Genomic DNA, 57,436 nt, shown 5'->3' with positions numbered 1-57,436 from the left:
GTTTTGGCCATCACATCCTGGAACTCTGGCACCAGACCTTTCGGATCAATCCAGTTGAGGTCGCCGCCGTTGAGGGCCGAACCCGGGTCTTCCGAGAAGCTCTTGGCCAGGGTGGCGAAGTCTTCACCGCCTTCGATGCGGTCATAGATCTTCTGGGCCAGTTCCTTGGTTTGCGCCTCGGTACGGATTTCGCTTGGTTTGACCAGGATGTGACGAACATGCACTTCGTCTTTCAGCGAGGTCTCGCCGCCGCGTTTGCCGAGCAACTTGAGGATAATGAAGCCGCCCGGCGTGCGGGCCGGTTCGGTGATGTCACCCACGCTCATGGCGCTCAGCTCGCGGTCGAACGGAGGTGGCAGTTGCGCAGCTTTACGCCAGCCCATGTCACCGCCATCCAGGGCGTTATCGCTGCCGGACATGGCAATGGCCGTTTGGGCAAAGTCAGCACCGGCTTTCAGGCGATCATAGATAGCCTTGGTTTTCGCCGCTGCCGCGTTGAGCTGCTCGGAGCTGGCGCTGTCCGGGGTTGGAACCAGGATGTTGGCCAGGTGCAGTTCTTCGGAGAGCTGCATCTTGCCCAGGTCCGAGGCCAGGAAGTTCTTCACTTCCTGTTCAGATACCTGAACCCGCTCCGCTACACGGCGCTGACGCACACGGCTGATGATCATTTCACGCTTGATCTGGTCACGGGCGTCGTCATAGGACAAGCCATCGTGGGCCAGGGCAGCCTTGAACTGGTCAATGCTCATGTTGTTACGCTGAGCGATGGTGCCGACGGCCTGGTTCAGTTCTTCGTCCGAAATACGGATGCCGGAGCGCTCGCCGATCTGCAACTGCAGGTTTTCGACGATCAGGCGCTCCAGTACCTGTGGGTCCAGTACGCTGGTAGGCGGTACGCCACCGCCACGCTTGGCGATGGTTTGCTGAACTTCCTTGACCCGTTGGTCGAGTTGGCTCTGCATGATCACGTCGTTATCGACGATGGCCACTACCTTGTCTAGCTGTTGAACCGCAGCGTGTGCCGATGCGGCCCCCAGGAACAGCGCGCCCAGCACTAGCGGGCGCAAGCAATCAGAAAGCTTGGTCTTCACGTTCACGATAACCTTCAATGCCTTTGTCGAGGAAGCTCTCTACCTTGGCGCCGGTCAGGCCGCCGAGTCCTTTGAGGACGATCTGGAAGAAGAGCCCGTGGTCACCCTTTTCGTTAAGCGGGGCGATCTGGCTGTATTCGTCGTTGGAAACCCAGTAACGGTTGATGACGCGCAGTTTCCAGCAGCAGTTGTCGTACTCGAAACCACCAAAGGCTTCCAGGGTACGGTTGCGGGCATAGTCATACTGCCAGCGGGTGATCAGGTTCCACTGCGGAATGATCGGCCACATCATCGAGAAGTCGTGTTGCTGGATTTTGTAGTAATCCTTCACGAAGTTCGGATCACCTGGTTGCCCGTAGTCACCACCGAACTGCCATTTACCGGTCAGCTGGTTGTAGACCACTTGGTCGTTACGATAGCGATAGCCGACGTTGATGATCTTGTTCGGGTTGTCTTCCGGCTGGTAGTGAAGCATCGCGCTGCCGGAACGAGGGCTGTGGCTTTCAGTGTCCCAGTTGTAGTCTGCAGTAGCGCGCCAGTCGCGGTTGTAACGGTATTCGTATTCAAGGGCGACAGGCGAAACGTTGGATTGTGCATCGGCGCGGTCGGACGCAAGAATACCCGGCAATTGAACCTGGCGATCTTTGAAGTACACCGCCTGGCCGACGGAAACGCGCTGACGCTCGAAACCGTTGTCTTCAATCCAGCGGCTGGTCACGCCCAGGGACAGCTTGTTCTCATCGCCAATCCGGTCGGTGCCGCTGAACCGGTTATCGCGGAACAGCGAAGAGTAGCTGAACGAGTATTCACTGGTGTCGAATACCGGGATATCGCTCTGGTCCTTGTTAGGCACATAGAGATAGTAGGCACGCGGCTCGAGAGTCTGGCGGTAATCCTTGCCGAACCAGTTGGTATTGCGGTCGAAATACAGGCCGCTGTCGATACTGGCGATTGGGATTGCGCGGTCTTGGGAGCTCTTGAAGTCGCCACCAGCATAGGGATTAGCCGCAGTCGCTGCCGCTTGTTGCGCGATGATCTCGTTCTTACCAATGCTGTCCAAATCAAGATCGTACTTGGTGTACACATACTTGAGCTTCGGCGTAATAAAGCCGTAGGTCCAGTTCATCGGGTAGTCAACAGCCGGCGCGACGTTCAGGCGAGTACCGTTTGCACGGGTCAGGCCCGTAACAAACGTGTCGAGGCGAGGCGTAACCAGATTGTTCTCATCGGTAAAGTTGCCATTTTCCAGATCACGATCAAACCGAACTGCTTCGGTTTCATAGGTGAAGTTCACACCACCTGGATGGTACGGCAGCATCCCGTTGAAGGTGATCTGCGGCAACCGGTTATAGGGGGTAATCTGGGAAATCGTCGCGAGCTGGTAAGCCTGCAGGTTCAGGCGCGCCTGATAGGAGTCGCCGCGGTAAGTGACGGCGCCCTGCTGGTTGACGAAATCTCGAGGCTGGATGCCTTCCTGATAAGTCTTGAGGTCCTGGAAGAAGTAAGGGTCGCTGATGTTGGTGTAGTCGACCTGGGTCGATACACGCGAATCCAGCCCACCTTTGTGCTGCCAGTTGAGCATGTAACGGGTTTTTTCGTAATCAGTTTGATTCTTGCGCTCGTCGCTGTCGTCGTTCAGGTACGCGCCGCCGAACTGACCTTCGCTGGACTTGGTGAGGTAGCGGAATTCGCCTTCCACCATCATGCCGCGCTTGGTCATGTATTGCGGGTACAACGTGGCGTCGTAGTTTGGCGCCAGGTTGAAGTAGTACGGCGTGACCAGTGTGAAGCCGGTTTCGCTGCCGGTGCTGAAGCTCGGCGGCAGGAAGCCGGATTGACGACGGTCGTCGATCGGGAAGTAGATGTACGGGGTGTAGAGGATCGGGATGTTCTTGATCCGCAACGTCGCGTTGGTGGCCGTACCGAAACCGGTGGCCGGGTTCAACGTGATGTTGTTGCCCTTGAGCTGCCAGGCGTTGCTGTCCGGCTCGCAGGTGGTGTACGTACCGTCCTTGAGACGGATGATCGCGTTTTCGGCACGCTTGGCGTACAGCGCGTTACCGCGAATGCGCGACTTGTGCAGCACGTACTCGGCATTGTCGATCTGGGCCGCGCCGGTATCGAGCTGGACCTCGGCGTGGTCGCCGACGATCAGGGCACCGTTGTCGCGCAGACGCACGTCGCCGTTCAGCTCGCCACGGTTCTCGGCCTGGTACAGGTTGGCTTCCTGAGCCTCCAGCTGCATGCTGCCTTGGCGCATGACGACGTCACCGGCCAGGGTCGCAACTTGCTGTTCCTGCTCGTAACGAGACACCTTGGCACCGATGAAGGTCGGCGAATCGCTTTTGTCCGTCTTGTCGTTCATGCCAGGACGGGTCGGCTCGATGTACGCGCCGGAGCAATACGGGCCGGTCTCAGCCAGTTGGGCTGCGGTCAGCTTATCGCGAGGCACCCAGTCCAGGTGGCTGTAGTCGGCGCTGCGCGAACGCAGGCCACGGCCCTTGGACTCGGTGACCAGGGTGGTCTTCGGCTCGGCCGCAGCCGTGCCGCCAGCATCGGCTTGCGCCGTGCTGCCAGCGGCGCTGACGGCTGCGCCGTCGTGCACCGGGCGCGGTGGTAATGGGGCTGCGGCGGTTTTTGGCGCGCAATCCCAGGCACCCGAAGCAGAGACTGAGCAGTCATACTGTTCCGCGGCGACCACGAATGAGGTGGCGAAAGGTTGCATGGCCAGCAGACTGCCGGTTACCAGCAACGGAAATTTTCTACGAAACGCGGGGGATTTCAATGCCATCTTATTAGTCCGGGCTTCCTGCGTGCCATCTGCCCGCGGTTTGGGCCGCACGCCTCTCGATGGTCTGAAAAAGATGCGTGATAATAAAGCATGACCCGCTTGACGGCTAGCGCCGTCGGAGACCCTTGTAATGCCCGAGCAAGATCTACGTTTACAACAGCTGAAAGTTTGGCTGGATGAGCAGTTGCCGATCCTTTTCAACGCTCAGGACTGGGGTGTCGTACCTCCGGCCACATTGACCGCGGCCAGCAGCGACGCGAGTTTCAGGCGTTATTTCCGCTGGGAGGGTGGCGGTCGCACGTTCGTCGTCATGGACGCTCCACCGCCTCAGGAAAACTGCAAACCTTTCGTCGATATCGCTGATTTACTCGCGAAATCGGGAATAAATGTGCCAAAAATTTATGCAGAAGATTTGCCCCGCGGCTTTCTTTTGCTGAATGACCTGGGCCAAAAAACCTATCTGGACGTAATTGACGCGCAAAACGCCGATCAATTGTTTGCCGACGCCATCGACGCGTTGCTGGCTTTTCAGCAATTGCCGATGGACGCGCCGCTGCCCAGCTATGACGTGGCCTTGTTGCGTCGTGAGCTGGAATTGTTTCCGCAATGGTACGTGCGCCAACATTTGGGTATCGAATTCGACACCCAGCAGTTGGCCTTATGGCAGCGCGTCAGTGATCACCTGATCGATAGCGCTCTGGCCCAGCCTAAAGTGCTGGTGCATCGCGACTATATGCCGCGCAACCTGATGATCAGCGAGCCGAACCCCGGCGTGCTGGACTTCCAGGACGCGGTCTATGGCCCGGTTACCTATGACATCACCTGCTTGTTCAAGGATGCGTTCCTCAGTTGGCCGAAGGCGCGTGTGCGCGAGTGGCAGCGCGGTTACTGGGAGCGTGCAGGTGCTTTGGGCATTCCCGTGCAGGCTGATTTTGACGAGTTCCTGCGGGCCAGTGACCTGATGGGCGTGCAGCGCCACCTCAAGGTCATCGGCATTTTTGCGCGCATCTGCCACCGCGACGGCAAGCCGCGCTACCTGGCCGACGTGCCGCGCTTCTTTGCTTATATAGAAGCCGTACTGGCCGATCGGCCGGAGCTGGACGAGTTGGGTGAGTTGCTCGCCAGCCTGCGTGAACCGACCGAGGCACGCGTATGAAGGCGATGATCCTGGCAGCGGGCAAAGGTGAGCGGATGCGCCCGCTCACCTTGCACACGCCCAAACCACTGGTGGAGGCGGGCGGCAAGCGTTTGATCGAGTATCACCTTGAAGCGCTGGCCAAGGCCGGCTTCAGCGATATCGTGATCAACCATGCCTGGCTCGGCCAGCAGATTGAAAGCTACCTGGGTGACGGCGCGCAGTTTGGCTTGCGCATTCAGTACTCGCCCGAGGGCGAGCCGCTGGAAACCGGTGGCGGTATTTTCCAGGCACTGCCGTTGCTCGGGGACGAGCCTTTCCTGGTGGTCAATGGTGATATCTGGACCGACTACGACTTCACTCGCCTTAAGCAACCGCTGACGGGCCTGGCTCACCTGGTGATGGTTGATAATCCGGCGCATCACCCTTCTGGCGGCGATTTCTACCTGGACCAAGGTCTGCTTCATGATGCCGCGCCCGGTGCCGATAACCTGACCTTCAGTGGCATTTCAGTGCTCGACCCACAGTTGTTCGCGGGTTGCAGCGCCGGTGCCTTCAAACTGGCGCCGCTGTTGCGGGAGGCCATGGCCAAAGGTCTGGTAACGGGAGAGCACATGACAGGACGCTGGATTGATGTCGGTACGCTGGAGCGTCTGGCGCAGGTTGAAACCTTGCTGACTGCGGGGCAATAAGATGTTGTGGCCAGGGACACTGATCGGTGCCGGGGCTGGCTTTGCCATTGCCAGTATTCCGGGGGCCATGTTGGGCGCATTGCTGGGGCAGGCACTGGATCGCCGTCTGCAGTTGCACAGCTGGGCACAATTGCGCGAGCGCCTGGGCGGGCGCCCGGCGTTGCGCAACGACGAATTGCTGTTTGTTTTGTTGGGGCGCCTGGCCAAGAGTAATGGCCGGGTGGTGGATGGGCATATCCAGCAGGCGCGCCAGGAAATGCGCGCGCTGGACATGAGCGAGCCGGCCCAGCGCCGGGCAATTACCGCGTTCAATCGTGGCAAGTCCGGTTCTGACAGAGTGCGCAATTACCTGCGTGTGCTCAAGGCTCAGCCCCATGCGGCGGAAGGTGTGTTGCGTGCATGCTGGCGCATGGCCTGGGCGGACGGCAAGGCCGATGACGCCGAGCGCGACCTGATCGACCTGTGGGGCAAGTGGCTCGGGTGGACGCCGCAACAGTTACAGGCGCTGGCGTCTGATTACGCCCCTGAACGCAAGCCACTGGCCAATCGAGGCGGGGCGTATCAGGAGGCGCTGCGGATTCTGGGGGTGACGTCCACCAGCGAACCGGCCGCCATCAAACGCGCCTATCGCCGCCTGCTCAGCCGCCATCACCCGGACAAGATCGCCGGTACGGGAGCAAGCCTGGCACAAGTGCGTGAGGCCACCGAGCGCACCCGCGAGCTACATAATGCCTATGCGTTGATTCGTGAGCGGCGCGACTTTCGATAGCCACCTCAATTTGGAAGTGGCAACCCAATTAGTGTGGGAGCTGGCTTGCCTGCGATGGCGGACCGTCAGTGACATCTGTGCTGCTGACATGCCGCTATCGCAGGCAAGCCAGCTCCCACAGTTGATCGGGTTACCAGGCCAGGATTAGTTGGCGGCCGCCTGCGGGCTCAACCACCCACGAACCCGCCGATACAGCTGCTCTTGCTCAGCCGCACTGTTGCCCGGCAGGGTCTTGAGCGACACCTGTTTATAGCCGTCATTCTTCGCCCGCTTGGCGGCCTGCATGCGTTCCAGGGCGTTTTTGCGTTCCAGGGCGCCGTCTTGGTAGTACACGTCCGCCGTCGGCACTTTCAGCGCCGGCGCCAGTTTTTGCAGGTCCGGCTGCCTGGCCGCAGGCGTCTTGCCGGCCACCATCACCAACTTCTGCACTTGGGACGGTTGCTTCTCGCTCAGGTAGCGCGCGGCCCACCAGGCGCCGGTGCCGTGGCCGAGCAGCACCACGCTGCGCGCGCCCTGGGTTTGGGCAAAGGCAACGGCGGCGTCGATGCGATCGAAGATACGCTTGGCGTCGGTCTTGTCCTGTTCATCGGCGCCCGGCACCACCGCCGGGTCAGTGCCTTCGGCTTCGGCGCTGGCGGCTTGTTCGATCGGTTTGGCGGCCGTACTGCCGTCTTTACTGCTGGTGTCGACCGCGGCTTTAGGTGACTCCATGACCCGAGGCGGCAGGGTGTCGAGGTTCACATCCGGCAACGACAGGCTCAAGGTGCCCCAGTCGGCGTCGGGTAATTTGCGGCGCAAGGGCGCGATTGCTTGTGGCCAGTCGGCGCTTTCTCCGGCGCCCGGCACAATAATCACCACACCTTCAGGTTCGGCGCTGTTGGCCGGTTTCCACAGGGCCAGGAATGAATCGCTGCCGGCCTGCAATTGTTGCTGTTCCTGTGCCGGCAGTTGACGCTCCAGGGCGTTGGCTTCTTCCTGGCTGCGCTCGGGCAGCGGTTGGCGTTCAGCCGGTTTTTCGGCGGCGGGCGCGGGTGTATCGGCGGCCTGGGCAGTAAAGGCGCTGGTCAATAGCAGCGACAGGCACAAAGCTGGCAGTGCCGAACGGTAGTGAAAGGGCATGGTGGGTTCCCGGCCAGAAGTGATTCCAGCAGCCTAATGGGTTGGTCGGTGTTTGTCAGCGTATCGGCGGTGTGTGCCGGGCCTTGATGGCGGCGCCATTTGGTCTGTGAATGCTGGGCAACCGAAAATCCCAAGCTACTCTTGTGCCAGCCCATCATTAACAAGAGGCCACGCACATGAGTACTTCCTCATTCAAGATCGCCCATAAACTGCTGACCGGCGCTGGCGCCATTGAACAACTGGCCGCCGAGCTCACGCGTCTGGATGTGGATAACCCGCTGATCGTCACCGATGCCGCGCTGGTCAAGTCCGGCACCGTGGCGCTGGCGCTTGAGCACCTGGGCGAGCGCACCTATGAGATTTTTGACCGCGTGCTGCCCGACCCGGAAATCGCCATTGTCGAGGACTGCATGCGTGTGTACCGCGAAGGCGGGCATGACGGCTTGATCGGCGTGGGCGGCGGCAGTGCCATCGACATTGCCAAGAGTGTTGCGGCCTACGCCGGTTACCACGGCGCGCTGGCGGACTTGTTCGGCGTCGACCAAGTGCCGCGCAAAGGCCCGCCGCTGATCGCGATCCCGACCACCGCCGGTACTGGCTCAGAGGTGACCAATGTGGCGATCCTCTCCGACAAGGCCGCACAGCTGAAAAAGGGCATCGTCAGCGATTACTTATTGCCGGATGTGGCGCTGATCAGCCCGCAAATGACCCTCACGTGCCCGCGCAGTGTCACCGCCGCCAGTGGCGTGGATGCGTTGGTGCATGCCATCGAGTCCTACCTGTCGCTGAATGCCTCGCCGATCACTGACGCGCTGGCCATCGGCGCGATCAAGCTGATCGCCAACGCGCTGCCCAAGGCCTATGCCAACCCGGCTAACCTGCAGGCCCGTGATGATATGGCCACCGCCAGCCTGATGGCCGGCATGGCGTTCGGCAATGCCGGCGTCGGCGCGGTGCATGCCTTGGCGTACCCGTTGGGCGGGCGATTCAATATCGCCCATGGTGTGAGCAATGCGCTGTTGCTGCCTTATGTGATGCACTGGAACAAGCTGGCCTGCGTGGAGCGCATGCAGGACATTGCCCAAGCCATGGGCGTGAATATCACCGGGCTCAGCGTCAACGACGCCGCCGATCAGGCGGTCGAGGCGATGACGCGACTGTGTGCCGCCGTGGAGATCCCGGCGGGGCTGAGCAGCTTCGGCGTGCCACAAGACGCAATCCCCGCCATGGCCACCGAAGCGGCGGGTATCGAGCGCTTGATGCGCAACAACCCGCGCAAGCTCAGTGCGGCGGATATCGAGAAAATCTATCGGGCGGCTTACTGACCATTGAGTTAGGTCACGGTGCGCTGGGTAAAGCATGAGGTATACAATGCGCGCCATCGTGATTTAGCTCAAAAAAGGTGCGTCATGCAGCCCTTCGTTATCGCTCCATCGATTCTCTCCGCCGACTTCGCCCGCCTGGGTGAAGAAGTGGACAAGGTATTGGCCGCCGGTGCCGACTTCGTGCACTTCGATGTCATGGACAACCACTACGTGCCCAACCTGACTATCGGCCCGATGGTCTGCGCGGCACTGCGCAAGTACGGCATTACTGCGCCGATCGATGCGCACCTGATGGTCAGCCCGGTGGACCGCATCGTCGGTGATTTCATCGAGGCCGGCGCTACCTACATCACCTTTCACCCGGAAGCCACGCTGCACGTCGACCGCACCCTGCAACTGATCCGTGAAGGCGGTTGCAAGGCGGGCCTGGTGTTCAACCCCGCCACGCCGTTGAGCGTGCTGGAGTACGTGATGGACAAGGTCGACATGGTCTTGTTGATGAGCGTCAACCCAGGCTTCGGTGGGCAGAAGTTCATTCCCGGTACGCTGAACAAACTGCGCGAAGCCCGCGCGCTGATCGATGCGTCGGGCCGTGAGATCCGCCTGGAAATCGACGGCGGCGTTAACGTCAACAATATCCGCGAAATCGCCGCGGCTGGCGCTGACACCTTTGTGGCCGGCTCGGCGATCTTCAACGCCCCCAACTACCAGGAAGTCATCGACAAGATGCGGGCCGAACTGGCGCTGGCGCGCCCATGAGCGGTTTTGAGCAGTTGTTCCCCGGCAAACTGCCACGGCTGGTGATGTTCGATCTGGACGGTACGTTGATCGATTCGGTGCCAGACCTGGCGGCGGCGGTGGACGAGATGCTGCTCAAGCTGGGGCGCAAGCCGGCGGGCGTCGAATCGGTGCGTGAGTGGGTCGGCAATGGCGCGCAGATGCTGGTGCGTCGGGCCTTGGCCAACCACATCGATGCTGAAGGTGTGGATGAGGTCGAGGCCGAGCACGCCCTGGAACTCTTCAATGTCGCCTATGAAAGCAGCCATGAGCTGACGGTGGTCTACCCCGGCGTGCGCGACACGCTCAAGTGGCTGCACAAGCAAGGCGTGGAGATGGCGCTGATCACCAACAAGCCGGAGCGTTTTGTCGCGCCGCTGTTGGACCAGATGAAAATCGGCCGGTATTTCCGCTGGATCATCGGCGGCGACACCTTGCCGCAGAAAAAGCCTGACCCGGCGGCGCTGTTCTTTGTGATGAAAATGGCCAATATCCCGGCCTCGCAATCGTTGTTTGTGGGTGATTCGCGCAGTGATGTGCTGGCCGCCAAAGCCGCTGGCGTGCAGTGTGTGGCGCTGAGCTACGGTTATAACCATGGCCGGCCGATCGCCGAAGAATCGCCGGCGCTGGTGATTGATGATCTGCGACTGCTAATCCCCGGTTGCTTGGGAGCGGGCGCTGAGATAACGTTGCCCGACATCGAATCAACCCCTTCTGGAAACTCCATCGTGGTGGTCACTCGCAAACTCTGGATGAAAGTCATCAAGGCCCTGGCCCGCTGGCGTTGGCGCGCCTGACTGATCCTGGCCGCGCTGCGGCACGTTTGCACACCTGACCGTTTGACCCTCAAGCCACGAGGCACCTCATGATCCGCGAAGAATTCCTGCGTTTGGCCGCTGCCGGCTATAACCGTATCCCCTTGGCCTGCGAAACCCTGGCCGACTTCGATACGCCGCTGTCGATCTACCTCAAACTGGCCGACGAGCCCAACTCTTACCTGCTCGAGTCGGTGCAGGGCGGCGAGAAGTGGGGCCGTTACTCGATCATCGGCCTGCCGTGCCGCACCGTGCTGCGCGTGCATGACCATCATGTGAGCATCACCCATGATGGCGTCGAGATCGAAAGCCATGACGTAGAAGACCCGCTGGCCTTCGTCGAAACCTTCAAGGCGCGCTACAACGTGCCGACCATTCCCGGCCTGCCGCGTTTCAACGGTGGCCTGGTGGGGTATTTCGGCTACGACTGCGTACGCTACGTGGAAAAACGCCTGGGTAAATGCCCGAACCCGGACCCGCTGGGCGTGCCGGACATTCTGCTGATGGTCTCCGACGCGGTGGTGGTGTTCGACAACCTCGCCGGCAAGATGCACGCGATTGTCCTCGCCGACCCATCCCAGGCCGATGCCTTCGAGCAAGGCCAGGCCAGCCTTGAGGCATTGCTGGAGAAACTGCGTCAGCCGATCACCCCACGCCGTGGCCTGGACCTCAGCCGTCCGCCAGCGGCCGACCCGATCTTTCGTTCAAGCTTTACCCAGGATGACTACGAGCGCGCAGTCGACACCATCAAGGAATACATCCTTGCCGGTGACTGTATGCAGGTGGTGCCGTCGCAACGCATGTCCATCGACTTCAAGGCCGCGCCAATCGATCTGTACCGCGCGCTGCGTTGCTTCAACCCGACGCCGTACATGTACTTCTTCAACTTCGGCGACTTCCACGTCGTGGGTAGCTCGCCGGAAGTGCTGGTGCGGGTCGAAGACAACCTGATCACCGTGCGCCCGATTGCCGGCACGCGCCCGCGTGGTGCTACCGAAGAAGCCGACCTGGCGCTGGAAGAAGACCTGCTGAGTGACGACAAGGAAATTGCCGAACACTTGATGCTGATCGACCTGGGCCGCAACGACACTGGGCGGGTGTCGGAAATCGGTTCGGTGAAACTCACCGAGAAGATGGTTATCGAGCGGTATTCCAACGTGATGCACATTGTGTCCAACGTCACCGGCGAGCTGAAAGCCGGGTTGACCGCGATGGACGCGCTGCGGGCGATTCTGCCGGCGGGCACCTTGTCGGGCGCGCCGAAAATTCGCGCGATGGAGATCATCGACGAACTGGAGCCGGTCAAGCGTGGTGTGTATGGCGGCGCCGTGGGGTATTTTGCCTGGAACGGCAATATGGACACTGCGATTGCGATCCGCACCGCCGTGATCAAGGACGGCGAGCTGCATGTGCAGGCGGGTGGCGGGATTGTGGCTGACTCGGTGCCGGCCCTGGAATGGGAAGAAACCCTGAACAAACGCCGCGCGATGTTCCGGGCGGTGGCGTTGGCTGAGCAAACGCCGCAAGACTGAAGCCAGACGCTGAACAATGTGGGAGCTGGCTTGCCTGCGATAGCATCACCTCGGCATACCTGTACACCGAGGTGCCCGCATCGCAGGCAAGCCAGCTCCCACAGTTGTTTTGTGGGGCGTTTAAGATCCGCTTAGAAATCCAGACTCACCCCAACATTGACGCCTTGCTGGGTAAAACTGTCATCCTTCCTCACGTTATACGCCGCCCGTAGCGCCAGCTCCTGAGTCAGCTTGTGGCTGACGCCCAGACTCAATCGATCCGAATTGCTGCGCGGTGTGTAGCCGTCTAGCTTGAAGTCGATGCCTGGCACGCTGTTGAGCGAAATCTTTACCTTCTGGGTGTCGTTTTCGAACTCATGCTCGTGGGCCACTTCGCCAAACACTTGGGTTTGCGGCGTAATCCGGTAGCTGCCTTGCAGGCCCACGCCCAGGCGCTTGGAGTCGCGTTGCTGGTCATCGAAAGTCAGCGCGGTGGAGCGGTTATCCTTTTCGGAATAGCCATCGACTTCGACCCGCGAATAGTCGGCGCTGATGAACGGTGACAAATGCCAATCGCTGCCGGCGCCGGCAATGTCATAACCCAAACGGCCGCTCAAGGCCCAGAGCCAGCCGTCGGTGTCGCCTTTTTCGGAACCTTCGCTGACGCCCAGGGCGAACTTGCGCTTGAGGCTGTCGAAGTCCAGCTTGCCGCCGGTCAGCGCCGCATCGGCCCACCAGTGGTTTTGCTGATATTGCGCAAACGCGGTGCCCATGTAGCTGTTGAGCTTGTAGTCCGAATCGCGGGCACCGGCTTCGAGTGTCTGGCGATACAAACCGGCGGCCACGCCGACGCGCCAGTTTTCGTCGAGACGATAGCTGCCGCCGACGTTCACGTTGTAGCCACTGCCGTCGCCGCTGGCCGAACTGCGTTGATCATCAAAGTCCAAATGCTGGCCACCACCGGCGACAATCGCGCGCCATTGGCCGACGGCCTGCCAGTTGCCATTGTCGGCTTGCCACTGGTTGCGCAGCTCATCCTGATGGGCGCGCAAGGTGCCTTGGGCCATCTCAGGCAGCAAGGTCACTTCCCACGGCGCGGCGAGCAGCGAGTAGGCGTAGTCGGCGATCAACTGTTGCCCGGCGATGGTGGGGTGTACCGAGTCGTTGTAGATTAGCTTGGTCGGGTCCGGGGTGGTGCCGCCAATGCCATACACTGGGTTGGCCGTGCAGCCGTTGCCGCTGAAGCAGGTGCCGGTGAGGTTTTGCCCGCTGGCCAGGCCAAAGCGCGCAGGGTCGGCGAAGGTTTCATTGAGCAGTAACGGGATGTTCAGCGGGATGACCTGGGCGTCGATCTGCGACAGGCGCTGCACCAGCGCCTGGTTGAAAATGCTGCTCAGGGCCGAGCTGGCGCCTTGCGCGGGCGTGCCGTTGATGGCGGGCGTCAGGCCCAGGTCGGGCAGCATCCACACCATGATGTACCGCGCGCCGGCCTGTTGCAGTGCTTGGGCGCTGTCGGCCAAGCGCCCGCCGGCGGCAACGGCCTGGCCTGGGCTGAGGACGCGGCCTTGCAGGAAGTCATTGCCACCGCCAGACAGGAAGTACAGCGCGTTAGGGTCAGCCCGCCCGCCGTTGGCCGGCAGATAACCCTGGCGGCTGCGCAGTACGGTGCCACCACCGGCATTGCCGGGCGGGATCGCTGCATTGGAGACCGAGTTGATGGAGTCCAGGATGTTGTCGGTACGGTAGCCGCCGACTGCCCAGTTATTGCCATCGGGTAAACCTTGGGCAGCACGTACTGGCGAGGTGGATGCATTCAGGTCGTTGGGCGCCACGCCCAGCTTGGCACCCAGCAAAGTTGATGACACCAGGCCATAGTCGCCCTGGAACGTCGGCCCGGTGCGGTTGGTAAAGCGCAAGGTGGCGCCGGACGAGCCGTCGGGGAACTGGCCGGCGTCGGCCAGGCTGTCGCCGAATACGACCATGGTTGAGTAAGGCGAAGGTGCTGCAAATGCCTGTGCGCAGGCGAGCGACAGGAGGCAACCGGCAAGGGGCGCGAAAAACGGTGGTCTGAGCATGCAAAATTCCATTTAGTTGTTTTTGTGTCGGAAGCGAAACACTAGCAATGTAGTGAGGGTTTTCTTCGAAGAAAACAGTTTTTTCTTACAAATACTCGGTGGTGCCCCCCGGAATCGCTGCTCCATATTGCACCGCTGGCGAGGCTACGTTACTGTGCCTGAACGTATGAATGAGACCCTCCCCGTGTTGATCATCAGCAAACTCTTGATGCGAGTAGTCAAGGCACACGCCCGTTGGCGTTGGCGCGCCTGACATTTTTCTCTGCCGGCTTGGCCGGACCTGTACCGATTTGCCTTCTTCACCCTCTGTTTGACGCCCCTTGCCGGCTCACCCTGGCAACCGGAACGTGCGTCTGGCAGCGGGCCACTCTCTTGGAAGGCGGTCATTCGAAATCAGTGAATTCAAGAGGTTTGAACCCACATGTTGCTGATGATTGATAACTACGATTCCTTTACCTACAACGTTGTGCAGTACCTGGGCGAGCTGGGTGCCGAGGTCAAGGTGGTGCGCAACGACGAACTGACAGTCGCCGAAATCGCCGCCCTGAACCCGGAGCGCATCGTGGTTTCGCCTGGCCCGTGTACGCCGACCGAAGCGGGCATCTCGCTGGAAGCCATTCAGTATTTCGCCGGTAAATTGCCGATCCTGGGCGTGTGCCTGGGCCACCAGTCCATCGGCCAGGCGTTTGGTGGTGACGTGGTGCGTGCGCGCCAAGTGATGCACGGCAAGACCAGCCCGGTGTTCCATAAAGACCTCGGCGTCTTCCACGGCCTCAACCTGCCAGTGACCGTCACGCGCTACCACTCGTTGGTGGTCAAGCGTGAAACCCTGCCCGAGTGCCTGGAACTGACCGCCTGGACCCAGCTGGAAGACGGCTCGGTCGACGAGATCATGGGCCTGCGCCACAAGACACTGAATATCGAAGGGGTGCAATTTCACCCCGAATCAATCCTGACCGAGCAGGGCTACGAGCTGTTCGCCAACTTTCTCAAGCAGAGCGGCGGCACGCGCTAAGGACTTTCCATGGATATCAAGACTGCCCTGAGCCGTATCGTCGGCCATCTGGACCTGAGCACCGCTGAAATGAGCGATGTGATGCGCGAGATCATGACCGGCCAATGCACCGACGCCCAGATCGGCGCGTTCATGATGGCGATGCGCATGAAGAGCGAAAGCATCGACGAAATCGTTGGCGCCGTGTCAGTGATGCGTGAGCTGGCCGACAAGGTTGAGCTCAAGACCCTCGATGGTGTGGTCGATGTGGTCGGCACCGGCGGCGACGGTGCGAATATTTTCAACGTGTCGACGGCTTCCTCCTTTGTGGTGGCGGCTGCCGGTTGCACGGTGGCCAAACACGGTAACCGTGCGGTGTCGGGCAAAAGCGGCAGCGCCGACTTGCTGGAGGCGGCCGGGATTTATCTGAACCTGACGCCGGTGCAAGTGGCGCGCTGCATCGACAGCGTGGGCATTGGTTTCATGTTTGCCCAGTCCCACCATGGCGCCATGAAGCACGCCGCCGGCCCACGCAAGGACCTTGGCCTGCGCACCCTGTTCAACATGCTCGGCCCGCTTACGAATCCGGCCGGCGTTAAACATCAGGTGGTCGGTGTGTTCAGTCAGGCGCTGTGCCGGCCATTGGCAGAAGTGTTGCAACGTCTTGGCAGCAAGCATGTGCTGGTGGTGCATTCCAAAGATGGTCTGGATGAATTCAGCCTGGCGGCACCGACCTTCGTGGCGGAGCTGAAGAATGACCAGGTCAGGGAATATTGGGTCGAGCCCGAAGACCTCGGCATGAAAAGCCAAAGTTTGCATGGCTTGTCGGTGGAAAGTCCGGCGGCCTCGCTGGAGTTGATCCGCGATGCCTTGGGGCGCCGCAAGACGGAAAACGGCCAGAAAGCTGCAGAAATGATTGTTCTGAATGCTGGCGCGGCACTTTACGCGGCGGACCACGCCTATAGTCTTAAGGAAGGTGTCGCCTTGGCCCACGATGCGTTGCACACCGGTCTGGCTCGCGAAAAGCTCGAAGAGCTGGGAGCATTCACCGCTGTATTCAAGATGGAGAATGAAGGATGAGTGTCCCGACCGTTCTGGAAAAAATCCTCGCGCGCAAGGCTGAAGAAGTTGCTGAGCGCCGTGCCCGTGTGAGCCTGGCTGAGCTGGAGGGGTTGGCAAAAAGCGCCGACGCACCGCGTGGTTTTGCCGATGCGCTGATCAAGCAGGCGAAGGAAAAGCAGCCTGCCGTGATTGCCGAGATCAAAAAAGCTTCGCCCAGCAAGGGCGTGATTCGCGAAGTTTTCATTCCTGAAGACATTGCCAAGAGCTATGAGAAGGGCGGCGCAACCTGCTTGTCCGTATTGACCGATATCGACTTCTTCCAGGGTTCCGACCTGTTCCTGCAACAAGCCCGCGCCGCGTGCAAGTTGCCGGTGATCCGCAAGGACTTCATGGTTGACCCGTACCAGATCGTCGAAGCCCGCGCCTTGGGCGCCGATTGCGTGTTGTTGATCGTCTCCGCGCTGGATGACGTGAAGATGGCCGAGCTGGCGGCCGTGGCTAAAAGCGTCGGCCTGGACGTACTGGTCGAAGTGCACGACGGCGATGAGCTGGAGCGTGCGTTGAAAACCCTCGATACACCGTTGGTGGGGGTTAACAACCGTAATCTGCACACCTTTGAAGTCAGCCTGGAAAATACCCTGGACCTGTTGCCGCGTATTCCGCGTGACCGCTTGGTGATTACCGAGAGCGGCATCGTCAACCGCGCCGACGTGGAACTGATGGAAATCAGCGGTGTGTATTCATTCCTGGTGGGCGAGACGTTCATGCGCGCCGAGAACCCGGGGGCGGAATTGCAGCGCCTGTTCTTCCCGGAGCGTGGCGTGGCGGTGAGCGGTTCCACCCTCGATTGATTTGAAACACGGTCAAAAATGTGGGAGCCAGCTCCCACATTTTGTTTTGTGTCTATTCAGAGAAATAGGTGTTCGATGATCGAGCCGGTGTCGATGACAGTTGAAGCAGGGCTTGCCGCCGAGCAAGACTTGCTGGCGGCCGTTTGCGCCGGTGAACAGGCGTTCGGGCTACTGTTCTGGCAGCCAAATGACCAGGCTTTGGTGATGCCGCGCCGCTTGAGCCGCTTGCCGGCTTTTGACGCTGCCAGCCAGGTTTCGGCTGCTGCGGGTTGGCCGGTATTGCTGCGCGAAACCGGCGGTGAGCCGGTGCCGCAGTCGGCCGCCACGGTCAATATCGCGCTGGTTTACGCGCCGCCACGCAGCGAGGGTGATCAAGGGCGCATCGAAACCGGTTATCAGCGTTTGTGCCAGCCGATCTGCGACTTGCTGATTGAGTTGGGTGGTGACGCTTCTGTTGGTGAAATTGAAGGTGCCTTCTGCGACGGTCGCTACAACGTCAACCTCAACGGCCGAAAGATGGTCGGCACTGCCCAGCGCTGGCGGCAAAGCGCTGGCCGCCCGGTGGGCTTGGTGCACGGCGCGTTGTTGCTGGATAACGACCGCGATGAGTTGATTGCGGCGGTCAATCGTTTCAACGAAGCTTGCGGGATCGATCAGCGGGTGCGGGCCGACAGCCATATCGCGTTGCACGAAGCTTTCCCCGCACCGGATGCGATCACCCGGTTGGACGCGTTGTACCGGCAGATGCTGGCCGGTTTCCTGCCAGGTTAACGCGTACCGAACACCACCATTGTCTTGCCTTTGACGTTTACCAGGTTGCGCTCTTCCAAGTCTTTGAGTACACGACCGACCATTTCCCGTGAACACCCCACAATACGTCCGATCTCCTGGCGCGTGACCTTGATCTGCATGCCGTCGGGGTGAGTCATGGCGTCGGGCTGTTTGCACAGCTCCAGCAAGCAACGAGCCACGCGGCCGGTGACATCAAAGAAAGCCAGGTCGCCCACTTTACGTGTGGTGTCGCGCAGGCGCTGGGCAATCTGTCCGCTCAAGGCGTAGAGGATGTCGGGATCGTGCTGGGCCAGTTCGCGAAACTTCGTATAGCTGATCTCGGCGACTTCGCACTCGACCTTGGCCCGCACCCAGGCACTGCGCTCCTGCTCTTTGCCGGCCTGTTCAAACAGCCCCAGCTCGCCGAAGAAATCGCCGGTATTGAGGTACGCGATGATCATCTCACGGCCGTCTTCGTCTTCGATCAGGATGGTGACCGAACCCTTGATAATGAAGAACAGCGTCTCGGAGCGTTCGCCTGCGCAAATGATGTTGTGCTTGGCCGGGTAGCGCCGGCGCTGGCAGTGCATCAACAATTTGTCGAGGTTCTTGATCTTGGGTGTGGGAGCAAGAGCAACCATGGTTGTATCCCGAAAAGACTGCACGGTGTGGTTGGAATTATTTTTATCCAACGGTAACGGCATTGATACACGCAGTACAAAGGGTGGCAATGCGCCATTGAATTGGCGCCAGCTTAACAGACACATTCTGCCTCGATTAGGGAATTTAGCGGGCAAACGTAGTCATTGATCGTTTTCATGCTGGGCGCTGCGGTTTCAAGACCCTGTGCTAAGCTGGCGACCCTTTTTTAGCAGTGGAGTCTGGGCGATGAAGGCACGCATCCAATGGGCGGGCGAGGCCATGTTCCTCGGTGAGTCGGGCAGTGGCCATGTAGTAGTTATGGATGGCCCGCCGGACGCCGGTGGCCGTAACCTGGGTGTACGCCCAATGGAAATGCTCCTGCTTGGTGTTGGCGGTTGCAGCAATTTCGACGTGGTCAGCATCCTGAAGAAGTCCCGCCAGGCCGTCGAAAGCTGCGAAGCTTTCCTGGAAGCGGAGCGCGCCACTGAAGACCCCAAGGTGTTTACCAAGATCCACATGCATTTTGTGGTGAAAGGCCGGGCGTTGAAGGAAGCTCAGGTTAAACGTGCTATCGAGCTGTCGGCCGAGAAGTATTGCTCTGCATCGATCATGCTTGGCGCGGCCGGTGTAGCTATCACCCATGATTACGAGATTATCGAGCTGGGCTGATTGCGAGTCGGCAATAAAAAAGGGCGCCGTTGAGGGCGCCCTTTTTTGTGCGGCATTGTTTAAATTCGGTAGGTGCTTTTGGTCATGACCTTGGCCAGTACGCTCATGCCAAACCTCACGGGCGCCGGGAAGCGGAAGCCGCCTGCATCCAGTGCGCTTTCTGCGTGATGTTCTTCATCAATGCGCATTTGTTCAAGAATCGCCCGGGACTTTTCGTCTTCGGCCGGCAGTTGCTCCAAGTGTTCATCCAGGTGTTTGCACACTTGATGCTCGGTTGCGGCGACAAAGCCGAGGCTGACCTTGTCGCTGATCAGGCCGGCAGCGGCGCCGATACCGAACGACAAACCGTAGAACAATGGGTTGAGCACGCTGGGATGGCTACCGAGCTGGCGAATGCGCTGCTCGCACCAGGCCAGGTGGTCGATTTCTTCTTCGGCAGCATGTTCCATTGCTGCGCGTACTTGCGGCAGCTTGGCGGTCAGCGCCTGGCCTTGGTACAGCGCCTGGGCACAGACTTCACCGGTGTGGTTGATGCGCATCAGGCCGGCGACGTGGCGGGTGTCGGTCTCGCTCATCTGCGCATCGGGCTGCACGATGGCGGGCGAAGGCCGGTACGGTTGGCCGCTGAAGGGCAGCAGTGTGCGCATGGCCATGTCGGCTTGCAGCAACAGACGGTCAATCGGCGAGTAGTGACGTTGGGTAGTCATGCTGACCTCCGGGAAGAATCTCGGCGGCCAGTTTACCGCAAGAGAGGGCGATGCGTTTGCGCTGTGTCAATTTGCCCCTGTGGCGAGGGAGCTTGCTCCCGCCCGACGGCGTAGCCGTCGCAAACTCCCCGCAACAATCAGCCTGGCGGCCAGTTCATCTGGCGCTGACCCAGCACGTGCATATGGATGTGATAAACAGTCTGCCCACCATCCTCGTTGCAGTTCATCACCACGCGAAAGCCCTTCTCGCAGCCTTGCTCTACCGCCAGCCGCTGAGCGGTGAACAGAATATGGCCAGCGAGGGCTTTGTCTTCTTCGGTGAGGTCATTGAGGGTACGGATCGGCTTTTTCGGAATGACCAGAAAATGCACAGGTGCCATTGGGGCAATATCATGGAAGGCGAGGACTTGGTCATCTTCATAGATGATCTTCGCAGGTATTTCTCTGTTGATGATCTTGGTGAACAGAGTATCCACAGCTGTTTCTCCATTATGAAAGTGCAGAACGAGTGTAACCAGGCTGTCAGCGCGGGCAATAGGCCTTGTTGATGGCGCTGGCAATCTTGCGGGTCAGCCAGCGTGGGCTCAAGCGCGGGCTGAAGGCCAGCCAGCGGTTACGTCGCCCGGGAATAATGATGGCTTTGTTCTTTTCCAGCGCGCGCACGGTGTAGAGCGCCACTTCTTCCGGGCTCATCAGTTGGGCGCTGCGGTCGAGCTTGGCGGTGTCCATTTGCGCGGTGCCGAAAAACGCCGTGCGCGTGGGGCCGGGGCACAGCACCGAGACCTTGATACCGCAGGTCTTCAGCTCTTCGCGCAGGCCTTCGGAGAAGTGCAGCACATATGCCTTGCTGGCGTAATAGCTGCTCATCCAGGGGCCGGGCTGGAAGGCTGCGACCGAGGCTACGTTAAGAATCTGCCCGCCGCCATGCAGCGCCATGGCGTTGCCGAGGGCGTGGCACATGCGGGTGAGGGCCAGGATGTTGACTTCGATCAGGTCTTGCTCGGTCATCCAGTCCTGGGCGAGGAACGGCCCGCTGGTGCCCATGCCGGCGCAGTTGATCAGCAAGTCGATCTGCCGCTCGCCTTCTTCAAGTTCCAGCAGGAACCCGGACAAGCGCAGAGGCTCGCCCAGGTCGCAGGCACGAAACAGCACCTCGACGCCGAAGCGCTGAGTCAATTCAATTGCAATGCTTTCCAACTGATCACGCTGGCGGGCCACCAGAATCAAGCTGCGGCCGCGACGGGCCAGTGCTTCGGCCAAAGCCAGGCCGATGCCGCTGGAGGCGCCGGTGATCAGAGCGTAACGGGTCATGCCTTTCTCCATCGCAACGCCGCCGAGCCTGTGACAGAGGCATCACAGGCGGCGGGCGTTTCTTCACTGTTCTGGAGAGTCTACAGGTTCGGCTGCGTCGTCAGCACTTTGCACGCTGTCTTCTTCATCTACGGTGACGCTTTGATCGGTGGCGTCATCGGCGGTAATGGAGCTGCTTTCGTAGCTGCTGTCCATATTGGCTTCGAGTTGGTTCAAGTAGCCGTTCATGCCCAGCGTCACCACGATGGCGAGCATCACTGGGATAAACGCCAGCCACAGGGTCGCCAGCACCTTGACTGCCGTGGAGTTGCGCGGCGGCGGCGGGCCATATTGGTTGGCGCCTGCGTTGCCCGGCAGTACCAGCAGCAGGATCGGAAAGACGCTGTTGACCAGTGGCACAAGGTTGAGGAAGTACAGCCAGCCGGACCAGCCCAGGTCGTGCAGGCGTTGCACGCCGATTTGCACACTCACCCACACCAGTGCAACAAACAAGGCCAAGCCCAGTAGTACCCCGAGGATGGTGCCGGCAGTCGGCGAGGCGGTTGCCACGGCGAAGCTCGCGGTACTGATGATGCCACCGGCCACCAGCAGCGCCAGGGTCAATACCAGCGTCCAGGCCAGATAACGCAAGCGGCCGATGCGCCCGTGGATGGTGAACACTTTAAGGGTTGAGTATTCCTCGGTGTACTCACCCACGGCAGCACGCGGTGGTGCATAGGGCGAAGCCGCAGGGCGCGATAAGTCAGCGGTGCTGGCGTCGGTCTCGTGGGTTTCGGCCAGGTTGAAGGTTACCGGCTGCTCGGGTTCGATACGGGCATCGACGCCAGCGTTTTTCAGCGCAGTGAGGTAGGTTTCGGCATCCGCGCGGGAAAGGTCACGCTTGAGGGCGACCGGGCGGCCGGTAAAAAGCTTTTCGATGGCTGCCACATCGCTTTTGAATAGCTCGGCGAGGTTCAGCTTGGCGGTGGTGCTTTCGACACCCGGAAGCAGGGCTCCGTCAAACACAATCTTGAAACGGCTGTCGCTCATGCGGGCATCCTTGTCACTTGTTCAGGGAAGGGTTTGCAGGCCTGCGCCAATGGGCAGGCCCGATATTCAGTTCAACGGGGCCAGCGCAGTTGCGCGGCCTGCTCGCGTGCCTTGCGGTATTCGGCATCCAGGCGGGCAATCAGTTCATCGACGCTGGGCAAATCATCAATCTGGCCTACACCTTGGCCGGCTGACCAGACGGTTTTCCAGGCCTTGGCCTCATCGCTCAACGGCTTGAGCTTGGAACCGAAGTTGACTTCACCTTTGCCTTGCAGGGCGGCGAGGTCGAAACCGGCGTTTTCCAGGCTCTGGCGCATGAAGCTTGCGGGTACGCCGGACACCGCAGGAGTGTGCACGATGTCGGCGGCGCGCGATGTGAGCAGCATCTCTTTATAGGCGTCCGGGGCGTGGCTTTCGGTGGTGCCGATAAAGCGCGTACCGAAATACGCCAAGTCTGCGCCCAGCAGTTGCGCGGCAAGTATCTCATGCCCATGGTTGAGGCAGCCGGCCAGCAGCAGGGTTTTATCAAAAAACTGGCGAATCTCGGCGATCAGCGCGAAAGGGCTCCAGGTGCCGGCGTGGCCGCCGGCGCCCGCTGCCACGGCGATCAAGCCATCAACACCGGCTTCTGCGGCTTTCTCGGCATGCCGACGGGTGGTGACGTCGTGAAACACCAGGCCACCGTAGCTGTGAACCGCATCCACCAGCTCCTTGACCGCGCCCAGGCTGGTGATGACGATCGGCACCTTGTGCTCGACGCAGATCGCCAAGTCGGCTTCAAGCCTTGGGTTGCTGTTATGTACGATCAGGTTGACGGCATAGGGCGCGGGGTTATCCAACTGCGCCAGGCCCGCTTCGATTTCCTCCAGCCAGGCCTTGAAACCGCTGCTTTCGCGCTGGTTGAGTGCCGGGAAACTCCCGACCACGCCATTGCGACAGCACGCCAGGACCAGTTGCGGGTTGGAAATCAGGAACATCGGCGCAGCCACCACGGGCAGGCGCAGACTTTGTTCGAGCGAAGCGGGCAGTGACATTGGAGGTTCCCCGAGTAATTGAAATTAGAACGGTTTGACCACGACCAAAATTACGATAGCCAGCAATATCAGAACCGGCACTTCATTGAACCAGCGATAAAAGACATGGCTGCGGGTATTTTCGCCACGGGCGAAGCGTTTTACCTGGGCGCCGCACATATGGTGGTAACCGATCAGCAGTACCACCAAGGTAAGTTTGGCGTGGATCCAGGCACCGGATTGAAAGATGGCCGGGTTGAGGTAGATCAGCCAGCCGCCGAATATCAGGGTGGCGATCATCGCTGGCCCCATAATGCCGCGATACAGTTTGCGCTCCATGAGGCTGAAGCGTTCTTTGCTGACTGTGTCCTCACTTTGTGCGTGGTAGACGAACAAGCGTGGCAGGTAAAACAGCCCGGCAAACCAGCAGACGATACTGACGATATGGAAGGCTTTGATCCATAGATAGAGCATTTCTAGTTATTCCCAGGTTCACGGTAACTGAAGATAGTAGTGGCTCATGTGCCTGTACGTCACGTTGACGGTTGTCGCAGGACGATGCGGCCCCTATTATCGACGGCTTTCCAGTGGGTTCGTTGAGGGCAGGTTTATGGTCAAGGTCGGTATCGTCGGCGGCACGGGTTACACCGGTGTCGAATTGCTGCGTCTGTTGGCTCAGCATCCGCAAGCTGAGGTGGTGGTCATCACTTCCCGATCCGAGGCCGGCTTGGCAGTGGCCGATATGTACCCGAACCTGCGAGGCCACTATGACGGCCTGGCGTTCAGCGTGCCGGACATCAAGACTCTGGGTGCATGTGATGTGGTGTTTTTCGCCACACCTCACGGGGTTGCGCATGCGCTGGCCGGCGAACTGCTGGCGGCGGGTACCAAGGTCATCGATCTGTCGGCCGACTTCCGTTTGCAGGACGCCGATGAGTGGGCCAAGTGGTACGGCCAGCCACACGGCGCGCCTGAGTTGCTGGAAGAGGCGGTGTACGGTCTGCCGGAAGTCAATCGTGAGCAAATCAAGCAAGCACGCCTGATTGCCGTGCCGGGTTGCTATCCGACCGCGACGCAGCTGGGTTTTCTGCCATTGCTGGAAGCCGGCCTGGCCGATACTTCGCGTTTGATCGCCGACTGCAAGTCAGGTGTGAGCGGCGCCGGCCGTGGTGCAGCTGTAGGTTCGCTGTACTCCGAAACGTCGGAAAGCATGAAGGCCTACGCGGTAAAAGGGCATCGTCACCTGCCGGAGATTCGCCAAGGGTTGCGTCGTGCCGCCGGTAAAGACGTAGGCCTGACCTTCGTACCGCACCTGACGCCGATGATTCGTGGCATTCACTCCACGCTCTATGCAACCGTTGTTGATCGTTCGGTAGACCTGCAGGCGCTGTTTGAAAAGCGTTATGCCAATGAACCGTTCGTCGACGTGATGCCGGCTGGCAGCCACCCGGAAACCCGTAGCGTGCGCGGTGCCAACGTATGCCGCATTGCGGTGCACCGTCCACAGGATGGAGATTTGGTGGTGGTGTTGTCGGTGATCGATAACCTGGTCAAGGGCGCGTCGGGCCAGGCGGTGCAGAACCTGAACATCCTGTTTGGTCTGGATGAGAAGCTGGGCCTGTCCCACGCGGGCATGCTGCCTTAAGGTTTTACCGTTGATTGCAAAAGGCCCGTCTATCGGGCCTTTTGTGTTTTTAATGGCGGCAGCGCAGATTGATATACCGTAACAATAGTTGACCGCTTTTCTAGGAGAAGCGGATAATGCCCGCCATTACGCATATGGCGGCGCTACGCCGGGAGATTATCAGCATGAGCGTTGAATCCTTCACCCCCACGGCTTTGCAATTCACCCACGGTGCTGCGCACAAGGTGAAGAGCCTGGTCGATGAAGAGGGTAATGATCGCTTGAAGCTGCGCGTATTCGTTACGGGCGGCGGTTGTTCAGGGTTTCAGTACGGTTTTACCTTCGATGAAGATGTGGCCGACGATGACACCATCGTCGAGCGCGAGGGCGTCAGCCTGGTCGTGGACCCGATGAGCTTCCAATACCTGGCAGGTGCCGAGGTGGATTACCAGGAAGGTCTGGAAGGCTCGCGTTTCGTGATCAAGAATCCGAATGCCACCACGACCTGTGGTTGCGGGTCTTCGTTCTCGATCTGATCAGCAGCCTGAACCTGCAGACAGCAAAACGCCGCTTGGCTTTGATAGGCCAAGCGGCGTTTTGCTGTCTGCAGGTTCAGGCCGGGTAGATTGCACCTGATACCCGAAGCCCGCGTGCGCCAGTGACACTTGGGCGGTTGGCGGCAATGCCCTCCAGGCAGCAATGGGCCAGCCAGGCGAAGGCCATGGCTTCAACCCAGTCGGGGTCCACGCCGTAAGTGGCGGTGCTGCTGACTTGAGTGGACGGCAACAGCGCTGCCAGGCGGTTCATCAGCGTGGTGTTATGCGCGCCGCCACCACAGACCAACAGGGTTTCGGTGTCAGTTTGTGCCGCCTGCAGGGACTCGACGATGGTCAGTGCGGTCAGTTCAAGCAGGGTTGCTTGCACATCCTCTGGCTGGAACGCTGGCAATCTGCCGAGGTGGTGTTGCAGCCATCCCAGGTTGAAGACTTCGCGCCCGGTGCTTTTCGGGCCTTTGGTCAGGAAGAATGGGTCACTGAGCAGAGCGTTGAGTAGTGCAGGCTCGACCTGGCCACCAGCTGCCCATTGGCCATCGCGATCAAAGTGCTCGCCGCGCTGATCGTGAATCCACGCATCCAGCAGCACGTTGCCCGGGCCGCAATCGAAGCCGGCTACGGGCTTGTCGGTCTCGATCAGGCTGAGGTTGCTGAAGCCGCCGACATTCAATACGGCGCGGTTGCCGGTACGCTCCCCGAACAAGGCTTCGTGAAAGGCAGGCACCAAGGGCGCGCCTTGACCTCCGGCGGCCACATCGCGGCTGCGGAAATCACTGACGACGGTAATGCCCGTCAGCTCGGTGAGCAGGGCAGGATTACCGATTTGAACGGTAAAGCCTCGAGCAGGTTCATGGCGGATCGTCTGGCCGTGGCTGCCGATCGCGCGTATGTCCTGAGGCTTGAGGGCTTGTTGTTCCAGTAAGGCATGGATGCCTTTGGCCGCCAGTGTCACCCAGTGTTGCTGGGCGACCGCCGAACGGGCGATCTCATCCGGGCCGCTGGCGCAGAGGCTTAGCAGTTGGATGCGCAGGTCGTCCGGCATGGGGATGTAATGTGTGGCGATCAAGTTGATCGCCGGGTTCTGTTCGATCAGGGCTATATCCAGGCCATCAAGACTGGTCCCGGACATCACACCTATATAGAGCGGCATACCTTAGCGCTTCGCCGAGGCCAGCAGGGTGGAGCGCTCCTGGTCCATGCGTGCCATCAATGGCTGGCTTTGTTGCAGGAAGCGCGCGCGCTCGGCTTTGGCGATCGGGTCGGCCATTGGCAGCTTTTGGCCCAGTGGGTCGACGTGGACGCCGTTCACCTGGAACTCATAGTGCAAATGCGGGCCGGTGGACAGACCGGTGGTGCCGATATAGCCGATGACCTGGCCCTGTTTCACGTTGCTGCCGGTCGAAACGCCTTTGGCGAACCCCTGCATGTGGCCATAAAGAGTGCGGTAGGTATTGCCGTGCTGGATGATCACGGTATTGCCGTAGCCACCGCGACGGCCGGCCAGCAATACCTTGCCGTCACCGGCAGCCTTGATGGGCGTGCCGCGTGGGGCGGCATAGTCGACGCCTTTGTGGGCGCGGATCTTGTTGAGGATCGGGTGCTTGCGGCCCATGGAGAAGCGCGAACTGATGCGGGCAAAGTCCACCGGCGTGCGGATGAAGGCTTTGCGCATGCTATTGCCGTCGGCGGTGTAGTAGCTGGTGTTGCCTTGTTTGTTGGTATAACGCACTGCGGTGTAGGTCTTGCCACGGTTGGTAAACCGCGCAGATAGAATCGCACCGGTCCCGACGACTTTGCCGTTGGCGACTTTCTGCTCGTAGATCACGTCAAATTCGTCACCCTGACGGATGTCTTGGGCGAAGTCGATGTCGTAGCCAAACACGCTGGCCATGTCCATGGTCATGCTGTGGGACAAGCCGGCGCGGGCGGCCGACTGTGACAGCGAACTGTTGATCACGCCATGCACGTAGGCGGAGCGCGTCACCGGCTTGGTGGTGATGCGGTTGAACGCAAAGCCTTTGGCGCCTTTGGTCAGGGCAATGCTTTCGAGGTCGCTGACAGTGCTGTGCAGGCTTTTCAACTGGCCGTCGGCAGCCAATTCGAACTCAAGCTTCTGGCCGTGTTTGAGCTGGGTGAATTGCTTGGCTTGTTTATCGCTGGCCAACACCTCATTAACCGTAGAGGCAGGTAGGCCGACTTTTTCAAACAGTGTTGAAAGGGTGTCGCCTTTGGCGACGGTCACTTCGCGGTGCAGCGGATTTTTTGGAGTGGTTGGCGCAGGCGACTCTTGAGTGGCCGCCTGGGTGTCTTCCGGGCTGCTTTCTATCTGTGCAAATGGAGATTCTGCCGGTGTGTTTGTGGCTTGTTGCGCGTCGGAAGCGTCTTGATCTTGTGTCAGTTGTTCAACAGGACTTTCCAGGTCAAGGCTCAGGGATGTTCGTTTGGCTTCTACGTCACTGGAAGGGAATACCAGGAGTGCCAGGCTGAGAAGGGCGGCGATACCACTTGCGGCGAGCAGGTGGGTCTTCGGGTAAAGCGGCGGCGCTTTAGACGGTTCTGTGGTCATAAGTAATTTTGACTTTGAAGATGAAATGGAAAAGATGAATGACATGATGAAGATGAAATAACTGTATAAAATATAACCAAATCATCTGTGGCGCAAGCTCGCGAACGCTGGGCTTGCTGAACGGTGTCCGTGCGCGGGACAAAACTTGTAATTAGTCCCTGATCTTGTATGGTTGGTTCCCTTTTGAATCTGAGCCTTGCGGGTCTGTTATGAAGTCGGTTGAAGAGCAGCTAGCGCTGATAAAACGTGGTGCGGAAGAACTGTTGGTCGAGGCCGAGCTGATCGAAAAGCTCAAGCGTGGCCAACCCCTGCGTATTAAGGCTGGCTTCGATCCGACCGCGCCGGATCTGCACCTGGGTCATACCGTGCTTATTAATAAGCTGCGCCAGTTCCAGGAGCTGGGGCATCAGGTCATCTTCCTTATAGGTGACTTCACCGGGATGATCGGTGATCCGAGCGGCAAAAGCGCAACGCGCCCGCCGCTGACCCGTGAGCAGGTCCTCGATAATGCCGAGACCTACAAAACCCAAGTGTTCAAGATTCTCGATCCGGCCAAGACCGAGGTGGCATTCAACTCCACCTGGATGGATCAAATGGGGCCGGCGGACTTTATTCGCCTGACTTCCCAGTACACCGTGGCACGCATGCTTGAGCGTGATGACTTCGATAAGCGTTATTCCACCAATCAGCCGATCGCGATTCACGAGTTCCTCTACCCGTTGGTGCAGGGCTATGACTCGGTGGCATTGCGCGCGGACGTCGAGCTGGGTGGTACTGACCAGAAGTTCAACCTGCTGATGGGGCGCGAACTGCAGCGTGCGTATGGGCAAGAGGCTCAGTGCATTCTGACCATGCCGTTGCTGGAAGGGTTGGATGGCGTCAAGAAGATGTCCAAGTCGCTTGGCAACTACGTCGGTATCCAGGAAGCGCCGGGTGTGATGTACGGCAAACTGGTTTCGATTCCTGATGCGCTGATGTGGCGTTACTTCGAACTGTTGAGCTTCCGCTCGATGGACGAGATCAATGCGCTGCGCGCTGAAGTCGAAGCGGGTGCGAATCCTCGTGATGTGAAGATCAAGTTGGCGGAAGAGATCGTTGCGCGCTTCCATGGTGAAGAGGCTGCGGCCAGTGCTCACCGCGCGGCCGGTAACCGTATGAAAGATGGCGAGCTGCCGGATGATCTGCCGGAGATCGAATTGGCCGCGGCTGAAGCGATGCCGATTGCTGCTGTACTTAATAAGGCGGGCCTGGTTAAGAACTCCGCGGTTGCGCGCGACCTGCTGGGTTCCGGTGGCGTGCGTATAGATGGTGAGGTTGTCGATCGCACCTTTATATACGAGCTGGGCGCTACCCACGTTTGTCAGGCTGGGAAGAAGGCATTTGCGCGTATTACGCTCAAAGCCGAATAGACCTGAAATTAAGTGTTGACGGCGAATTATATCTGTCTATAATTCGCCCCACTTCCGGCGCAGTCGAAACGGAAAACTCCTTGGTAAACAATGAGTTACGAAGTTTTCGGCAGCAGGTTGCTTCAGTTCATCGAAGCCAAAAGGGAGTTGAAAAAGAGGTGTTGACAGCAGCGTGTAACGCTGTAGAATTCGCCTCCCGCTAACGAGAGATCGTAAGCGCAAGTGGTTGAAGTTGTTGAAGAATTCTTCGAAAGCTTCTGAAAATAATCACTTGACAACAAATGAGGCTGCTGTAGAATGCGCGCCTCGGTTGAGACGAAAGATCTTAACCAACCGCTCTTTAACAACTGAATCAAGCAATTCGTGTGGGTGCTTGTGGAGTCAGACTGATAGTCAACAAGATTATCAGCATCACAAGTTACTCCGCGAGAAATCAAAGATGTAACCAACGATTGCTGAGCCAAGTTTAGGGTTTCTTAAAAACCCAAAGATGTTTGAACTGAAGAGTTTGATCATGGCTCAGATTGAACGCTGGCGGCAGGCCTAACACATGCAAGTCGAGCGGTAGAGAGGAGCTTGCTCCTCTTGAGAGCGGCGGACGGGTGAGTAATGCCTAGGAATCTGCCTGGTAGTGGGGGATAACGTTCGGAAACGGACGCTAATACCGCATACGTCCTACGGGAGAAAGCAGGGGACCTTCGGGCCTTGCGCTATCAGATGAGCCTAGGTCGGATTAGCTAGTTGGTGAGGTAATGGCTCACCAAGGCGACGATCCGTAACTGGTCTGAGAGGATGATCAGTCACACTGGAACTGAGACACGGTCCAGACTCCTACGGGAGGCAGCAGTGGGGAATATTGGACAATGGGCGAAAGCCTGATCCAGCCATGCCGCGTGTGTGAAGAAGGTCTTCGGATTGTAAAGCACTTTAAGTTGGGAGGAAGGGCAGTAAATTAATACTTTGCTGTTTTGACGTTACCGACAGAATAAGCACCGGCTAACTCTGTGCCAGCAGCCGCGGTAATACAGAGGGTGCAAGCGTTAATCGGAATTACTGGGCGTAAAGCGCGCGTAGGTGGTTTGTTAAGTTGGATGTGAAATCCCCGGGCTCAACCTGGGAACTGCATTCAAAACTGACTGACTAGAGTATGGTAGAGGGTGGTGGAATTTCCTGTGTAGCGGTGAAATGCGTAGATATAGGAAGGAACACCAGTGGCGAAGGCGACCACCTGGACTAATACTGACACTGAGGTGCGAAAGCGTGGGGAGCAAACAGGATTAGATACCCTGGTAGTCCACGCCGTAAACGATGTCAACTAGCCGTTGGAAGCCTTGAGCTTTTAGTGGCGCAGCTAACGCATTAAGTTGACCGCCTGGGGAGTACGGCCGCAAGGTTAAAACTCAAATGAATTGACGGGGCCCGCACAAGCGGTGGAGCATGTGGTTTAATTCGAAGCAACGCGAAGAACCTTACCAGGCCTTGACATCCAATGAACTTTCTAGAGATAGATTGGTGCCTTCGGGAACATTGAGACAGGTGCTGCATGGCTGTCGTCAGTTCGTGTCGTGAGATGTTGGGTTAAGTCCCGTAACGAGCGCAACCCTTGTCCTTAGTTACCAGCACGTAATGGTGGGCACTCTAAGGAGACTGCCGGTGACAAACCGGAGGAAGGTGGGGATGACGTCAAGTCATCATGGCCCTTACGGCCTGGGCTACACACGTGCTACAATGGTCGGTACAGAGGGTTGCCAAGCCGCGAGGTGGAGCTGATCCCACAAAACCGATCGTAGTCCGGATCGCAGTCTGCAACTCGACTGCGTGAAGTCGGAATCGCTAGTAATCGCGAATCAGAATGTCGCGGTGAATACGTTCCCGGGCCTTGTACACACCGCCCGTCACACCATGGGAGTGGGTTGCACCAGAAGTAGCTAGTCTAACCTTCGGGAGGACGGTTACCACGGTGTGATTCATGACTGGGGTGAAGTCGTAACAAGGTAGCCGTAGGGGAACCTGCGGCTGGATCACCTCCTTAATCGACGACATCAGCTGCTCCATAAGTTCCCACACGAATTGCTTGATTCATTGAAGAAGACGATAGAAGCAGCTTTAAGCTCCAAGCTGATAGCTCTTAGCTAATCAGTGGCGCTCGAAATTGGGTCTGTAGCTCAGTTGGTTAGAGCGCACCCCTGATAAGGGTGAGGTCGGCAGTTCGAATCTGCCCAGACCCACCAATTTTGTTATGGGGCCATAGCTCAGCTGGGAGAGCGCCTGCCTTGCACGCAGGAGGTCAACGGTTCGATCCCGTTTGGCTCCACCATTAACTGCTTCTGCTGTTAGAGTTTAGAAATGAATATTCTGAAGTGAATATTGATTTCTAGTCTTTGATTAGATCGTTCTTTAAAAATTTGGGTATGTGATAGAAAGATAGACTGAACGTTACTTTCACTGGTAACGGATCAGGCTAAGGTAAAATTTGTGAGTTCTCTTAATTGAGAAATTCGAATTTTCGGCGAATGTTGTCTTCACAGTATAACCAGATTGCTTGGGGTTATATGGTCAAGTGAAGAAGCGCATACGGTGGATGCCTTGGCAGTCAGAGGCGATGAAAGACGTGGTAGCCTGCGAAAAGCTTCGGGGAGTCGGCAAACAGACTTTGATCCGGAGATGTCTGAATGGGGGAACCCAGCCATCATAAGATGGTTATCTTACGCTGAATACATAGGCGTAAGAGGCGAACCAGGGGAACTGAAACATCTAAGTACCCTGAGGAAAAGAAATCAACCGAGATTCCCTTAGTAGTGGCGAGCGAACGGGGACTAGCCCTTAAGTGGCTTTGAGATTAGCGGAACGTTCTGGAAAGTACGGCCATAGTGGGTGATAGCCCTGTACGCGAAAATCTCTTAGTCATGAAATCGAGTAGGACGGAGCACGAGAAACTTTGTCTGAATATGGGGGACCATCCTCCAAGGCTAAATACTACTGACTGACCGATAGTGAACTAGTACCGTGAGGGAAAGGCGAAAAGAACCCCGGAGAGGGGAGTGAAATAGATCCTGAAACCGTATGCGTACAAGCAGTGGGAGCCCACTTTGTTGGGTGACTGCGTACCTTTTGTATAATGGGTCAGCGACTTATTTTCAGTGGCGAGCTTAACCGAATAGGGGAGGCGTAGCGAAAGCGAGTCTTAATAGGGCGTCTAGTCGCTGGGAATAGACCCGAAACCGGGCGATCTATCCATGGGCAGGTTGAAGGTTGGGTAACACTAACTGGAGGACCGAACCGACTACCGTTGAAAAGTTAGCGGATGACCTGTGGATCGGAGTGAAAGGCTAATCAAGCTCGGAGATAGCTGGTTCTCCTCGAAAGCTATTTAGGTAGCGCCTCATGTATCACTGTAGGGGGTAGAGCACTGTTTCGGCTAGGGGGTCATCCCGACTTACCAAACCGATGCAAACTCCGAATACCTACAAGTGCCGAGCATGGGAGACACACGGCGGGTGCTAACGTCCGTCGTGAAAAGGGAAACAACCCAGACCGTCAGCTAAGGTCCCAAAGTTATGGTTAAGTGGGAAACGATGTGGGAAGGCTTAGACAGCTAGGAGGTTGGCTTAGAAGCAGCCACCCTTTAAAGAAAGCGTAATAGCTCACTAGTCGAGTCGGCCTGCGCGGAAGATGTAACGGGGCTCAAACCATACACCGAAGCTACGGGTATCACGTAAGTGATGCGGTAGAGGAGCGTTCTGTAAGCCTGTGAAGGTGAGTTGAGAAGCTTGCTGGAGGTATCAGAAGTGCGAATGCTGACATGAGTAACGACAATGGGTGTGAAAAACACCCACGCCGAAAGACCAAGGTTTCCTGCGCAACGTTAATCGACGCAGGGTTAGTCGGTCCCTAAGGCGAGGCTGAAAAGCGTAGTCGATGGAAAACAGGTTAATATTCCTGTACTTCTGGTTATTGCGATGGAGGGACGGAGAAGGCTAGGCCAGCTTGGCGTTGGTTGTCCAAGTTTAAGGTGGTAGGCTGGAATCTTAGGTAAATCCGGGATTCTAAGGCCGAGAGCTGATGACGAGCTAACTTTTAGTTAGCGAAGTGGTTGATGCCATGCTTCCAAGAAAAGCTTCTAAGCTTCAGGTAACCAGGAACCGTACCCCAAACCGACACAGGTGGTTGGGTAGAGAATACCAAGGCGCTTGAGAGAACTCGGGTGAAGGAACTAGGCAAAATGGCACCGTAACTTCGGGAGAAGGTGCGCCGGTGAGGGTGAAGGACTTGCTCCGTAAGCTCATGCCGGTCGAAGATACCAGGCCGCTGCGACTGTTTATTAAAAACACAGCACTCTGCAAACACGAAAGTGGACGTATAGGGTGTGACGCCTGCCCGGTGCCGGAAGGTTAATTGATGGGGTTAGCTAACGCGAAGCTCTTGATCGAAGCCCCGGTAAACGGCGGCCGTAACTATAACGGTCCTAAGGTAGCGAAATTCCTTGTCGGGTAAGTTCCGACCTGCACGAATGGCGTAACGATGGCGGCGCTGTCTCCACCCGAGACTCAGTGAAATTGAAATCGCTGTGAAGATGCAGTGTATCCGCGGCTAGACGGAAAGACCCCGTGAACCTTTACTATAGCTTTGCACTGGACTTTGAATTTGCTTGTGTAGGATAGGTGGGAGGCTTTGAAGCGTGGACGCCAGTCTGCGTGGAGCCAACCTTGAAATACCACCCTGGCAACTTTGAGGTTCTAACTCAGGTCCGTTATCCGGATCGAGGACAGTGTATGGTGGGTAGTTTGACTGGGGCGGTCTCCTCCTAAAGAGTAACGGAGGAGTACGAAGGTGCGCTCAGACCGGTCGGAAATCGGTCGTAGAGTATAAAGGCAAAAGCGCGCTTGACTGCGAGACAGACACGTCGAGCAGGTACGAAAGTAGGTCTTAGTGATCCGGTGGTTCTGTATGGAAGGGCCATCGCTCAACGGATAAAAGGTACTCCGGGGATAACAGGCTGATACCGCCCAAGAGTTCATATCGACGGCGGTGTTTGGCACCTCGATGTCGGCTCATCACATCCTGGGGCTGAAGCCGGTCCCAAGGGTATGGCTGTTCGCCATTTAAAGTGGTACGCGAGCTGGGTTTAGAACGTCGTGAGACAGTTCGGTCCCTATCTGCCGTGGACGTTTGAGATTTGAGAGGGGCTGCTCCTAGTACGAGAGGACCGGAGTGGACGAACCTCTGGTGTTCCGGTTGTCACGCCAGTGGCATTGCCGGGTAGCTATGTTCGGAATAGATAACCGCTGAAAGCATCTAAGCGGGAAACTAGCCTCAAGATGAGATCTCACTGGGACCTTGAGTCCCCTGAAGGGCCGTCGAAGACTACGACGTTGATAGGTTGGGTGTGTAAGCGCTGTGAGGCGTTGAGCTAACCAATACTAATTGCCCGTGAGGCTTGACCATATAACACCCAAGCAATTTGTTTCTCGAGAGAGCATCAGATTGCGGTGTGTGAAGACGAGATGAACCGAAAGTTCGACGCTCACAAAACACCGAAAGCTGTCACATACCCAATTTGCTGAAGCGAAGCCAGCTGGCTACGACTCAGTACCCGAATTTCTTGACGACCATAGAGCATTGGAACCACCTGATCCCATCCCGAACTCAGTAGTGAAACGATGCATCGCCGATGGTAGTGTGGGGTTTCCCCATGTGAGAGTAGGTCATCGTCAAGATTAAATTCCGAAACCCCTGATTGCTAACGCAATCAGGGGTTTTGTTTTGGGCGGTCGAAAACCCAAACCCGTCCAAAGCTGCCGACAAATTTGCACAGTTATTTCTGAACCAGACCATTAGAATAGGCACCTAACCTTTTTTAGAGCTCGAGCCCTATCTATGCCCGATCCGGTTGATACCGTCGAGGTGTCGCAGTTACCACTGGAGGATCTGGTGGCATGCCATGAGTGCGACTTGCTGATGCGCAACCCCGTACTCGCCCTCGGTGAAAAAGCCCAATGCCCGCGTTGCGGTTACGAGCTCTACGCACACCGCCACAACGTGGTTGAGCGAAGCCTCGCTTTGGTGCTGGCGGCATTGTTGCTGTACATCCCTGCGAACTTTTTACCCATCATGCAGCTCAATCTTCTCGGGCAGTCCTCGGAGGACACCGTATGGAGCGGCGTGGTCGGTCTGTTCGACACCGGCATGCAAGGTGTAGCGGCTGTGGTGTTCCTGTGCAGCATGGGGATTCCGCTGCTCAAGCTACTCTGCCAATTGGCTGTGCTGCTCAGTATCCGATGGAATATCGGTCGCAATTATGGGCTGTTGCTCTACCGCATTTACCATCACCTGAAAGATTGGGGGATGCTGGAGGTTTACCTGATGGGCGTGCTGGTCGCGATCGTCAAGCTCGCGGACATGGCCTCCATCACCATTGGCTTGGGGCTTGTCTGCTTCGTTAGCTTATTAGTGGTTCAAGTACTGCTGGAGGTGGTGATGTCGCCCCACCAGATCTGGCAAGCACTTTCAGGAGAGGATGATCATGCGGGCGATTGATGCAGGCATTCTGATTTGTACCGAATGCCACGAGCTGAACAAGCAAGAGGCGGATACCGATGAGCAGTTGTGCACCCGTTGCGGTGCGCTCATCCATGCGCGTCGCCCCAACAGCCTTGTGCGTACCTGGGCGTTGCTGATCACTGCAGCGATCCTGTACATCCCGGCTAATCTGTTGCCCATCATGACAATCAACTCCCTCGGCCAGGGTGATCCCAGTACGATCATGGCGGGCGTGATTCAGTTGGTGCAGCACGGAATGTTCCCCATCGCTGCGGTGGTATTTATCGCCAGCATTCTGGTGCCGACGTTCAAGCTGGTGGGTATTGGCTTGTTGCTGTTTTCGGTACAACGTCATCAACCGCTGTCCGCACAACAACGCATTATCATGTACCGCTTTATCGAATTCATTGGCCGCTGGTCCATGCTGGATATCTTCGTGATCGCCATCCTGGTGGCGGTCGTTAACTTTGGGCGACTTGCCAGCGTCGAGGCCAACCTTGGCGCTGCAGCGTTCGCCAGTGTGGTGATCTTGACGATGCTTGCCGCAGTAACTTTTGATCCCCGACTGATTTGGGATAACACGGAGTCGGACGACGACCATGAGTGATTTGCCTAAAGCTAAAACCCGCCCGGCCTCCAACTGGTCGGCCATTTGGGTGCTTCCCCTGATTGCGCTGATCATCGGCGGCTGGCTGGGATGGCGTGCCTATTCCCAACAAGGCATCGAGATCCAGGTGCGCTTTGAAAGTGGCGAGGGCATCCAGGTCAACAAAACCGAAGTGGTCTACAAAGGCATGACGGTGGGCAAGGTCAAAGCCTTGGCCCTGGATGACGAAGGCAGCAATCGCGGGGTGATCGCCACCATCGAGATGAACAAGGACGTCGAGCAATACCTCAAGACCAATACACGCTTCTGGCTGGTAAAACCCAGCGTCAGCCTCGCCGGTATCACCGGCCTGGAAACCCTGGTCTCGGGTAACTACATTGCTGCCAGCCCTGGCGACGGCGAGCCCACACGCAAATTCAAGGCGCTCTCCGAAGAGCCACCGTTATCTGACGCCAAGCCAGGCCTGCACCTGACCCTTAAAGCCGATCGCCTCGGCTCACTGAATCGTGGCAGCCCGGTGTTCTATAAGCAGATCCAGGTTGGCCAGGTCAAAAGCTACCTGCTGTCCGAGGACCAGAGCACTGTCGAGATCAAGGTCTACATCGAACCGACCTACGCCAGCCTGGTGCGCAAACATACGCGTTTCTGGAACGCCAGCGGCATCAGTATCGACGCCAATCTATCCGGCGTAAAAGTGCGTAGCGAATCGCTGTCCAGCATCGTCGCCGGCGGTATCGCGTTCGCCACCCCTGAAAATCGCAAGGACAGCCCGCCGACTGATCCGAGCCTGCCTTTCCGTCTTTATGAGGATTTCGACGCCGCTGCCGCCGGCATCAAGGTCAAGGTCAAGCTCACCGACTTTGAAGGCCTGCAGGCCGGGCGCACTCCGGTCATGTACAAAGGCATCCAGGTCGGCAGCCTGAAAACCCTGAAGATTGACCCGGACCTGTCCAGCGCCCACGCTGAGCTGACCCTCGACCCGCTCGCCGAAGATTACCTGGTGCAAGACACCCAGTTCTGGGTGGTCAAGCCGTCCATCTCCCTGGCCGGCATCACCGGTCTGGAGGCGTTGGTAAAAGGTAACTACATTGCCATCCGCCCCGGCGACAAAGGCAGCGCACCGCAACGTGAGTACGTCGCCCGCGCCAAAGCGCCGCCACTGGACCTGCGTTCTCCAGGCCTGCACATGGTGCTCTTCACCGACAACCTGGGCTCGCTGGATGTGGGCAGCCCGATCCTCTACAAACAGGTCAAGGTCGGTTCGGTGCAGAGCTACCAGTTCTCGCGCAAAAACAAGCAACTGGTGATCGGCGTCCACATCGAGAAGGAATACGAAAACCTGGTCAACGGTTCGACGCGTTTCTGGAATGCCAGCGGCGTCACCTTGACTGGCGGCCTCACCGGCGGCATTCAAGTGAAGAGTGAATCCTTGGCTAGCCTGATGGCGGGCGGTATCGCCTTCGAAACCCCGGAACAGAATGTACCGTTGAAAAAGCGTATCCCGCGTTTCCGCCTGTTTGCCGATCGCGAAGCGGCCAACCAGCACGGCACCCTGGTGACCATCAAGGTTGATCGCGCCGACGGCCTGCGCCCCGGCACGCCAGTACGCTTCAAAGGCCTCGACGTGGGCAAGATCGAGAACGTCGACCTCAGTGCCGACATGCAGTCGGTATTGCTCAGCGCCCGGATCACCCAAGTGGCTGATCGTATTGCGCGCAGTGGCAGCCAGTTCTGGGTGGTCAAGCCTGAGCTGGGCCTGATGAAAACCGCGAACCTGGAGACCCTGGTCACCGGCCAATACATCGAAGTGCAGCCCGCCGTGAAAAACACCGGGCCGCAAAAGAGCTTCGTCGCGCTGGACAAGCCACCAGAGGCTGTTCACCAGGAAGAAGGCCTGAGCCTGGTCCTCAGCGCCGCACGCCGTGGTTCGCTGAAGGAAGGCGTGCCCGTCACTTACCGTGAAGTCACTGTAGGCAAAGTCACCGGCTACGAGCTGGGCCAGACCGCCGACCGGGTGCTGGTGCACATTTTGATCGAGCCTAAATATGCACCACTGGTGCGCAGTGGCAGCCGCTTCTGGAATACCAGTGGGTTTGGTTTGGACTTCGGCTTGTTCAAGGGGGCGACGGTGCGCACGGAGTCACTGGAGACGTTGGTGGCTGGTGGTATCGCCTTCGCCACGCCAGATGGCGAGCGGATGGGCAATGCGGCGCGACCGCAGCAGACGTTCCCGTTGTTTGATAAGTTTGAAGATGAGTGGCTGACCTGGGCGCCTAAGATTCCGCTCGGCAAATAGACCGAGGCGCGGCCATCGCGGGTAAGCCCGGCTCCCACATTGGAATGCATATCTCCTGTGGGAGCCGGGCTTGCCCGCGATGAGGCCCTCAACATCACTGCAAAAACCCAGCCTATAAAAAAGGCCGCGATCCATATAGATCGCGGCCTTTTTACATTTCAGCGCAGTGGCTTAAACCTCATCCAACTCCGGCTCATCCGCCTGCACATTCACCGTCGCCTTCACCACATCATGACGACGGATGTACTTCCAGTCCGCCTCATCAATGTAGATACCATTCGGCCCGCTGCCGCCTTCCAGGTCGATCGCCACCTGGGCGGACACCTGCGGCTTCACACTGGCCAGAATCGGCACAAAGCCCAGCTGCAAACTGGTTTCCAGCAACGCCGCCTGGTTCTTCTCGTCGATATCCGCCGCCTCGTCGAGGTAGTACGGCAAACGCACGCGCCCGGCCTGGTCGCGGTCCATCAAGTGCAGCAACAAATACATGTTGGTCAGCGCCTTGATGGTCATGGTGGTGCCGTTGGACGCCGCGCCATCGATGTCGGTGTGAATCACCGGCTGGCCATGCACCTTGGTGATTTCAAATGCCAGCTCGAACAAGTCCTTGAGGCCCAACTGGTTATGGTTGGCAGCCACAAGACGGGCCAGGTATTCCTTGGCTTCTTCGTTCTTGTTGTCCTGCTCGGCGCTCTGGCTGAGGTCGAACACCGACAGGGTTTCGCCTTCTTCATACTGGCCGGCACTGTGGATGATCTGGTCGATATGCTTGAGGGCTTCCTTGTTCGGCGCCAGCACGATGCGGAAGCTTTGCAGGTTCGATACCTGACGCTTGTTGATCTCGCGGTTGAACAAGGCCAACTGGTGCTCAAGGCTGTCGTAGTCACTGCGAATATTGCGCAAGGTCCGCGCAATATCGGTGACAGCCGCACGGCGCGCCTTGCCCAACGTCAGGGCTTCATCGGTACGGTGCGCGTACGCGTTGATCAGCAATTGCAGACGACGCTCTACGTCATCCTCACTGTCGAACTTGGCCACGCCCTTGAGGCGCACCTGTGCGTACAGCGCCTCAATCTGGCCATCAGCGCGCAGCAAACCTTGCCAGCTGTCCTGATAGTCATTGAGCAACGGCAACAGGTTGTCCATGGAGTCGTCGACCGGGTCCATGAATGGTGTGCCGAACGGCAAGTCGGCCGGCAACAGCTGACGACGGCGCAACGCGTCATCCAGCGTGCGTTGCTTGGCTTCCATATCGCCAATCTGACGGCCGACCAATTGCAGCTTGGCCGACAACTGCTGGACACGCTCGGTGAAGGCATCACTGGAGCGCTTCAACTCGTTTTGCGCAGCTTCCATCTGCGCCAGGTTTTCGAGCTTCTCGCCTTCTTCCGCGCTCAGGGTTTGTGCGCGACGGAAGTCTTCCAGCGCTTTTTGCGCATCCAGCACTTGCTGGTACAGCGCTTCAGTCTGGGTCTTGCTCGCCGCACGGTCAGAGGCTACGGCCTGCTGCGTCTTGAGCTGCTTGAGTTCTTTTTCCAGACGCTCTTTCTGGTCGCGCAGCGCCGCGCGATCAGCCAGTGCCTGCAAGGCCGGTGGCTCGATATGGGAGATGTCGATCGACAGGCCCGGCACTTCAAATTTCTCGCCCTTGAAGCCATCAAGGATCTGCTCCAGGGATTTAACCCACTGGCCATCCTCATCCAGCGTGATGCCATGCTCGCCCAGCGGCAAACTGAACAACGAACTATTGAACAGGCGCATCAGACGCTCGACATCCTGCTGTGAGAATTCTTCACGCAGTTTGGCGTAACTGTTGTTGTCGGCGTGGTCGAGCTGCTGCTTGACCGACTTCAAACGTTTTTCCAGGTCGCGCAAGCGCTCGTCCAAGTCCTCTGCGCTGAACTGTCGGGATTGCGCCAGGGCGCCCGCCAATTCATCGTGCGCATCCTTGGCCGCCAGCAGTTGCTGCTCCAGCACCTTGACGTCATCCACCAGCGCAAAGCGATGCTTGAGCACCGACAGCTCGCCCAGCCAACGCTGAATGCCACTGATCTCGCGCTCCAGACGCATCAGTTCCTGGGTGCCGCCACGCTGATCGTTTTGCAGCGCGTCCTGCTCGTTACGGTAGTGCTCGGCCTGGATAGTCAGCTCTTCCTTGCGCGCACTGGCGTAGTCCGACCAGGTGCCCAGCAACGAATCCAGCAAGGGCGACAGGCGATGCAATTTGCCGCGCAATACATCGCGCAAGCGCACGCCATTGGCGAGTGCCTCAACCAATGGCCCGGCAGCCACCAGCGAGTTGTAGTCCTGCTCCATGCGCCTTACATCTCGGAAGGCTTCTTCGCACGCGGCGATGTAATCCACGCTGCCGGAACGCAGGCTGTGTTCGAACGCATCCAGGAACAATTGCTTGAGCTTGGCCGCGGTGATTTCGCGCATGTGCAGCAGGTTGATAAACAGCGCGCGGAAAGTCTTCAGGCTCTGTTCGCTGGTGGAACGCAGCGGAATCAGGGTCAGGTCCAGCGGGATTGACGTGTGGCCACCGACCAGCAAACGGCGCAATTCATCCGGCTTGAGTTCGTAGGCTTTCAGGCCTTCGCGCTCCAGGTTGGTGAACAGCTCTTTCTGACGCAGGCAGGTGTCGTTCTTCTGGTAATGCGCCAGGTCCAGCTTGCCGGCATAGGCAAAGAACTGGTGACCGAAACCACCGCCCGGGCCGCGCCCGACCACGCCGATCACGTGCGGGCCGTGGGGCAGCGAAACTTCCACGAGGATGTAGCTGGTGTCGGTGGCAAAGTAGAAGCGCCGCGATTGTTCCAGGGTGTACTTGCCGAAACTCATGTCCGACATGCGCGCCAGGATCGGGAACTGCAAGGCGTTGATCGACGCAGATTTACCCAGGTTATTCGCGCCGTACACCGACAACGGTTCTTCCAGCGGGAACAAGCCCAGGCTGTAACCCGCGGTGTTCAATAGGGCAAAGCGGCGGATGCCGTAGCGTTCCTTACTCATGCGTCGGTCTCCTGTTCTTCGGCAATGGCGCGGGCCATGGCGTCTTCTTCGCTTTCTTCTTCGAAGTCGCTGAGGTCCAGCGGGTCATCGGTTTTCAGCAACTTCTCGTCGCTGTCTTCATCGATGATCACCGGCGCCGGCAATGGCAACACACTGTGTACGCTGGCGGCCAGGTCACGGTCCTGCTGCACCGACAGGCATACGTCGAGGAAGCGGTGCATCGGCGGCAGGAAGCGATAGATGCCGTTGTCTTCGCTGGCAAAACCCAGTTGGGTCATGCGGCGCATGATCTTTTCTTCGAGCTCTTCCTGGGTCTGCACTTCGGCCTGGATAAACAGGTCGCGGTACTTTTCCAGCAACGACGGCAATTCATCGCGGCCCAGGCTGCCGCCATCAAGCACGGCGATCGGGTCGCGGCCCTGGTCGGCCAGGTGCTCGACGATGATGAAGGTAAACAGCGCCAAACGTTGCGCGGTCTTGTTGACCTGCGCCGCCGCCACGGCAGTGTCCGGCACGAAGTAATAGAAACCGCGTGTGTCACACACCAGCTCAAAGCCCAGGGCCTTGAACAGCGTGCGGTACTGGTCCTGGAAGTTCGACAGTTGCGCGTACAGCTCCGGGTCGCGGCGGCTGACGTGGTAACCCTTGAACAGCTCGCGAAAGATCGGCGCCAGCTGGGACAGTTCGGATAGATCAAGATGCATAAGGCGTGCTCGCAGAATTCTCGGTGGCATCAGTGCCAGCCGGGAGCAGGGCGAATGAGCGCAGGCTGACCTGGTGCTCGTGTGTGTGGTAGTCGCGGCGTTCCAGGCGTTCGCGCTTAAAGCGTTTTTCCCGCGAGAGCCGTGAGAACCAGTACAGCAATTCGTCGGTGGCGCCGTCCGGTTCCTGCTCCAGCAGCCAGGTCATCAGGTCCGGCATCGGCAACGCGTCTTCGCAGCGCTCGAGCATTTCCTTTACCGTGCGCGGCGCACGTTGGGCTTCGCCCTTATGGGATTTGTGCGCCTTGGGGAAACGTGCCGGTTTCGGCTCGAAATTAGCCAGGGCATACACGTACGCTTCGACCTGGCTGGCACTGCCCAGGAAGGTGCTTTGCGGGCGGGTAAACATCGGCATTGCGGCCTGCGGCACCGCATCCAGGCCTTTACGGCGAATGGCCGACAAGGCCAGCGCCGCGCCACGGGTCACGGCGTTGTGGCGGCGCGCTTCTTCACGCAGCGGCAGCAGCAGTTCGCGGGCATGGCGCAAGGTCAGCTGGGCGCTGGTTTGCATTTCGAGGATGCGCGCGTGGGTGCGCAGCAGCATGTCGTCGTCCACCAGATGGCCGAGGCGCTGCTGCTCGGTGAGCATGCGCAGCAGCACATTTTCGACCTTGCGCACGCCTTGCTCAAAGGCGCCGTCGGCGTTCACCAGTTGGATCATCGGTTCGACATATTCGTCCCAGGTCGCCAGTACCTCGGCGTAACGCTGGCGCAACGGGATTTGGCGGTCGCTGGTCTTGGCGCGGTCGGCCACGGCCGCGAGGGCTTGTTCGTCGTTAGCGAGTTTTTTCAGCACGTCCCGCACGCGCATGTCCAGCAAGCGCAGTTGGCGGGCCAAGTCGTGGCCATCACGGATGTCAAAGGCGTCCTGGATGTAACCTGCCAGGCGCTCGAGGTGGCGCAGGTAGGCTTCGATTTCCAGGCACAGGCCAAGCCGGTGCTCCTTGCGAAGATAGGCGAGGAAGTCGTGGATCTGTGCGTTGAGCTCGAAACGGTTCGGGCTCTTGGCGACAGGCACCAGGATATCCAGGCGTATCCACACGTCCAACAGGCTGGTGATGTCCTGTGGCGTGCTGTCCAGTTGTTGGGCCGCCAGTTGTGCGCGCAGCTCGCCCAGGCTCAAGGTGCCTTGGTCGAAGTGTTCGCACAGTGGCTCAAGCAAGGCCCAGTGTTCGGCGAGGGCGCGCAAGACGCGCTTGGGTTCGATCATCGGAATGGCCGGCTGGTTGGCGATTAAAAGTCGCGATTGTACTGCATCAGGCGCGGGATTTATCCACAGCCGGTCAGTGCGCAGTGGGCGATTGTTACCGAACAGCGGTAGAATCCCCGCTCTTTAGTTATCCACAAGTGGCCGAGCTGTGCTTATCGAGTCCCGACGTCGCGCTTACTTGACCGCCATGCAGGTGGTCAACTGGCTGCCCCGCACCGAACTGCCGTTTGCCGCGCCGTCGCGGCCCGAGCTGCTGCAGGCGCTTGAGCCCTATGAGGCGTTCGAAGTGTCGGGCGAGGAAGCCGCTGCGCCGGTGACGGTGGCCAAGCCTGCGCCCGAAACGCGGCCAACGGTGGAACGTGCCAAGGTCGAAGTGCCGCGTCCGTCGCCGGTGGCCAAACCTGTGGCGGCCGAAGCGCCAGCGCCGGTGGTCAAGGCCCCGGTGGTGCCGCCGCCACGCTTTGCCCTGCAATTGCTGCGGGCCGGGCGCTGCCTGCTGCTGGTGGAACTGCCTACGGGCGAACGTTTCCAGACCCGCGACCCGGCCTACATGCTGCTAAAAGACATGCTGCGCGCCGCCGGCCTGCCCGACAGCCCGCAAATCGTCGGCGACCCCGTGCGCTGGCCGCTGCTGGTGCGCGGCAACATGGACCAGGGCCCGGAAGCTGCACGGGATTTTGTCCAGGGTTTTGTCTCGGCGCGCCTGGAAGACGAACCCTGCGTGTGCCTGTGGCTGATCGGCCTGCCCGCCGTGCGTTTTGCCGGTGAGGCGAACGCCGAAGCCTGGTACCGCGAGCTGCAGGTCGAAGGCCTGGGCGCGGTATGGGCCTTGCCGGGCCTGGAATTATTAATGGAAGAGCCACAGCGTAAGGCTGATGTCTGGCAAGCCATGCGCCGGCTGATGGCGCGCTGGAAAAGTACCGATGAGTGAAGCTTTATCGTTCCGCCCGATGACCGAGGCGGACCTCGATGCCGTACTTAAGATTGAATACGCGGCGTTCAGCCATCCCTGGACCCGCGGTATCTTTCTCGACGGGCTGGGCAAGTACCAGATCTGGTTGATGTTCGAAGGCGAGCAGCAGGTGGGCCACGGTGTGGTGCAGATCATCCTTGATGAAGCGCACTTGCTGAATATCACCGTCAAACCGGAAAACCAGGGCCGTGGCCTGGGGTTGGCGCTGCTGGAGCACCTGATGTCTCGCGCGTACGCCGCCAGTGCGCGTGAGTGCTTCCTGGAAGTGCGCGATAGCAATACCGGCGCATTCCGGCTGTATGAGCGCTACGGTTTCAACGAAATCGGCCGTCGGCGCGATTACTACCCGGCCGTCGGCGGCCGCGAAGATGCGGTCGTGATGGCCTGTACTTTAGTTGACTAAGACATAGAACCCGATGTGCAAGCAGGCCCTGTGGGAGCTGGCTTGCCTGCGATAGCATCACCTCGGTCTGGCTGAAACACCGAGGCGCCTGCATCGCGGGCAAGCCCGCTCCCACACGGGAAGTGTTCACAGGCTGTGTCAGCGGTTACCGTCTATCGGGTCAATATCCGCCAATTCGGCCTCATCCAGGCCATTGCCACCGCCAATCTGATCCTCATCCACAATGCTCAGGTCCCAGTCGGCGGGTTCGTCTTCACCCGCCTCACGCGCATCCCGGGCGCCATCCTCATGGATCAGCGTCTCCGGGCTCATGTCATCATCCGTGGACTCATGATCATCGGTCGAGGCTCCAGTCATGCCAGCTTCGCGCACCCGTTCGTCGGGCATAAGGTGTTCGCGCTCGCGGCGCGGTAGTTCATCGCCGATTTCCGCGGTCGGCTCTTCCTCGTCAAAATCCAGCTCGCGCATCTCACCCATACGGTCTTCGTTGTCATCAATCGGTTCGGGCTGGGTAGCGCCGTAGGGACGTTGTGATTCAGTCATGGCCAATCCTCATACTGTGGGGCTTATAGTGTGTGGACAGGCACGGCTCGCCAAAGATTCAAGCTAATTTGCGGGCGGCGTGACCCGGACGAAGGGTCGTCAGTCACAAAACTGCGCATCATTCCTGAGGCTTTCCCTGATGAACGAACTACAAGACCTGCTTGATAACAACGAACGCTGGGCGGATGCGATCAAACAGGAAGATCCCGAATTCTTCGCCAAGCTCGCCCGCCAGCAAACCCCGGAATACCTGTGGATCGGCTGCTCCGACGCCCGCGTTCCGGCCAACGAGATCGTTGGCATGCTGCCCGGCGACCTGTTTGTACACCGCAACGTGGCCAACGTGGTGCTCCACACCGACCTCAATTGCCTGTCGGTGATCCAGTACGCGGTGGACGTGCTCAAGGTCAAACACATCCTCGTCACCGGCCACTACGGCTGCGGCGGCGTGCGCGCTTCGATGCAGGACCGTCAATTCGGCCTGATCGACGGTTGGTTGCGCACCATTCGCGATCTGTATTACGAAAACCGTGACGTGCTGGCCCAACTGCCGACCGAAGAAGAGCGCGTTGACCGTATGTGCGAGCTCAACGTGATCCAGCAGGTGGCCAACGTCGGCCACACCAGCATTGTGCAAAACGCCTGGCACCGAGGGCAGAGCCTGTCGATCCACGGCTGCATCTACGGCATCAAGGATGGGCGCTGGAAGAGTTTGAACACCACCATCAGTGGTTTCGAGCAATTGCCGCCGCAATATCGCCTGCGCCCACTGGGCGAAGCTTAAGGCCGTTTGCGTATGCGCCATTGGGTCATGAACGCCTGGCCTTCGGCGTTCAATGGCTCCTTGGCGCCGGTTATCCAGCCGCGGCAATTCAGCTCGCCGCATTGGCAGGCGAACTGCCGAAACAACGCATCCTCGGTGGTGGCGTAATCCATCGTCAGCAAGGTGCCGGCCGCAATGGGCTGCACAGTCCAGACTTCCAGGTACGTGGAATCAAAAAACACGTTCGGATTGCAGGAGTGCAACATCAGGCGGCTGAACCACGGGTCATAGAGGTGGATACGTGACGAGAGCTGCAAGGTGTGGGCACGTCGTTCGCTCAAGGCATAGCCGGACACTCTGGCAATGCGCACGCGGCTGTCAAAGGCGACGCATGCCTTGAGCGCGGCGCCAATGCCATTTGCATCTTGTACGACCTGGAAGTTTTTAGTCGAAGGGTAACCCTGTTCAACGAGCACCGTTTTGAAGGGGTAAAGGCAGTCACTCACAGCAGTTTTAGCCTTATCCATGGCTTGAGTTTTCATAACTCTCCTGGGCTAGGCTGCATCGACCTGCGATGGGGTCTGACTGCCAGTCTTGCAGCGGATGGGTACCGTTCAAGACTCGCTGAAGTTGTAGGCGATTTCTACTGTCAGATCTGACAGTAGAAACCGGTTATATTTTGTACGATTTACAGCGCAGGGGCTGTAACAGCGGGGATTGGGGCGGCGTCTTTCAGCTGTTTCAGCTGCGCCTTGATGGGCGGGGTGGCGCATTTGGCGTTGGCTTGCTCCGGGGTCAGGTTGCGCACCGAGGTGTAGAACAGCTCGCAGGTCTGCTCCTTGCGCGTGACTTGCCAGGTGTTCATGCAGGCCTTGAGCAATACATTCGGGTCACTGGCGGGTTTCTGGCCCATACCGGCTTGCCAGCAGGCGGCGCTCAAATCTTGCCCCATCACTTTCAAACCGGCCTCATCGGCTTTTTGTTCATTGCCGTCATAGCTGGCCGGATCTGCCGCATACCAGATATAGCTCGGGTGGTTGGAGCCCAATACCGACACGGTTTTACCGGCAGTCGGGCTGATCTGCGCCAACCCCAGCACGGCCACGGTCTGGCCGTACTGTTGTTTGATCCAGTTACGCACCGGTGCGCCGAATGCGACCATCGGCAATGAGCCGTTGGCGTGCAGGCTCAGCTCCTTGACCATGCGCGTCTGGTAATCGGCAAAGTAGCTGTAGACGTTTTCCAGGTCCTTGCCCGCATTCGACGGCGCGGCGATCGGCGCAATATCAATGATGGTCTGGTAGGCCGGGGTTTCCGTGGCCGGGATGCCATTATCCGTGAGCAAAGTGGCCCAGCGGTCAGTGGTGGCCGATTCCAGGTAATCCTGGGCCTGGGTCAGCGAGTAGTCGGGCGGGAAGTGCAGCAGTTCGATGCTCTTGCGGTTTTCCAGGGCCATGCCCAGCGGCAGGAACAAGTACCAGTTGTAGGCCCACTTGCCGTCACTGTTGAGTTTATTGGCGCCTTGATAGGCCAGGTCGGCGGTGTTGAGCAGCGTGGTCAGGGGCTGGCCGTAATGCTCGGGCACGCCGCTGAAGGTGGCTGAAACTTGGCCGTCGTGGGTTTTCACACTGACCTTGGCACGGCTGTACCCGTCGCGCTGCAAGCTCTGGTTTAAATAGTGCTCGGCGGTCTGCTCCAGCGTCCATGGCCGAAAGCAGATCACATTGCAGTTATTGGGGAAAGCGAACAGTTGGGTGACGCGTTGCGTGCTGCCCAGTGGTACTTCGATGTCGGCCTGTACGACCGCACTGGCCAGCAGTGCGGCCAGGGTGAAGGACAGCCTGGTCGGTTTAAACATAGTTGGTTCCTTGTCAGCGAAAGCCCGTCTGCGCGGGGTGAAAGCCCACTTGCACACAGTAGCGGTTGACCAGGAAAACCGCGTGCTAAATCGCCAGGCATGTCGCTATTGGATAAGAAAACCTACCGGTTGAACTGCAAGGCGTTGCTCAAATCGCCCATGGGCTTCTGGCCGCGGGCGATCATCGCGTCATCGCGCTGCTTGAGGCCGTCCAGCGTCTCCAACTGGAACACACGGGTGATTAAACGCAGGATCGATGCCGTGTCGTAAACCGTGTGGTCCACCGTGCCTTTGCGTGCAAACGGCGACACCACCAACGCCGGAATCCGCGTGCCCGGGCCCCAGCGATCGCCCTTGGGCGGTGCCACGTGGTCCCACCAGCCGCCGTTTTCATCGACAGTGACCACCACCACCATGTTTTTCCACTGCGGGCTTTCTTGCAGCACTTTCAAGGCGCGGGCGATATGGCGGTCGCCCGAGGCCACATCGGCGTAGCCGGCGTGCATGTTCAGGTTGCCCTGGGGCTTGTAGAAAGTCACGGCGGGCAGCTTGCCGGCCTGGGCATCGGCGAAGAACTTGTTGGTGCCGGAATCATCGCCCAAACCGCCGTCACGCAAGCGCTTGTCGCGCTCTGCACGGTTTTGCGGGCCTTGTTGCTTGAAGTAGTTGAACGGCTGGTGGTGATACTGGAAGTTCGGAATTTTCGGGATACCGCCCGAGTCCTTGAACTGGTCCAGGGTCGCTTGCCAGGCACCGGCATACCAGGCCCAATCGACGTTCTTTTTCGACAGTTTGTCGCCGATATGCTCGTGGGTTTGCGGCACCAGCACGTTGGGCAGATCGGGCTTGGAGTAGTCCGGGTTTTCCGGGTCGCGAATCCACGTCGGCCAGTACGGCGGCGCCAGGGTGTTCACGCCGTAGCCGTCCGGCGTCAAGGCACTGGGGCCGAACTGCGGCGGGCCGGTCATGGCGCTGGCTGGCGACTTGTCCAGCGGCTTGAGGCGCGGGTCGGTGGGGTCATCGCTTTGCAGCGTGGCGATCTGCGCCTTGGCCACCGATTGCGCTGCATTCGGATAAAACGGCGCGGTGGCGCTGATCAGGTACTGGTGGTTGAGGAACGAGCCACCGAAAGCGCCCTGGAAGAAGTTGTCGCACAGCACAAACTCCTTGGCCACATCCCACAGGCGCAGTGAATAACGGCTCTGGGCGTAATAACCCATCACCAGGCCGCCGGAATCGGCCCAGGCGACAAAGTTGTCGTTCTTGCCGCCATTGATCTGCATCTGGTTCTGATAGAACACGTGCCACAAGTCCCGGGTGACCAGGCTCAGCGGCAGGTCTTCGGCATTCGGGCCTTTGAGCGCAAATGGCGTGTTGGGCAGGTTTTCCTGGTATTGCACTTCGCTGGGGTAAGTCACCCCATCCACGCTTTGCGGACCCACTTGCAAGACGCCGCCCCAGGCCGGTGGCAGGCTGGTCAGCAAGCTGCCGTCACGGTCCCGTTGCTGCACGTCGGCAGCGGAGAGCGCCGACAGTGGTTTTTCCACGCCAGGGAAGTCTGCGAACAGGTTGTTGAAGCTACGGTTCTCGGCGTAAATCACCACCACCGTCTTCACCTGCTCGTGCAAGGCCTTGTCCAGCTCTTGCGGTGTAAGCGGCTGCACCTGCGGTTTGCCTGCAGGCTCGCTGGCATTGCCGCAAGCACTCAACGTGGCGCCAACCCCCAGCACCGCCGCGCCCCCAAGGAAACGCCGACGGCTGGTGTCCACGGGCGGTCGGGTTACGGAATCGGGAGAAGGGCGGTCTTCGTGCTCGTCACTCATTGCTGGGCGTTCCTGCTGGCTGATTGTTGCAAGATATTTCGCAGGACGGTAGCAATGCAATGTGACGGAACGAAGACAGCGGCTTGAACGCTAAGGGGCGATTACAACAAGTGCAGTGCCAATTGGCTACCCGCGCGCAAGTACTCCACTTGAGCCGTCAACGCATCCTTGACGATGGCCTCGCCCGTGTCGGTCAGCCTGGCTTTTTTTGCATCGATGACCGTGGTTTGCAAAAGCTGCATGGCCACGTCCATCACTTTTTGGAAGGCTGTGACGTTATTGTGCAGGCCAAACTCTTTGACGACGGCAGCCATACGCCGATCGGCATCGTCTCGCAGGGTCTTGTACTCGACGAACGATACGCGGTCGTCCTTGTAAATATCATTGATCAACTCTTCCAGTGATTTGGACAGCGGCGTCATCGTATTTTCCTTGGCGTTTGTGGGTGGTAAGCCAAGGCAGATTAATCAAAGGCGCGGGTGAGAGAAGTCAGAGGGCGTCACTGCGATGAGTGGGAAAACCCGATACATCTGGCCAGGGAGTTAGCAATGCAATGTGACGCAATGACGAGGTTGATGTAAGAAATCGGGCATGTATACACACACCCTGGCACTGCTAAACTGCTTCAATAATGGATGCCACCGAGGTGAACCGTGAAACCTTCAATCGCCCTTGATCTAAAACGGGCCGCCGTCAGAGAGGTGGTGGGGCGTTTCCGTATCTCAAATCCAAGGGTGTTTGGGTCTGTATTGCTGGGTACCGATCAAGAAGGTAGCGACCTTGATCTGCTGGTAGATGCTCCGCCGGGGACCACGCTTTTTGATCTTGGTGGATTGCAGGTAGAGCTGGAGGATCTGCTCGGGGTCAATGTGGACCTGCTGACGCCTGGCGATTTACCACTGAAGTTTCGCGCAAAAGTGTTGGCTGAGGCTCGCCCGGTATGACAGTAAATCGCCTCGGGGACTACTTGGATCACATAAGGCAAGCCACCGCTGACGCGATCGCATTTGTTGAAGGCTTGAACAAGAAGAGTTTCTGGAAGACAGACGTACTCAACAAGCAGTTGTCATGAGTCTGATCATCATTGGTGAGGCATCAACAAAAATCATGGATCAGCATCCGGATTTCGCTGCGAGTCACCCGCAGATCCCTTGGCGTAGCATGCGCGGGATGCGCAACCGGATTGCCCACGGTTATTTCGATATCAACCTCGATGTAGTTTGGGACACGATCCAGGAGGCGTTGCCTGATCTATTGCATCGCCTTCCTGTGGTTCCAGCCTGACTGCGCCTGTGCAACAAGCGCAGTCAGGGTCGTTTAAGGCATCACCGGCGGCAAATACTTCAACGTCGTCCCCAACGCCCACAGCAGGAACAACACCAGCGGCGTGTGCACCAGCAACTGCACAAACGAAAATCCGATCAGATCCCGCGCCTTCAGCCCCAGTACGCCCAGCAGCGGCAGCATATAAAACGGGTTGATCAAATTCGGCAGCGCCTCAGCCGCGTTATAGATCTGCACCGCCCAGCCCAGGTGGTATTGCAGGTCATTGGCCACTTGCATCACGTAAGGCGCTTCAATAATCCATTTGCCACCGCCCGACGGGATAAAGAAGCCCAACACCGCCGAGTACACGCCCATCAACAGCGCGTAGGTGTCGTGGGAGGCGATGGAGGTGAAGAACAACGAAATATGGTGCGCCAGGGTCTGGCCGTCGCCGCCTTTCACCACGGTCATCAACGCAGCGATCGAGCCATATAACGGAAACTGGATCAGCACGCCCGTGGTGGTCGGCACTGCACGCGCCACCGCATCGAGGAAGCTGCGCGGGCGCCAGTGCAGCAGCGCGCCGACCATAATGAACAGGAAGTTATAGGTGTTCAGCCCCGAAATCGCGCTGATCGCAGGTTTTGTCGAGAACTCATGGAACAACCAGCCAGCCGCCAGCAAGGCCAGCAAGATGGTCAGCAGCGGGCTGTGTTCCAGCCATTCGCCCGGACGCGTCGGCGGCTGTGGTTTAGGCATATTGAAGGCCGGGTCGACACCACACGCCTTGGCATCACGCGCACTGTTCGGTCCCGGCGCAGTGGCATAGGCGATGATCAGCGACACCACGATCAGCGCCAGCAACAACACGCCCGATTGCCACAAAAAGATCGTCTCGGTGAACGGAATCATCCCGGTGATCGACAGGATCGACGGCGGCAAGCTGGCCGGGTTGGCCTGCAACTGCGCCGCTGAAGACGACAGCCCCAGTGCCCACACGGCGCCCAAACCCAAATAAGCCGCAGCCCCGGCGGCGCGGTAATCCATGCGCAAATCCGTGCGACGGGCCAGTGCGCGCACCAGCAAACCGCCGAACACCAGGGACAAGCCCCAGTTAAGCAAAGACGCGACCATGGAAATCAACGCGACCCAGGCCACCGCCGAGCGGCCATTCTTGGGGATACGTGCCAGGCGGTCGATCAGCTTTACGGCGGGCGGCGAACTGGCCACCACATACCCGCCGATCACCACAAAGGCCATCTGCATGGTGAACGGGATCAGGCTCCAGAACCCGTCGCCAAATGCCTTGGCGGCTTCGGTGGGGGCGGCACCCATGCCCAGGGTCGCCACGGCAACAATGATCACCGCGAGGGCGGCAAACACCCAGGAGTCCGGAAACCAGCGTTCGGCGAAGTTGGAGCAGCGCAGGGCAAATCGGGCATAGCGGCTTTCTTCGATAGCATCGGCCACGAGTCTTTCCTCTTGTATTTATTATGGGTGTTGGCAGTTTTACGGCATGTTCCGCTACGGGCATTGATATGGGAATGCAGTTATCTTCATCGATCCATGAGGAAAACAAATATATCTGCCGCGATTGCCATCACTGGGCGCAGCTCATAACCTGCACGCCATTTTGTTTGTCTGCCGAGCCTTTACATGACTGCCACCTTTTCCCCACAGGCGCAGCGTTTTTCCCGCTCCGACTACAAAACCCTGGGCCTGGCCGCCTTGGGCGGTGCCCTGGAAATCTACGACTTCATTATCTTTGTGTTCTTTGCGCTGACCCTCAGCCAATTGTTCTTCCCGCCGGAAATGCCCGAATGGCTGCGCCTGCTGCAAAGCTTCGGCATCTTCGTCACCGGCTACCTGGCGCGCCCGCTGGGCGGCATCCTGATGGCGCACTTCGCTGACCATCTGGGACGCAAACGCGTGTTCAGCCTGAGCATCCTGATGATGGCCTTGCCGTGCCTGCTGATCGGGATCATGCCCACCTACGCGCAAATCGGTTATTTCGCCCCGCTGATCCTGCTGGCCCTGCGCGTGCTGCAAGGCGCCGCAGTGGGCGGCGAAGTACCGAGTGCCTGGACCTTCGTCGCCGAACACGCACCGCGTCACCACCGAGGCTACGCCCTGGGCTTCCTGCAAGCGGGGCTGACCTTCGGCTACCTGCTCGGCGCACTCACGGCCACCTTGCTGGCGCAAATCTTCACCCCCGCCGAGATCCTCGACTACGCCTGGCGCTTCCCGTTCTTGCTCGGCGGCGTGTTCGGTGTAATCGGCGTGTGGCTGCGGCGCTGGCTCAGCGAAACCCCGGTGTTCCTCGAAATGCAGGCCCGCCGCCAGGCAGCCGCTGAAATGCCGTTGCGCACGGTGTTGCGCGACCATCGCGCGGTGTTGCTGCCGGCGATGATCCTCACTTGCGTGCTCACCTCGGCAGTGGTTGTGCTGGTGGTGATCACCCCGACCATGATGCAAAAAACCTTCGGCATGAGCCCCAGCCACACCTTCGCCCTAAGCGCGCTGGGCATCGTCTTCCTGAATATCGGCTGCGTGCTCGCCGGTTTGCTGGTCGACCGCATCGGCGCCTGGCGCGCAGTGCTGGTCTACAGCCTGTTGCTGCCGGTGGGGATTGCGGTGCTGTACGCCAGCCTGATCAGCGGCGGCGTGTGGCTGGGTGCGGCGTATGCCGTGGCGGGCTTGAGTTGCGGCGTAGTGGGCGCGGTGCCATCGGTGATGGTCGGCCTGTTCCCGCCGCAGGTGCGGGTGTCGGGAATCTCCTTCACCTACAACATTGCTTACGCACTGTGGGCGAGTACGACGCCACTGTTGTTGATCGCGTTGATGCCGACCAGCCCGTGGATCTGCGTGGGTTACTGCGTGGTGATGGGCGCGGTGGGCGTGGCGAGTGTGGCGCTGTTTGGCAAGCGCCACACCTTGGCCGCCTGAAACTCAGGTCAAAAAGTGCCAGAGCAGCAGCGTACCGATCAGGCCGACGACTGAAACAATGGTCTGCAACACCGACCATACCCAAATCGTCTGTTTCAGCTGCAAACCAAAGTACTCACGCACCATCCAGAACCCGGCGTCGTTGACGTGGCAGAAGAACACCGAGCCCGCGCCAATCGCCAGCGCTACCAATGAGCTTTGGGTTGCGGCCAGCCCGGCCATCATCGGCGCGAGGATACCCGCCGTGGTGGTAGTAGCGACCGTCGCCGAGCCGGTGGCCTGGCGCAGGGCTACGGCAATCAACCACGCCAGCAGCAGATACGGCATGTGCGCGCCTTCGGCGACCTTGCTGATGGTCTGGCTGACGCCGGCGTCCAGCAGGGTTTGCTTGAGGCCGCCGCCGGCGCCGATGGTCAGCAGTAACACGGCGATGGGCGCGAGGGCTTTGCGCAGGGTGTTGCCGACTTCGGCACGCGGCATGCCGGCGGCCCAGCCCAGGCAGATCACGGCAGCGATGACGGCCAGGCCGAGGGCGATCAGCGGTTCACCGAGGAACTTCAAGGTCAGGCCGACGGTGCTTTCCGCCGGCAGTGCGACTTTGGCCAAGGTGCTGCCGAGCATCAAAATCACCGGCAACAAAATGATCAGCAGCGACACGCCAAAGCTCGGCTGGCGCGGCGCCTTGGGCGGTGCGCTGAACAGCGCGCCGATGTCGGCCGGCTCATCCACGTGCAGGCGCTTGGACAGCCAGTTGCCATAGAGCGGGCCAGCGAGAATCACGGCCGGCACCGCCAGGCAGAAGCCCAGCAGCATGGTCAGGCCCAGGTCGGCGTGCAACGCGCTCACCGCAATCAACGGCCCCGGGTGCGGTGGCATCAGGGCGTGCAGGGTAGTCATGCCCGCCAACGCCGGGATGGCGATTTTCAGCAGTGGCTGGTTCGAACGCTTAGCCATCACGAAGATGATCGGCACCATCATCACCAGGCCGACTTCGAAGAACAGCGGCAAACCAATCACCATGGCCACCAGCGCCATCACCCACGGCAGTGACTTGCCTTTGCCCAACCCGAGCAGGGTGGTGGCGATGCGGTCGGCCGCGCCGGATTCGGCCATCAGTGCGCCGAGCATCGAGCCCAGGGCAATGATGATCCCGGCTTCACCGAGGATCGCCCCGGCGCCTTTGCTGAAGGCTTTGGCGACTTCTTCAGGCGGTAGCCCTGCGCCCACACCGGCAATGAACGTACCGATCAGGATCGACAGGAATGGCGGCAGTTTGGTCGCGCTGATCAACACAATGATGCTGGCGATGGCCAGTAGAACGCAGAACATGAGGCGGGTGTCGTGAACCATCCACGCGGCAGTCGATAACTCCAAGACGGGACTCCTTATCGAACAGGTTGGTTAATTTGTTTCTTTTTGTTTCCTGCGTGAAAAGCATACCTGATAGAACTGTCGCAGAGCTTTCATGGGCGATTTTGGTGCGCTCAATCTAACGGTGAGCTGTCGGGCGAGTGACAAGTTTGCAAGGTATGCGTGGGAATTTGGCCTATAGCTCTATGATCAACGGACTACAAACCACGAGGACATGTCATGAGTGCAGGACACAGCCACGCCCAAGTACGTGCCGGCCACGAACGCAAGTTATGGATGGCCTTGGGGCTGACCGGCAGCTTCATGATTGCCGAGGTTATCGGCGCTTTTGTCACCGGCAGCCTGGCGTTGTTGTCCGACGCCGCGCACATGATGACCGACGCCCTGGCCCTGGCTATTTCCCTGGTGGCCATTCAGGTCGCCAAGCGTGCGGCCGACCGCAAGCGCACCTTTGGCTATGCGCGTTTCGAGATCCTGGCGGCGGCCTTTAATGCGCTGCTGCTGTTCGCCGTGGCGTTTTACATCCTCTACGAGGCTTATCAACGACTGCAGGCGCCAGCCGAAATCCAGTCCACCGGCATGCTGGTAATTGCGGTGCTGGGGCTGATCGTCAACCTGATCTCTATGCGCCTGCTCAGCGCTGCCAGCGGTGAAAGCCTGAATGTGAAGGGCGCTTATCTGGAAGTCTGGAGCGACATGCTCGGTTCTATCGGTGTGATCATCGCAGCGGTGGTGATCATGTCTACCGGCTGGGGTTGGGTCGACTCCGTGGTAGCGGCGGCGATTGGTTTCTGGGTATTGCCACGCACCTGGACGCTGCTCAAGGAAAGCATGAACGTACTGCTGCAAGGCGTGCCGGACGGTATGGATATCGATCAGGTTGAGCAGGCCATTCGTAGCGTGCCTGGGGTCAAGGACGTACACGACTTGCATATCTGGGCGCTGACCAGCGGCAAGAATGTGCTCAGCACGCATTTGGTCGCGGATCCGTCGCAAGGCACTGAGCAACAAATCCTCACGCGGGTGACGGAGTTGCTGCACGAACAGTTCGATATTTCCCACGTCACCTTGCAGGTCGAAGACGAAGGTTTTCATCACGACGACCCTGACGAGGTGCACGCCTGAGGCTGTGCCTGTCGGATTTGTAATCTTCGCTCCACCGCTCTGATAAGTCGCGAAAGCTACATTGCCCCCGCTGGGAAACCTCAGCGATTTCATTGGGCGTGGAACTCTCGTTATGGCACTTTCTTTTAGAACACTTTTGGCGGCAGCAGCGTTGTGGGTGGCCGCAAACGCTGCCCAGGCGCAAACCCTGACGCTCGATTCAGCCTTGCAAACCGCCTTCGCCAACAATCCCGACCTGGCCGCCGCGCAATGGGAAATCGACATCGCCCAAGGCGGCCGCCAGCAAGCGGGTTTGATTCCCAACCCAGTAGCTTCCTGGGATGCCGAAGACACCCGCCGCAACTCGCGCACGACCACCATCAAACTCAGCCAGACCCTGGAGCTGGGCGGTAAACGCGGTGCGCGCATTGATGTGGCCGCGCGCGCCCAAGACGCTGCCGCGTTGACCCTGGAGCAGCGGCGCAACGGCCTGCGCGCGGATGTCATCGACAGTTATTACGGTGCGTTGCGTGCACAGGAGCGCCTCGACTTGGCGCAACGCTCAATGGCCTTGGCCGAGCGCGGCCTGGTGGTCGCCAATGGCCGCGTCAAAGCCGGCAAATCGTCGCCGGTAGAAGCCACTCGCGCCCAGGTGCAG

49 protein-coding genes, 2 tRNA genes and 3 rRNA genes (2 of these 54 only partly in view) are annotated in these 57,436 nt (G+C 58.9%); 31 read left to right on the top strand and 23 right to left on the bottom strand.

What is annotated here, in order from left to right; genetic code table 11:
* Both P5706_RS29970 and P5706_RS29965 read right to left on the bottom strand, forming a co-directional pair.
* Window positions 1–1,097, bottom strand: partial view of a peptidylprolyl isomerase gene (locus P5706_RS29970; protein WP_285683896.1) — the 5' portion only. The gene continues 244 nt to the left of window position 1, outside the view; 1,097 of the gene's 1,341 nt are visible here — the first part of the coding sequence; the start codon lies at window positions 1,095–1,097; the stop codon falls past the left edge of the window.
* Complete coding sequence (locus P5706_RS29965) at window positions 1,072–3,882, bottom strand: LPS-assembly protein LptD (protein ID WP_285683895.1); 2,811 nt, start codon at window positions 3,880–3,882, stop codon at window positions 1,072–1,074. The genes P5706_RS29970 and P5706_RS29965 overlap by 26 nt, the downstream gene beginning before the upstream one ends.
* 130 nt (window positions 3,883–4,012) lie before the next feature.
* Between P5706_RS29965 and P5706_RS29960 the strand changes: the two genes are divergently transcribed.
* Genes P5706_RS29960 through P5706_RS29950 form a run of 3 tightly spaced genes read left to right on the top strand, consistent with a single transcriptional unit; the run spans window position 4,013 to window position 6,478 of the window.
* Window positions 4,013–5,038: an aminoglycoside phosphotransferase family protein gene (locus tag P5706_RS29960; RefSeq protein WP_285683893.1), complete on the top strand. Its 1,026-nt coding sequence runs from the start codon at window positions 4,013–4,015 to the stop codon at window positions 5,036–5,038.
* Window positions 5,035–5,709, top strand: a complete 675-nt coding sequence (gene murU, locus P5706_RS29955; protein WP_285683890.1) for an N-acetylmuramate alpha-1-phosphate uridylyltransferase MurU — start codon at window positions 5,035–5,037, stop codon at window positions 5,707–5,709. The genes P5706_RS29960 and murU overlap by 4 nt, the downstream gene beginning before the upstream one ends.
* 1 nt (window position 5,710) lies before the next feature.
* Window positions 5,711–6,478 carry a TerB family tellurite resistance protein gene (locus P5706_RS29950; protein ID WP_285683888.1) on the top strand — a complete coding sequence of 256 codons (768 nt, stop codon included), beginning with the start codon at window positions 5,711–5,713 and terminating at the stop codon, window positions 6,476–6,478.
* A gap of 144 nt (window positions 6,479–6,622) precedes the next feature.
* Here the strand turns inward: P5706_RS29950 and P5706_RS29945 are convergent, their stop codons facing one another.
* Window positions 6,623–7,597: an alpha/beta hydrolase family protein gene (locus P5706_RS29945; RefSeq protein WP_285683886.1), complete on the bottom strand. Its 975-nt coding sequence runs from the start codon at window positions 7,595–7,597 to the stop codon at window positions 6,623–6,625.
* A gap of 176 nt (window positions 7,598–7,773) precedes the next feature.
* Between P5706_RS29945 and P5706_RS29940 the strand changes: the two genes are divergently transcribed.
* From P5706_RS29940 to trpE, 4 genes are all read left to right on the top strand, one after another.
* Window positions 7,774–8,922, top strand: a complete 1,149-nt coding sequence (locus P5706_RS29940; protein ID WP_200430311.1) for an iron-containing alcohol dehydrogenase — start codon at window positions 7,774–7,776, stop codon at window positions 8,920–8,922.
* Window positions 8,923–9,006: 84 nt separating this feature from the next.
* Window positions 9,007–9,681 carry a ribulose-phosphate 3-epimerase gene (rpe, locus tag P5706_RS29935; RefSeq protein WP_200430310.1) on the top strand — a complete coding sequence of 225 codons (675 nt, stop codon included), beginning with the start codon at window positions 9,007–9,009 and terminating at the stop codon, window positions 9,679–9,681.
* On the top strand, window positions 9,678–10,496 hold the full coding sequence (locus tag P5706_RS29930) for a phosphoglycolate phosphatase (RefSeq protein ID WP_200430309.1): 819 nt from the start codon (window positions 9,678–9,680) through the stop codon (window positions 10,494–10,496). Before rpe ends, P5706_RS29930 begins: the two co-directional genes overlap by 4 nt.
* Before the next feature lie 68 nt (window positions 10,497–10,564).
* Complete coding sequence (gene trpE, locus P5706_RS29925; protein ID WP_285683882.1) at window positions 10,565–12,046, top strand: anthranilate synthase component I; 1,482 nt, start codon at window positions 10,565–10,567, stop codon at window positions 12,044–12,046.
* Between the two features lie 131 nt (window positions 12,047–12,177).
* Here the strand turns inward: trpE and estP are convergent, their stop codons facing one another.
* A complete protein-coding gene (gene estP / locus P5706_RS29920; RefSeq protein ID WP_285683856.1) occupies window positions 12,178–14,100 on the bottom strand; it encodes an esterase EstP in 1,923 nt (640 codons plus the stop codon).
* A gap of 421 nt (window positions 14,101–14,521) precedes the next feature.
* Here estP and P5706_RS29915 point away from each other — a divergent pair, with 421 nt between their 5' ends.
* The 4 genes from P5706_RS29915 to P5706_RS29900 all read left to right on the top strand — a co-directional run bounded on the left by P5706_RS29915 (window position 14,522) and on the right by P5706_RS29900 (window position 17,778).
* Window positions 14,522–15,115 carry an aminodeoxychorismate/anthranilate synthase component II gene (locus tag P5706_RS29915; RefSeq protein WP_053258301.1) on the top strand — a complete coding sequence of 198 codons (594 nt, stop codon included), beginning with the start codon at window positions 14,522–14,524 and terminating at the stop codon, window positions 15,113–15,115.
* Window positions 15,116–15,124: 9 nt separating this feature from the next.
* Window positions 15,125–16,174 (top strand): anthranilate phosphoribosyltransferase, encoded by a 1,050-nt coding sequence (gene trpD / locus P5706_RS29910; protein WP_285683852.1) that lies wholly within the window; start codon window positions 15,125–15,127, stop codon window positions 16,172–16,174.
* Entirely contained in the window at window positions 16,171–17,007 is an 837-nt protein-coding gene (trpC, locus tag P5706_RS29905; protein WP_138813618.1) for an indole-3-glycerol phosphate synthase TrpC, read from the top strand. Before trpD ends, trpC begins: the two co-directional genes overlap by 4 nt.
* Before the next feature lie 75 nt (window positions 17,008–17,082).
* Window positions 17,083–17,778 (top strand): lipoate--protein ligase family protein, encoded by a 696-nt coding sequence (locus tag P5706_RS29900; protein ID WP_285683848.1) that lies wholly within the window; start codon window positions 17,083–17,085, stop codon window positions 17,776–17,778.
* Here P5706_RS29900 and crp read toward each other — a convergent pair.
* Window positions 17,775–18,419: a cAMP-activated global transcriptional regulator CRP gene (crp, locus tag P5706_RS29895; protein WP_200430305.1), complete on the bottom strand. Its 645-nt coding sequence runs from the start codon at window positions 18,417–18,419 to the stop codon at window positions 17,775–17,777. The genes P5706_RS29900 and crp overlap by 4 nt on opposite strands.
* 247 nt (window positions 18,420–18,666) lie before the next feature.
* Here crp and P5706_RS29890 point away from each other — a divergent pair, with 247 nt between their 5' ends.
* Entirely contained in the window at window positions 18,667–19,089 is a 423-nt protein-coding gene (locus P5706_RS29890; protein ID WP_017138086.1) for an OsmC family protein, read from the top strand.
* Between the two features lie 59 nt (window positions 19,090–19,148).
* Here the strand turns inward: P5706_RS29890 and coq7 are convergent, their stop codons facing one another.
* The 6 genes from coq7 to hemJ form a co-directional block, all read right to left on the bottom strand.
* Complete coding sequence (coq7, locus tag P5706_RS29885) at window positions 19,149–19,796, bottom strand: 2-polyprenyl-3-methyl-6-methoxy-1,4-benzoquinone monooxygenase (protein ID WP_017138087.1); 648 nt, start codon at window positions 19,794–19,796, stop codon at window positions 19,149–19,151.
* 137 nt (window positions 19,797–19,933) lie between these two features.
* Window positions 19,934–20,272, bottom strand: coding sequence for a histidine triad nucleotide-binding protein (locus tag P5706_RS29880; RefSeq protein ID WP_003210943.1), 339 nt, complete (start codon window positions 20,270–20,272; stop codon window positions 19,934–19,936).
* A 46-nt stretch (window positions 20,273–20,318) separates the two neighbouring features.
* On the bottom strand, window positions 20,319–21,107 hold the full coding sequence (locus tag P5706_RS29875) for an SDR family NAD(P)-dependent oxidoreductase (protein WP_285683839.1): 789 nt from the start codon (window positions 21,105–21,107) through the stop codon (window positions 20,319–20,321).
* A 63-nt stretch (window positions 21,108–21,170) separates the two neighbouring features.
* A complete protein-coding gene (locus tag P5706_RS29870) occupies window positions 21,171–22,136 on the bottom strand; it encodes a DUF805 domain-containing protein (protein ID WP_200430302.1) in 966 nt (321 codons plus the stop codon).
* Between the two features lie 71 nt (window positions 22,137–22,207).
* A complete protein-coding gene (locus P5706_RS29865; protein WP_200430301.1) occupies window positions 22,208–23,170 on the bottom strand; it encodes an NAD(P)H-dependent flavin oxidoreductase in 963 nt (320 codons plus the stop codon).
* Between the two features lie 24 nt (window positions 23,171–23,194).
* Window positions 23,195–23,623, bottom strand: a complete 429-nt coding sequence (gene hemJ / locus P5706_RS29860) for a protoporphyrinogen oxidase HemJ (RefSeq protein WP_200430300.1) — start codon at window positions 23,621–23,623, stop codon at window positions 23,195–23,197.
* 136 nt (window positions 23,624–23,759) lie between these two features.
* On the opposite strand from hemJ, the gene argC reads away from it, so the two are divergent.
* Window positions 23,760–24,794: an N-acetyl-gamma-glutamyl-phosphate reductase gene (gene argC / locus P5706_RS29855; protein ID WP_017138092.1), complete on the top strand. Its 1,035-nt coding sequence runs from the start codon at window positions 23,760–23,762 to the stop codon at window positions 24,792–24,794.
* Between the two features lie 164 nt (window positions 24,795–24,958).
* On the top strand, window positions 24,959–25,309 hold the full coding sequence (gene erpA, locus P5706_RS29850; RefSeq protein ID WP_003176443.1) for an iron-sulfur cluster insertion protein ErpA: 351 nt from the start codon (window positions 24,959–24,961) through the stop codon (window positions 25,307–25,309).
* A gap of 76 nt (window positions 25,310–25,385) precedes the next feature.
* Here the strand turns inward: erpA and P5706_RS29845 are convergent, their stop codons facing one another.
* Window positions 25,386–26,477: an anhydro-N-acetylmuramic acid kinase gene (locus P5706_RS29845; RefSeq protein ID WP_285683835.1), complete on the bottom strand. Its 1,092-nt coding sequence runs from the start codon at window positions 26,475–26,477 to the stop codon at window positions 25,386–25,388.
* 3 nt (window positions 26,478–26,480) lie between these two features.
* Window positions 26,481–27,893, bottom strand: a complete 1,413-nt coding sequence (locus tag P5706_RS29840; protein WP_285683834.1) for a peptidoglycan DD-metalloendopeptidase family protein — start codon at window positions 27,891–27,893, stop codon at window positions 26,481–26,483.
* Window positions 27,894–28,102: 209 nt separating this feature from the next.
* Here P5706_RS29840 and tyrS point away from each other — a divergent pair, with 209 nt between their 5' ends.
* From tyrS to P5706_RS29795, 9 genes are all read left to right on the top strand, one after another.
* The gene (gene tyrS / locus P5706_RS29835) at window positions 28,103–29,302 is read left to right on the top strand and encodes a tyrosine--tRNA ligase (protein WP_170040775.1); all 1,200 of its coding nucleotides are present in this window, start codon (window positions 28,103–28,105) and stop codon (window positions 29,300–29,302) included.
* Window positions 29,303–29,798: 496 nt separating this feature from the next.
* A 16S ribosomal RNA gene (locus P5706_RS29830) occupies window positions 29,799–31,334 on the top strand.
* Window positions 31,335–31,456: 122 nt separating this feature from the next.
* Window positions 31,457–31,533 (top strand) — tRNA-Ile (locus tag P5706_RS29825).
* Window positions 31,534–31,543: 10 nt separating this feature from the next.
* Window positions 31,544–31,619 (top strand) — tRNA-Ala (locus P5706_RS29820).
* Between the two features lie 237 nt (window positions 31,620–31,856).
* A 23S ribosomal RNA gene (locus P5706_RS29815) occupies window positions 31,857–34,747 on the top strand.
* 156 nt (window positions 34,748–34,903) lie between these two features.
* Window positions 34,904–35,019 (top strand): 5S ribosomal RNA (gene rrf, locus P5706_RS29810).
* Together the 16S, 23S and 5S rRNA genes with 2 tRNA genes alongside form the textbook arrangement of a ribosomal RNA operon.
* Window positions 35,020–35,179: 160 nt before the next feature.
* Window positions 35,180–35,839 carry a paraquat-inducible protein A gene (locus tag P5706_RS29805; protein ID WP_285683830.1) on the top strand — a complete coding sequence of 220 codons (660 nt, stop codon included), beginning with the start codon at window positions 35,180–35,182 and terminating at the stop codon, window positions 35,837–35,839.
* Window positions 35,826–36,449 (top strand): paraquat-inducible protein A, encoded by a 624-nt coding sequence (locus P5706_RS29800; protein ID WP_017134539.1) that lies wholly within the window; start codon window positions 35,826–35,828, stop codon window positions 36,447–36,449. The genes P5706_RS29805 and P5706_RS29800 overlap by 14 nt, the downstream gene beginning before the upstream one ends.
* Entirely contained in the window at window positions 36,442–38,745 is a 2,304-nt protein-coding gene (locus tag P5706_RS29795) for a PqiB family protein (protein WP_285683828.1), read from the top strand. Before P5706_RS29800 ends, P5706_RS29795 begins: the two co-directional genes overlap by 8 nt.
* A gap of 171 nt (window positions 38,746–38,916) precedes the next feature.
* On the opposite strand, the gene mksF is transcribed toward P5706_RS29795, so the two are convergent.
* From mksF to mksB, 3 genes are read right to left on the bottom strand one after another with little or no spacing between them, the layout of a single operon-like run.
* Entirely contained in the window at window positions 38,917–41,757 is a 2,841-nt protein-coding gene (gene mksF, locus P5706_RS29790) for an Mks condensin complex protein MksF (RefSeq protein WP_285683826.1), read from the bottom strand.
* Entirely contained in the window at window positions 41,754–42,461 is a 708-nt protein-coding gene (gene mksE / locus P5706_RS29785; protein ID WP_056859190.1) for an Mks condensin complex protein MksE, read from the bottom strand. The genes mksF and mksE overlap by 4 nt, the downstream gene beginning before the upstream one ends.
* A complete protein-coding gene (gene mksB, locus P5706_RS29780; protein WP_017134535.1) occupies window positions 42,451–43,728 on the bottom strand; it encodes an Mks condensin complex protein MksB in 1,278 nt (425 codons plus the stop codon). The genes mksE and mksB overlap by 11 nt, the downstream gene beginning before the upstream one ends.
* 187 nt (window positions 43,729–43,915) lie before the next feature.
* Between mksB and P5706_RS29775 the strand changes: the two genes are divergently transcribed.
* Window positions 43,916–44,659 carry an energy transducer TonB gene (locus P5706_RS29775; protein ID WP_285684929.1) on the top strand — a complete coding sequence of 248 codons (744 nt, stop codon included), beginning with the start codon at window positions 43,916–43,918 and terminating at the stop codon, window positions 44,657–44,659.
* Window positions 44,652–45,104 (top strand): ribosomal protein S18-alanine N-acetyltransferase, encoded by a 453-nt coding sequence (gene rimI, locus P5706_RS29770; RefSeq protein WP_005784514.1) that lies wholly within the window; start codon window positions 44,652–44,654, stop codon window positions 45,102–45,104. The genes P5706_RS29775 and rimI overlap by 8 nt, the downstream gene beginning before the upstream one ends.
* A 138-nt stretch (window positions 45,105–45,242) precedes the next feature.
* Here rimI and P5706_RS29765 read toward each other — a convergent pair whose 3' ends face one another.
* Window positions 45,243–45,647 (bottom strand): serine kinase/phosphatase, encoded by a 405-nt coding sequence (locus tag P5706_RS29765; protein WP_285683818.1) that lies wholly within the window; start codon window positions 45,645–45,647, stop codon window positions 45,243–45,245.
* A gap of 139 nt (window positions 45,648–45,786) precedes the next feature.
* On the opposite strand from P5706_RS29765, the gene can reads away from it, so the two are divergent.
* Window positions 45,787–46,431, top strand: a complete 645-nt coding sequence (gene can / locus P5706_RS29760) for a carbonate dehydratase (protein ID WP_003188288.1) — start codon at window positions 45,787–45,789, stop codon at window positions 46,429–46,431.
* Here the strand turns inward: can and P5706_RS29755 are convergent.
* From P5706_RS29755 to P5706_RS29740, 4 genes are all read right to left on the bottom strand, one after another.
* Window positions 46,428–46,952: an SET domain-containing protein-lysine N-methyltransferase gene (locus P5706_RS29755; RefSeq protein WP_285683815.1), complete on the bottom strand. Its 525-nt coding sequence runs from the start codon at window positions 46,950–46,952 to the stop codon at window positions 46,428–46,430. The genes can and P5706_RS29755 overlap by 4 nt on opposite strands.
* A 146-nt stretch (window positions 46,953–47,098) precedes the next feature.
* Entirely contained in the window at window positions 47,099–48,268 is a 1,170-nt protein-coding gene (locus P5706_RS29750) for a hypothetical protein (protein ID WP_285683812.1), read from the bottom strand.
* 122 nt (window positions 48,269–48,390) lie between these two features.
* The gene (locus P5706_RS29745; protein ID WP_285683810.1) at window positions 48,391–50,091 is read right to left on the bottom strand and encodes an acid phosphatase; all 1,701 of its coding nucleotides are present in this window, start codon (window positions 50,089–50,091) and stop codon (window positions 48,391–48,393) included.
* A 101-nt stretch (window positions 50,092–50,192) separates the two neighbouring features.
* Window positions 50,193–50,513: a hypothetical protein gene (locus P5706_RS29740; protein ID WP_285683808.1), complete on the bottom strand. Its 321-nt coding sequence runs from the start codon at window positions 50,511–50,513 to the stop codon at window positions 50,193–50,195.
* Between the two features lie 231 nt (window positions 50,514–50,744).
* Here P5706_RS29740 and P5706_RS29735 point away from each other — a divergent pair, with 231 nt between their 5' ends.
* Both P5706_RS29735 and P5706_RS37325 read left to right on the top strand, forming a co-directional pair.
* Window positions 50,745–51,035, top strand: coding sequence for a nucleotidyltransferase family protein (locus P5706_RS29735; protein WP_017134527.1), 291 nt, complete (start codon window positions 50,745–50,747; stop codon window positions 51,033–51,035).
* A 124-nt stretch (window positions 51,036–51,159) separates the two neighbouring features.
* Window positions 51,160–51,375, top strand: a complete 216-nt coding sequence (locus P5706_RS37325) for a HepT-like ribonuclease domain-containing protein (protein ID WP_455930060.1) — start codon at window positions 51,160–51,162, stop codon at window positions 51,373–51,375.
* A 33-nt stretch (window positions 51,376–51,408) separates the two neighbouring features.
* Here the strand turns inward: P5706_RS37325 and P5706_RS29725 are convergent, their stop codons facing one another.
* Window positions 51,409–52,827 carry a short-chain fatty acid transporter gene (locus P5706_RS29725; RefSeq protein WP_074854380.1) on the bottom strand — a complete coding sequence of 473 codons (1,419 nt, stop codon included), beginning with the start codon at window positions 52,825–52,827 and terminating at the stop codon, window positions 51,409–51,411.
* Between the two features lie 186 nt (window positions 52,828–53,013).
* On the opposite strand from P5706_RS29725, the gene P5706_RS29720 reads away from it, so the two are divergent.
* Window positions 53,014–54,303, top strand: coding sequence for an MFS transporter (locus tag P5706_RS29720; RefSeq protein WP_285683805.1), 1,290 nt, complete (start codon window positions 53,014–53,016; stop codon window positions 54,301–54,303).
* Window positions 54,304–54,306: 3 nt separating this feature from the next.
* Here the strand turns inward: P5706_RS29720 and P5706_RS29715 are convergent, their stop codons facing one another.
* A complete protein-coding gene (locus P5706_RS29715; protein WP_106805243.1) occupies window positions 54,307–55,677 on the bottom strand; it encodes a GntT/GntP/DsdX family permease in 1,371 nt (456 codons plus the stop codon).
* Between the two features lie 216 nt (window positions 55,678–55,893).
* On the opposite strand from P5706_RS29715, the gene P5706_RS29710 reads away from it, so the two are divergent.
* Both P5706_RS29710 and P5706_RS29705 read left to right on the top strand, forming a co-directional pair.
* Complete coding sequence (locus tag P5706_RS29710; protein WP_285683800.1) at window positions 55,894–56,799, top strand: cation diffusion facilitator family transporter; 906 nt, start codon at window positions 55,894–55,896, stop codon at window positions 56,797–56,799.
* 112 nt (window positions 56,800–56,911) lie between these two features.
* A protein-coding gene (locus P5706_RS29705; protein WP_285683798.1) for a TolC family protein crosses the window boundary here: on the top strand, window positions 56,912–57,436 show its beginning. Its footprint extends 696 nt past the window's final position; 525 of the gene's 1,221 nt are visible here — the first part of the coding sequence; the start codon lies at window positions 56,912–56,914; its stop codon lies beyond the right edge, outside the window.

The sequence above is a fragment of the Pseudomonas sp. ChxA genome, from assembly GCF_030263855.1.
GTDB classification, from domain to species: Bacteria; Pseudomonadota; Gammaproteobacteria; order Pseudomonadales; family Pseudomonadaceae; genus Aquipseudomonas; species Aquipseudomonas fluorescens_CB.
This window is presented reverse-complemented; position numbering and strand designations above follow the sequence as displayed.

Coding starts and splice junctions, on each gene's coding strand:
- P5706_RS29965 (WP_285683895.1), bottom strand. CDS start 3,882: ATGGCATTGAAATCCCCCGCGTTTCGTAGAAAATTTCCGTTGCTGGTA.
- P5706_RS29960 (WP_285683893.1), top strand. CDS start 4,013: ATGCCCGAGCAAGATCTACGTTTACAACAGCTGAAAGTTTGGCTGGAT.
- murU (WP_285683890.1), top strand. CDS start 5,035: ATGAAGGCGATGATCCTGGCAGCGGGCAAAGGTGAGCGGATGCGCCCG.
- P5706_RS29950 (WP_285683888.1), top strand. CDS start 5,711: ATGTTGTGGCCAGGGACACTGATCGGTGCCGGGGCTGGCTTTGCCATT.
- P5706_RS29945 (WP_285683886.1), bottom strand. CDS start 7,597: ATGCCCTTTCACTACCGTTCGGCACTGCCAGCTTTGTGCCTGTCGCTG.
- P5706_RS29940 (WP_200430311.1), top strand. CDS start 7,774: ATGAGTACTTCCTCATTCAAGATCGCCCATAAACTGCTGACCGGCGCT.
- rpe (WP_200430310.1), top strand. CDS start 9,007: ATGCAGCCCTTCGTTATCGCTCCATCGATTCTCTCCGCCGACTTCGCC.
- P5706_RS29930 (WP_200430309.1), top strand. CDS start 9,678: ATGAGCGGTTTTGAGCAGTTGTTCCCCGGCAAACTGCCACGGCTGGTG.
- trpE (WP_285683882.1), top strand. CDS start 10,565: ATGATCCGCGAAGAATTCCTGCGTTTGGCCGCTGCCGGCTATAACCGT.
- estP (WP_285683856.1), bottom strand. CDS start 14,100: ATGCTCAGACCACCGTTTTTCGCGCCCCTTGCCGGTTGCCTCCTGTCG.
- P5706_RS29915 (WP_053258301.1), top strand. CDS start 14,522: ATGTTGCTGATGATTGATAACTACGATTCCTTTACCTACAACGTTGTG.
- trpD (WP_285683852.1), top strand. CDS start 15,125: ATGGATATCAAGACTGCCCTGAGCCGTATCGTCGGCCATCTGGACCTG.
- trpC (WP_138813618.1), top strand. CDS start 16,171: ATGAGTGTCCCGACCGTTCTGGAAAAAATCCTCGCGCGCAAGGCTGAA.
- P5706_RS29900 (WP_285683848.1), top strand. CDS start 17,083: ATGATCGAGCCGGTGTCGATGACAGTTGAAGCAGGGCTTGCCGCCGAG.
- crp (WP_200430305.1), bottom strand. CDS start 18,419: ATGGTTGCTCTTGCTCCCACACCCAAGATCAAGAACCTCGACAAATTG.
- P5706_RS29890 (WP_017138086.1), top strand. CDS start 18,667: ATGAAGGCACGCATCCAATGGGCGGGCGAGGCCATGTTCCTCGGTGAG.
- coq7 (WP_017138087.1), bottom strand. CDS start 19,796: ATGACTACCCAACGTCACTACTCGCCGATTGACCGTCTGTTGCTGCAA.
- P5706_RS29875 (WP_285683839.1), bottom strand. CDS start 21,107: ATGACCCGTTACGCTCTGATCACCGGCGCCTCCAGCGGCATCGGCCTG.
- P5706_RS29870 (WP_200430302.1), bottom strand. CDS start 22,136: ATGAGCGACAGCCGTTTCAAGATTGTGTTTGACGGAGCCCTGCTTCCG.
- P5706_RS29865 (WP_200430301.1), bottom strand. CDS start 23,170: ATGTCACTGCCCGCTTCGCTCGAACAAAGTCTGCGCCTGCCCGTGGTG.
- hemJ (WP_200430300.1), bottom strand. CDS start 23,623: ATGCTCTATCTATGGATCAAAGCCTTCCATATCGTCAGTATCGTCTGC.
- argC (WP_017138092.1), top strand. CDS start 23,760: ATGGTCAAGGTCGGTATCGTCGGCGGCACGGGTTACACCGGTGTCGAA.
- erpA (WP_003176443.1), top strand. CDS start 24,959: ATGAGCGTTGAATCCTTCACCCCCACGGCTTTGCAATTCACCCACGGT.
- P5706_RS29845 (WP_285683835.1), bottom strand. CDS start 26,477: ATGCCGCTCTATATAGGTGTGATGTCCGGGACCAGTCTTGATGGCCTG.
- P5706_RS29840 (WP_285683834.1), bottom strand. CDS start 27,893: ATGACCACAGAACCGTCTAAAGCGCCGCCGCTTTACCCGAAGACCCAC.
- tyrS (WP_170040775.1), top strand. CDS start 28,103: ATGAAGTCGGTTGAAGAGCAGCTAGCGCTGATAAAACGTGGTGCGGAA.
- P5706_RS29805 (WP_285683830.1), top strand. CDS start 35,180: ATGCCCGATCCGGTTGATACCGTCGAGGTGTCGCAGTTACCACTGGAG.
- P5706_RS29800 (WP_017134539.1), top strand. CDS start 35,826: ATGCGGGCGATTGATGCAGGCATTCTGATTTGTACCGAATGCCACGAG.
- P5706_RS29795 (WP_285683828.1), top strand. CDS start 36,442: ATGAGTGATTTGCCTAAAGCTAAAACCCGCCCGGCCTCCAACTGGTCG.
- mksF (WP_285683826.1), bottom strand. CDS start 41,757: ATGAGTAAGGAACGCTACGGCATCCGCCGCTTTGCCCTATTGAACACC.
- mksE (WP_056859190.1), bottom strand. CDS start 42,461: ATGCATCTTGATCTATCCGAACTGTCCCAGCTGGCGCCGATCTTTCGC.
- mksB (WP_017134535.1), bottom strand. CDS start 43,728: ATGATCGAACCCAAGCGCGTCTTGCGCGCCCTCGCCGAACACTGGGCC.
- P5706_RS29775 (WP_285684929.1), top strand. CDS start 43,916: ATGCAGGTGGTCAACTGGCTGCCCCGCACCGAACTGCCGTTTGCCGCG.
- rimI (WP_005784514.1), top strand. CDS start 44,652: ATGAGTGAAGCTTTATCGTTCCGCCCGATGACCGAGGCGGACCTCGAT.
- P5706_RS29765 (WP_285683818.1), bottom strand. CDS start 45,647: ATGACTGAATCACAACGTCCCTACGGCGCTACCCAGCCCGAACCGATT.
- can (WP_003188288.1), top strand. CDS start 45,787: ATGAACGAACTACAAGACCTGCTTGATAACAACGAACGCTGGGCGGAT.
- P5706_RS29755 (WP_285683815.1), bottom strand. CDS start 46,952: ATGAAAACTCAAGCCATGGATAAGGCTAAAACTGCTGTGAGTGACTGC.
- P5706_RS29750 (WP_285683812.1), bottom strand. CDS start 48,268: ATGTTTAAACCGACCAGGCTGTCCTTCACCCTGGCCGCACTGCTGGCC.
- P5706_RS29745 (WP_285683810.1), bottom strand. CDS start 50,091: ATGAGTGACGAGCACGAAGACCGCCCTTCTCCCGATTCCGTAACCCGA.
- P5706_RS29740 (WP_285683808.1), bottom strand. CDS start 50,513: ATGACGCCGCTGTCCAAATCACTGGAAGAGTTGATCAATGATATTTAC.
- P5706_RS37325 (WP_455930060.1), top strand. CDS start 51,160: ATGAGTCTGATCATCATTGGTGAGGCATCAACAAAAATCATGGATCAG.
- P5706_RS29720 (WP_285683805.1), top strand. CDS start 53,014: ATGACTGCCACCTTTTCCCCACAGGCGCAGCGTTTTTCCCGCTCCGAC.
- P5706_RS29710 (WP_285683800.1), top strand. CDS start 55,894: ATGAGTGCAGGACACAGCCACGCCCAAGTACGTGCCGGCCACGAACGC.